This window comes from Aquimarina litoralis (assembly GCF_039523995.1).
GTDB classification, from domain to species: domain Bacteria; phylum Bacteroidota; class Bacteroidia; order Flavobacteriales; family Flavobacteriaceae; genus Aquimarina; species Aquimarina litoralis.
In genome coordinates, this window is sequence record NZ_BAAAGE010000004.1 from 346,029 (window position 1) to 403,699 (window position 57,671).

Here is a 57,671-nt window from a genome sequence, read left to right on the forward strand (position 1 = left end):
TGTACAAACGTTGGAGACAATATGGTTACCCTAACGGTTACGGATGCTCATGGAAATAGTGATATGTGTATGGCAACTGTTACGGTAGAAGATGAGGTAGCTCCAGAATTTGATATGACTACAGTACCTACAGATATGGAAGTACCTTTTGATAGTGGTAATATGTATACGTTAGCTGATTTTACAAGCGGAGTAGTGGTTACGGATAATTGCGATACTAACAAAAGAGCATTGGCATCTACGATTACTCAGAGTCCAGTAGCAGGTACATTATTAGCGGAAGGCGATCATGTGATCACACTTTCGGCAACAGATGATAATTTGAATATAGAAACAGTTTCTTTTACCATTACCGTATCTGGTGTACTAAGTGTAGAAGAAAATACTGAAGACGTATTCTCCATATATCCAAATCCAGCAACGGATCAATTGTGGATTACAGGAGTAAGTGGAGAGGCAGCAGTTACGTTCTATGATATCAACGGTCGTATGTTACAAACCATAAAAGTTATGAACGACCAAGCTATTTCTACAAGAGATTTATCTGAAGGAGTGTATTTGATTACGATAGAGCAAAATGATGTCAATCAAACCATAAGATTGATGAAGAATTAGAATACTCAATAATCATCGGCAAAAGGAAGTGTAACAAAGTTAAGGGGTTGGGACATGGAAGTTTGCCAAACAAAACCATCTGCCTAAGGCAGGTGGTTTTTTTATATCCAATTGTTAAAAATTGAATATTTATTAAATGTCTCCCATTTGTCTCCTTTTTCTTTTTATACATACTTAAGTTGTTGACTACTATTGCAAAAAAAAGTTTGTACCCCCATGTGTACCCCCATGATAATTTGTTCAAGAAATAGTAAGTAGTACCATTGCACCAAAATTAATATAGAATATCCAAGTAATTTATAAAGCCCTTAGTTTATGCAAAAAAAATACCTTTTAATTATTTTACTTTTTTTAGTAGGAATTACAATAAGTCATGCTCAATATACAAGTATACCCGATGCCAATTTTGAAGCTGCATTAGTAGCTTTAGGTCACGATAGTGTTAGTGGTGATGGACAGGTTTTAACAGCTGATATCGCCACTATAACAGAATTAGATATACGGAATGAACAAATTACAGATCTTACCGGTATTGAAGATTTTAGCGCATTGGAAGAATTAAGAGCTAATTTTAATAGTATTTCATCGGTAGATTTAAGTCAAAACACAGCATTAGAAACACTCTTTATTGGTGATAATGACCTAACTGCCTTAGATGTTTCTGCCAATATAAATCTTGATTACTTAAGTATTAGCGATCTTAATTTAACAGCAGGGATTGATATTTCTCAAAATACCAAGCTAACGAATTTCGTTGCAGAAAACTCTAATCTAAGTACCATTGACGTTTCTAATAATGTTTTATTGCAGCAACTAGAATTAGAAGATAATAACCTGACTGCTTTAGATGTAACCAATCTAACAGCATTAGAAAGTCTGATAGTTTCTGATAATCAATTAACCACTATTGATTTATCTAATAATACTCAGCTAGAGTTTTTTGGTTTTCAGAGTAATAATTTTGGAAGTCTCGATTTTTCAGGTCTAAGTAACTTAACAATAATTGATGGGAGTGCTAACAATAATTTGACTACTGTTAATTTAACAGGAGTAACGGCATTGGAGGCATTTCAGGTAAATACCGCATCTATAACTTCTTTAGATTTTAGTGATGCAACCAATTTAAATTTTTTAAGTGTAATCGGTAGTCAGTTGGAAAATCTGGATTTAAGAAACAATACAGCGCTAACTGTTATTCAGATTCCTAATAACAATTTGACTAGTTTAGATCTGCGTAATATTGATGTTACACAAATTAATTTATCAGCATTTGGAAATAATGATTTAGATTGTATATCAGTGGACGATGTAGCTTTAGCAGAAGCAAATCTTAGTTCAGATTTTAGATATAGTATTGATTGTGCATTGTATACCTATGTGCCAGATGATAATTTTGAAGCTGCACTAGCAGTTTATGATGATACACCAGGCGATAATAGCGTGCCTAAAGCAGCGATCGAAATTATAACAACCTTGGATGTTTCTTCTCTGGATATCGCTGATTTGACTGGGATTCAGGATTTTATTGCATTAACATCACTTAATGCCAGTACTAACAACCTTAAAAAGGTTGATTTATCAAACAATACGAATCTACAAATTGTTAATCTAGAAGAAAATTCTTTAAAGACGTTAGATGTATCAAATCTGGTAAACCTAACCAGTCTCGAAGTAGATAAAAATGATTTATTTGCTTTAAACATTAAAAATGGAGCAAATACCAATCTTACTTTTTTTGACGCGACCGAAAATGCAGATTTAAACTGTATTTTGGTAGATAGCGAGACCTATGCTAATGCTAATTTTGCCAATATAGATAACCAAACCTCATTTAGTGAAACGGATTGCACGATCTACGTTGCTATCCCTGATTCGAATTTTGAAGTAGCATTAGCTGCCTATGATGACATTAGTAGTGATGGTCAAATTCCGTTAGAAAACATTTATGATGTAGAAGAACTTGATGTGCAAGGAAATACTATTTCGGATCTTACAGGAATTGCATCTTTTGAATCGTTAACAACACTAAACTGTAGTGAAAATAGTTTAACTACGATAGATCTTTCTAGTAATGCATTATTAGAGAGCTTGACATGTGGGAATAACAATTTTTCGAGTTTGGATTTATCTAATAATAACCAATTAATTAGTGTGGATGCCGATGATTGTGCATTACTTACATCTATAAATCTTAGCGGTTGTACAGTATTGGAAACGCTGGAAGCAGATGACAATAACTTGAGCACTATAGATTTGTCTACTAATATTAACCTGAGGTCATTAGATTTAGATAATAATATAATTACGTCTTTAGATCTTAGTAATAATACATTACTTGAGTTTCTAGATTTGGACAATAATAATCTTTCCGCATTAGATTTGAGTAATAACTCGTTATTAGAATTTCTGGATATAGAAACAAATAATATCTCAACTTTAGATCTGACGGTTCTTCCAAATCTGGAAAGAGCTGATTTGGAGAGCAATCCATTAACGGCAATTGATTTTTCTCAAAACTTATTGTTGGAAGATGTAGATACTGATGACACGCAGATTGTAAATTTAGATTTTTCTAATAACACAGCGCTTACCAGACTAGATATTGATAATACAGCTACGTTGACTACGGTAGTTTTTGGAAATGCAATTGGGCTAACTCAGCTTTATATAGATGAAACTGCTATCGAATCCATAGATGTTTCACCACTTACAGGTTTGAGAGTACTAGATGTAGGGGATACAAATTTGAAGACCTTAGATATCTCAGCAAATATCGCGTTGACGGATTTGAGAGTTGATAATGCTGATTTGGTAAGCTTGGATCTTAGAAATGGTAATAACAGTAATTTTAGTAGGATGGAGGCAACATCTAATACAAGTCTTACCTGTATTATGGTGGATGATGCTACAGCGGCGGTTACTGATTTTACTGATATTGATATGGGAGTCACCTTTAGTGAAACTACCTGTGGATATACATTAATTCCTGACGCAAATTTTGAGGCAGCATTAAGTGTTTATGATGATATTGCAAGTGATGGATTGATACCTACAGATCGTATAGAAAATGTTTCAATCGTAAATGTAGCAAACAGCGGAATCTCTGATCTAACAGGTATTGAAGCTTTTGTAAATTTAGAAACACTGAACGTTAATTCAAATAACTTATCCGTAATAGATCTATCAAATAATTCCAATTTAGAGATTTTGAATGCTTTTGATAACGAACTTACTTCAATAGACTTATCCAGAAATACGCAAGTAGAAAGAGTTTATTTAGGAGAAAATCAACTTTCTACTATCGATGTTTCAACAAATACAATTTTAGAGGTTTTAGATATCCATGATAATGGCATAGCCATACTTGATCTTTCTTTAAATGTAAACCTGGAAGAATTAAATGCGAATAATAATGGAATATCTAGTATAGATTTATCTAACAATACACTTTTAGAAGAAGTTTCGTTGGATGGGAATGATATAACTACTATTAACATATCTGGTCTTACCAATTTAGAGTTCTTATATCTGGAAGACAACAACTTGTCGAGTATTGATGTTACTACAAATTCATCATTGGGAGAATTACTTTTAAATGATAATACCGCATTATCTTCCTTAGATCTAACTAATAATGGAGATATTCGACTTGTTTATTGTAATAATTGTTCTGACCTTTCATCTATTACCTTTGGGAATAGCACAGATTTAGAGACAATTCAATTAGATAACACGGCACTAACCAATATTGATCTTAGTTTATTAGTCGATTTACGAGAAATAAGTCTAAGGGAAACGGATATTACCTTTTTAGATTTATCCAATAACCCTATATTGTTAGATATCTACGCTACAGATGGAAAGTTAACAGGAATCAACTTAAAGAATGGTGGTAACACGGGTATCGACGAATTAGAAATAACTGGAAATCCAGATCTGTATTGTGTAGAAGTGGACGATGTGGATTATGCGAATACCAATTTTATAGATAAAGATGTACAAACTAGTTTTAGTTTAGATTGTATAGCACCGGTAATTACTTTAAACGGAGCAAACCCACAAACTATAGAATTAGGAGCTGGATATACCGAATTAGGAGTGACTACCGATGATGGTACTGCGGTAAGTATTGATACTTCAGAATTCATGGATGCAGTAGGCAGTTATACGATCTATTATGATGCTACCGATGCCGCTGGTAATGTAGCTATTCAGGTAACCAGAACGGTGGATGTAGTAGATACCACTGCACCAGTAATAACCTTAAACGGAGCAAATCCGCAAACCATAGAATTAGGAGCTGGATATACTGAGTTAGGAGCGACTACCGATGATGGATCTGCAGTAAGTATTGATACTTCAGAATTTATGGATGCAGTAGGTAGTTATACGATCTATTATGACGCTACCGATGCTGCTGGTAATGTAGCTATTCAGGTAACGAGAACAGTGGATGTCGTAGATACTACCGCACCAGTAATAACCTTAAATGGAGCAAATCCGCAAACCATAGAATTAGGAGCTGGATATACTGAGTTAGGAGCTACAACCGATGATGGTTCTGCAGTAAGTATTAATACTTCAGAATTTATGGATGCAGTAGGTAGTTATACGATCTATTATGACGCTACCGATGCTGCTGGTAATACATCTATTCAGGTTACTCGTACCGTAGATGTAGTCGATACTACCGCACCAGTAATTACCTTAAACGGAGCAAATCCACAAATTATAGAATTAGGAGCTGGATATACTGAGTTAGGAGCCACTACCGATGATGGTTCTGCAGTAAGTATTGATACTTTAGAATTTATGGATGCAGTAGGAAGTTACACCATTTATTATGATGCTACCGATGCTGCTGGTAATACAGCGATTCAGGTGACCAGAACAGTGAATGTAGTAGATACTACCAATCCTACTGTTGTATGTCAAAATATAACCGTACAATTAGATGATACAGGGAATGCTAGTATTACGGCTGCTATGATCGATAATGGCTCTACAGATCTTTCAGGCATAGCATCAATTGTTATTGATGTTACAGATTTTGATTGTACTAACATTGGAGATAACATGGTTACGCTAACGGTTACCGATACCAGTGGAAATACAGATATGTGTATGGCTACTGTTACGGTAGAAGATGAAGTAGCTCCAGAATTTGATATGACTACCGTACCTACGGATATGGAAGTACCTTTTGATAGTGGTAATATGTATACGTTGGCTGATTTTACAGTTGGAGTAGTAGTTACAGACAATTGCGATACTAACAAAAGTGCATTTGCTACTACGATTAGGCAGAGTCCAGTAGCAGGTACATTATTAGCTGAAGGCGATCATGTGATCACACTTTCGGCAATAGATGATAATTTGAATATAGAAACAGTTTCTTTTACCATTACCGTATCTGGTGTACTAAGTGTAGAAGAAAATACTGAAGACATATTCTCCATATACCCAAATCCAGCAATGGATCAATTTTGGATTACAGGAGTAAGTGGAGAGGCAGCAGTTACGTTCTATGATATCAACGGTCGTATGTTACAAACCATAAAAGTTATGAACGACCAAGCTATTTCTACAAGAGATTTATCTGAAGGAGTGTATTTGATTACGATAGAACAAAATGATGTCAATCAAACCATAAGATTGATAAAAAAATGATAACTCAATAATTCTTGTGCAAGGAAGATTTATATAATTATGGGGAACATAATCTTCTTTGCAATGATAAACCATCTGCCTCATAAGGCGGATGGTTTTTATATGTATCTGATTTATAAATAGAGTATAACTTGTTTAAAATCAATTGTAAAATGATGTTTTTTGAAGTTGCACCCCTTTTTGTACCCCTATACAAGTTTACATCTATAAATAATTAAAATATCTTTGAGAATGAAATTGTTAAACCTTTTTAGGTTTAGAAAGTCTTATAATTTATAAACAACCCTCAAATCCCAAAATAATGAAAGTAACAAACCTACTTTTGCTACTATGTATTTGCATTTTTGTAGCATGTTCCAATGAAGAAAGTAACTATGTGGAAATTGATGAAGATCAAAATAACGAAGAAGTTTCAGAAACCCTCCAAGCCACTTTTGGTCAAAATATAGATTTAAATAATCTTGCAAATTATGCAGCACAAAATATACCTAATTATATAACAAGAGATAATACTAATGGAAATGCTATAACTGATGAAAAGGCAACATTAGGAAGGATATTATTCTATGATAAGAATCTATCTTCTGATAATACAATTTCTTGTTCTAGTTGTCATCAACAGGCATTTGCATTTAGTGATGGTTCAGATGTGAGTACAGGAGTTAACGGAACTACGGGAAGACATAGTATGCGATTGGTAAATGCTAGGTTTTCTGATGAGGTTCGGTTCTTTTGGGATGAAAGAGCAAGTACATTAGAGGAGCAAACCACACAACCGATTCAGGACCATGCAGAGATGGGTTTTAGTGGTGAAAACGGAGATCCATCTATAACAGATCTTTTAAGCAAATTAGAACAACTGTCATATTATCAAGAACTCTTCCAGTTTGCTTATGGAAATACCACTATTACAGAAGAGAGACTTCAGGAATGTTTGGCGCAATTTATTCGTAGTATACAATCATTCGATTCAAAATACGATGATGGTAGGGCAGTAGTAGTAAATAATAATATGGATTTTCCAAACTTTACAGATCAGGAAAATCTAGGGAAAACTATTTTTATGCAACCTCCAAATGAAGGCGGTGCAGGATGTATTACTTGTCACCAAGCACCAGAGTTTTCTATTGATCCCGAAAGTTTAAATAATGGGGTTACCGGTGTCTTTGGAGTTGTTAATGATGCTGATTTCACGATTACACGATCTCCCTCATTACGAGATATCATGAATGCAAACGGGACTATGAATGGTGCTTTAATGCATGATGCTAGTATCCCAACAATTATGGATGCAATTTTGCACTATAATGATATCGATGCCACAGGAAATACTAATTTAGATAATCGTCTAAGAGGAGGAGCAGGAGGAAATGGCCAAAATTTAAACCTTACTAATGAAGAAATGTTAGCGCTAGAAGCTTTTCTCAAAACATTATCAGGATCAAATATGTATACAGATACAAAATGGAGCGATCCTTTTTTATAAACTAATAAAGCAAATGTAGTAGTTTAGCAAAAACCACCTTATTAGAATAAGGTGGTTTTTTATATTAGGAATTCAATGCATTGAAATTAAAAAACATATTTATAAAACTATATTTGCTTAACAACAATCATACATATGTCATTAATAGAAGGATTTTTGATTGGTTTAGGAATGGTAATTTTTGTTGGACCAGTATTCTTTTTGTTACTCAATAGTAGCTTGCAATACGGTATGAAAGCAGGGATATCTGTTGCTTTGGGTATTATTGTTAGTGATATTGTTTGTGTAATACTATGTTATTACGGAGTATCAAAGTTTATGACCGCTTCACATAATCAATTTTGGATAGGTGCTATAGGAAGCTGTATTCTTTTTGGATTAGGCATTAATTATCTTTTAAAAAAACCTCATATTTCAAATGATCTTACGATTGACTCCAAAAAGTGGAGTACTTTTTTTATAAGAGGATTCAGCGTTAATTTTTTTAATCCTTTTGTGTTTGTGGTTTGGATTGGAGTTTTTAAATATGGTTATCAGAAATATCCTGAAAAATTAGAATTATACATGTTTTTAAGTGCGGTACTTATAGGGATATTAACAACTGATTTGTTAAAAGTATTCCTCTCCGATAAACTTAAGAAATTTATTTCCGCACATAGGTTGAAAGTATTTTTTAGAATTACCGGTGTAGTTCTGTTAATCTTTTCGTTTCGGCTATTGTATTTGGTATGGTGAAAATTATACTTTAGATTTTCGCTATATTTGAGTAACAACTTTAAAAACAAACCAATATGGAATTTAATTTAGTGATTACGGCACTTGCCGCGCTTATCCCTATGGTATTAGGATTTATATGGTATAACCCAAAGGTTTTCGGAACTGCATGGATGAATGTTTGCGGTTTTACCGAAGAAGATCTTAAAGGAGGCAATATGGCGTTAATTTTTATCCTTAGCTACGTACTCAGTTTTTTTCTTGCAAGTTTTGTACAAACGTATGTAATTCACCAGTTCGGTGTTTTTCAAGTTCTTATGGAGAATCCTGATGTTCTAGTAGAAGGAACAGAAGCATACAAATATGCTCAAGATTTTATGGCGGATCATGGAGATAATTTCAGAACCTTTAAACATGGCGCTTTACATGGAACCATGATGGGAATATTAGTAGCGTTACCAATTTTAGGAACCAATGCAATGTTCGAGAGAAAGGGCTTTAAATATATTGCTATTAATGTAGGTTACTGGACGGTATGTTTAGCATTAATGGGAGGCGTTATTTGTCAGTTTGCTTAATGTAAGCATATATATAAAATCATAAAAAAGGGATCAAATACCGATCCCTTTTTTTATGATTTATTTCCAAATACTCGAGCAAACAGTTTTTCTAACATTGGACCAGCTTCTTGCATATCTCGCTCTCGCTCCTTGGCTTGCAATTTTCCGGAAGTATCGTAAAAAAGCTCGTAGCTAAAAACAAAGCGCTTTGCACTTTTTCCTAACCCTAACAAACCAAATCTAAGATCATTAAAATATATGTTGTTCTCAGTTTTTTCTATGGTGTACCAGCCATGAGATAACTTTATGAGACGTTGTACAAGTGGATCGTCTTTCATTTCACCTAATAAATGATGATTTTGAGGAAACTCTAAAAAATTAATAACATCAGGTTCATCGAAATAGGAATAATATCCGATAAGAAAGGAATTATCTGTTTTTATATTGGCAGTCCATAAAATACTATTAAGCGGTGTAGGACGAGTTTGTATTTCTTGATATTGAATATGCTGATTCTCCAAATTGGTAATAAAATTGGAACGGGCTCCTTTTTGCAAAACCAAGGTAAGTAAAAGATATGTGGAGCTTATGTATAACCCAATATTATTAAAACGTCTCCTTTTGGGATTCGTTCGTTTGTAAAACATCGCAATGATTACAAATATGAGAAAGGGGACTGTATATAGTGGATCAACAACAAAAATATTATTAAAAGCCAATCTGTTACCAAATGGCCAGAATAATTGTGTTCCCCAAGTAGTAAAAGCATCGAGTATCGGATGTGTAAAGAGCCCTAAAAACATGAGCTTCGTCCAGTCTTTCCAATCAGCTTCTTTGTTTCTGTGAATTTTACTCACAAGCCACCCGAGTATTGGAGCCATCAGAACGCTAAAGAGTATTGAATGGGAAAAACCTCTATGCAGCTCATTGGCAGTTACGGGATCAAAAAACCATTTAGCCATTACATCTAAATCAGGAATAGTTCCTGCAATAGCACCCCATAACATGGCCTTATTACCAACTTTTTTACCAATAGCAGCTTCACCAACGGCGGCTCCTAATACAATTTGGGTTAATGAATCCATATTATCCTAACTGTAACTTAAAAGGATTACGAATTTCATATTCACTGGGAGAAATAAGTTCTATCAACGGTTTTATTAATTGATTAGAAAGGGAATTTCCATGCCGTGCATACAATTTCATTTCCACAGGTTTAGCTCCAACAGAGCTTTTGATAATTTCGGCAGTTCTTCCTAATCTTAATTCGCTAACCTTTCGACTAATGGCAAGATCAACATAATCATATAGCATTCTCTGGTAGATATCATGGGACTTATTGTAAGAATAATCAATTCCTATATGATTAGCTTCCACGATATTATTCAGTATAAAAGCGGTTGTAAAACCAACGAGAGAACCTTCAAGAAAATATCCTTTAAAAACGAATGCATCTTTAAGAGTTTCTTTTAAGTTCTTAAACGTAATTGCATTCAATTTCCCTATTTTAAAATCCGCTTTATCTAAAACCGAAAGGTATAAAGCATCAATAATTTCTTTGTGTATTTCAACGTCATCGGTAGTAAAATCTTTGACAACTAGTTCCTTTGATTTTTTAAATACTTTTTTTGCTCTGGTTCTAAACTTTGTTTTCATGCTAGCTAAGTAATCATCAAAACTACCCCAATCTCTTTGAACCTCTAATACCATATTCACATCTATACTAAACTCTCTAAAATCTTGTTTTTTGATGTAATCACTCTTAGTAAAAGAAGAAGGCCAGAATTCTTTTAGTAAAATGAAAGAAGGCTTGTCGGCTTTTTCGGTTTTTCGTATTTCTTTAAGCGCTTCTGATAAATTTTCGAAAGCTTCCCGATCCGTAACTTTATCGGAATACACAAAACCATGTTCTCCACAAGAAAATAAATTACCGCAAATGAGTACGCGAACATCCATACCCTTCATTAGAGTATTTTTAATAGTATCACTAATGCGACAAGGGAACTCTTGTAGTTTTAGATTCTGAGGATTAAATTTTATCAATTGATTTACAGCAATACCCACGGCCTCGTCTTTCCGATAAAAAATAACATAACGAAAATCGATGGTGTCTGCTAGGGTATTTTCTAAAGTTCGAAGATATGATAAAGATAAAAACAGATTATGTTGCTCATTTATAACATTCCATTCATTAGCAGGAATCTCCGAAGTATTGGTAAATATCGAATATTGAAGCGAGGTGCCTTTGCACCTGTTTTTTATTTTATTAAGCATAAATCCCTTACAAATATTTTTCGTGTAGCCCCTAGGAATAATATCAAATTTACATTTAATTTTATTAGTAGTTTGTTAAACCCTTCTCAATTTTGATAGAATCGATTTTTTTAGTGTTTTGTAGCCGTAATTTATTTACGGAAAAACATTTAAAGTTATTTTGTCGTTTAAATGATGTTTTTGAACGAAAACTCATTCGAAAAGTCTGATTTTATGGTGCATATGTCAAATAAGTTTACTTTTTTTGGGTGTAATTGGAAAGTCTTATGGGGAAATCAATCACTTGTGTGCTCTTAATCGATGATGATAGAGCCATTAACTTCTTTAATGAACGAGTAGTTACTAAGCACAATAGTTTTGATAATGTAAATACGGTGCAGAGTGGGAAAGCTGCGCTGGAATATCTCGCTAATGTGGAAAATGAATTGGCAATAAAACCAGATCTTATCTTTTTGGATATTAATATGCCTGCGATGAATGGGTGGGAGTTTTTAATAGAATTTGCTAAGTTGAAAAAAAGCCTTACCGAAGGTATAAAAGTTATTTTGTTATCTACGTCTTCTAACCCGGATGATGTTAACGAGTCTATAAAAAATCATTCTGTAGATGATTTTATCAATAAACCGCTATCATTGGATTTGTTAGATAATGTGATCAAAAAACATTTCTCAAATAATACCGTTCCTGCAGATAAGTAAATTGAATTACTTATTTTGTGGATTATTTTAGGAGCTTATGAGAAAGTTGAAACGTTTTCTTTTAATTGACGATAGCAAAGCAACAACATTTTTTAATAAAACGATTATTTTAAAAACGGAAGTCGTAGAAGAAATTGCTGTTGCTTATAACGGAAAAGAGGCGTTAGAGAGTCTCCAATCAAATAGTGCTCCGGAACTAATTTTTTTAGACTTAAATATGCCCGTCATGAACGGATGGGAGTTTTTAGATGCTTATCATCATCATTCGAATCCATTCCAGAATTCAAAAATTATTGTCATGCTTGGGGTAGAAATAGGGAAAGAAGAACGAGAAAAACTTTTATCTTTTCCTCAAGTGGTAGAGTTCAGGGATAAAATGTTATCTAAGAAAGTCTTAGAAGAAATTATTCAGAAATATTTTGCACAAGAAGTATCCTCAAAACTCTAATAAAACCGTACAAATTATATTCAATTCTAAATATTTAATGCACTTTATCGTGTTTAGTTGTATTTTGTCTATAAATTTAGATTGATTCTCAGGTAAATACACCTTTCTAACGCTGTATCTATTTCTTTTGCGCCAACCAACAAAGATATATTATGAATAATGTTGTTGACTGTGTATTATTAATAGATGATAGTAAGGCTACTAACTTCTTTAATAGTATCGTTTTGGCTAAGCATAAAAGCTTTGATAAAATACTCATCAAACAAAGTGGAAAGGCTGCTTTAGAATACTTGTCAGAGGTCGAAAAAGGTAATGCGATAAAACCTAAGCTAATTTTTTTAGATCTGAATATGCCAGCCATGAACGGATGGGAGTTTCTTATAGAATATGAAGGACTAAACCCTAGTTTAACCAACGATATTACCGTAATCATACTTACTACCTCCTCAGATCATAGAGATATTGAAAAATCAAAATCCAACGATCTAGTTACAGATTTAATTAATAAACCGTTATCGTTACCCATATTAAATAGTGTAATCAATAAACATTTTTTTAACACCCCACAGTTATGAAAAAAATAAGAACGGTTCTCCTAGTAGATGATAGTGATGCTACAACTTTTTTTAATAAAACCATACTTTCCAAAACAGGATATATCGATGAGATATTAGTTGCAAAAAATGGTTTGGAAGCATTAACTATCATTAAATCAGGAGTAGTTCCCGATATCATATTTTTAGATATTAATATGCCTGTTATGAATGGATGGGAATTTTTAGAAGAATTTAAAAATTTGAACAATGCCTTAGAAAATACCATTATCGTTTTAATGATAGGAGCACCTTTATCAAATGAGGATAAGGATAGGATACTGTCTTTTCCACAGATTAAAGAATTTCAGGGTAAGATGCTTTCTAGGATTGTTATGGATGATATTATGAGAAAGCATTATCAAGAAGAATTTGCTTTACTACAATCATAAAGATATACTTGTGTTTGTTGTACTTTTTAAAAGATTTCACGTTAATTTTTTTATCTTTCAGACATAAATAGAACGCAAATACATTCTTTAAATAGGAATTAAACTAAAATTACCCCCTTATGGTCAGATTACAATATGTAGCCTGTATCGCTTTGTTATTCTTTTTTAGTACTATAGGAAATGTTGTTGCTCAGTCCAGAGGAGTTATATCAGGTAATGTATCTGATCAATTTGGTAGTTTGCCTGGAGCAAAAATTAGTATCGAAGGAACAAATAAAGTTACAACTACAGATGTAAATGGAAGTTATAGCTTTGATGTAGATGAAGGAGAATATGTGCTAACAGCAGCTTTTGTTATGTATACTTCCATTTCTAAAACTGTTACGGTTAAGGTAGGAGAAACGGCAACCGTAGACTTTATATTGGAAACTGGTTTTTCTATAGACCAACCCATTGCCGTTGGATCCAGAGCCAAACCTAGATCTTCATTAAAAACTACTGCTCCGGTAGATATTATATCTCCTCAGGAAATTACAAACGCCTCCCAAATAGAGCTAAGCCATATTTTACATTATTTAGTACCTTCTTTTCACTCTACGCACCAAACCATTGCGGATGGAACGGATCATATTGATCCTGCCACATTAAGAGGATTAGGACCAGATCAGGTGTTAGTGCTTATTAATGGAAAGCGAAGGCATAATAGCTCATTACTAAATGTAAATGGTACCGTAGGTAGAGGTACCGTGGGAACAGATTTTAACGCAATACCAATTTCTGCTATTGAGCGAATAGAAATTCTTAGAGATGGCGCTACTTCTCAGTATGGATCGGATGCAATTGCAGGTGTAATTAATATCATACTGAAAAAACAGACGGAGGTAATACAGGTGGATAATAGAGTAGGAATCACAACAGAGGGAGATGGCTTTACTACATATTCATCAGCCAATTTTGGGTTGAAAATTGGTGAAGAAGGGTTTGTGAACGTAACGGCAGAATATAGGAATCGAGAATCGGTAAATAGAGCTGGTGATTACACAGGGACAGTTTATACCGATGATGCTGTTGAGGATGAAAGATTAATTCAGGAGAATAATTTCTTTAGTCAAACAGGTTATGATGATCGCCGTGTCATGGAAATAGGAAGCGCAGAGACTCAAAACTTGGCTTTAGGAATTAACGGAGAGATAAAAATGTCTGATAATGCTACCTTTTACTTACAAGGAGGTAGAAATTACAGAGAAGGAATGTCCGCTGGATTTTATCGTTTCCCAAAAGATCAGGATAGAGTAGTGCCAGAGCTATTTCCTAATGGTTTTTCACCTCAGATATTAACAGATATTAGAGACGATGTAATTGCCGGAGGAATTAAAGGTATTAAGAATGGATGGAATATTGATTTTAGTCACTCAATAGGGATCAATCATTTAGACTATACAGTAAATAACTCTAATAATGCTTCTCTCGGTGTAGCCTCGCCAAGAACATTTTATGCTGGTGGATTTGAATACCAGCAGAATACCACAAATTTAGATTTATCTAAATCTTTTGATTGGTTAAGTGGAGTAAGTATCGCTTTTGGAGCAGAGTTACGAGTGGAGAATTATCAGATCATAGCAGGAGAAGAAGCGTCCTATGTAGATGGAGGTAGCACCTATTTTGATACTTCTGGTCAAGAACTCCCAAGAGCAGTAGGAGCACAAGTTTTTCCAGGGTTTCGACCAGAAAACGAATTAAATCGTTTTAGAACCAATAGTTCAGCGTATTTAGACGTCGAAACCAATATTTCGGAAAAGTTATTGGTAAAAGCAGCAGGACGGTATGAAGCGTATAATGATTTTGGTGGTCAAGGTATTTGGAAACTCTCTGGACGTTATATAGTAAAGGACGATATCAGTGTAAGAGCTGGTTTTTCTACTGGTTTTAGAGCACCTTCTTTACATCAGGTGTTTTTTCAAAATATAAGTACTCAATTTGTAAATGGCGAGAGCATACAGGTAGGAACTTTTAATAATGAAAGTGCAGTTACTGCCGAAGCATTCCAGATTGGACGTTTAAAACCAGAACTATCAACACACTTTAGTGCTGGTATTAGTGGAAAGCTAAATGATAAATTCACCTTCGCTTTTGACTATTATTTAATTAATATAAATGATAGAATTGTTCTTTCTGGTAGATTTGCTGAAGGATATGAAACGATATTAGAACCTTTTGGAGTTGGTGCGGCACAGTTTTTTACCAATGCAATTGATTCCAGAACTTCTGGTGGTGATTTTGCGGTCGCTTACAAAACTATACTCGGTACGGGTGAATTAAACGCATCGCTGGGAGCAAATGTTACGAGTACAAAAGTAAAAGGAGGCATTAAAGTATCTCCATCGCTTATTGGACAGGAGAATGTCTTGTTTAATAGAGAGGAAATTGCAAGAGTAGAATCTTCTCAACCTAATTATAAAATTAACTCTGGAATATCCTACGAATTTGATAAATTCAGATTACAGATGATGAATTCTTTATTTGGCGAAGTGGAATTTGTACATCCTGATGATGGAGACGCTGCAAATTGGGTGCTAAATGAATTTACTGGAGTAGTAGAATCGCGTGACCAAACCTTTTCTCCTAAACTAACTACAGATCTAGCAGTTTCCTATCAATTTAATGATTACGTTAAATGTACCATAGGCGGGAATAATATTTTTAATGTGTATCCAGATGAGCATACACATTCAGCAAATACGAGTGATGGTAATTTTGTTTACAGCAGAAGAGTGCAACAATTCGGAGTTAATGGCGCGAATTACTATCTTCGATTATTGTTACGGTTATAATGAGGATCTTCCACCAACATCTTTTTAATACTAAATTGGGCAGGCGATATACTATAGGTATATTGATATTATTCTTTCTTCTTGGTAATATACAAAGGATGCAAGGACAAGATCTTGGAAATGAAGAGGTAAAAAGAGCACAGCGAACGATTTTTATCTACAATTTTGCCCAACAAATAGGATGGCCGCAAATAGCAGAACTAGAAACTTTTAAAATAGGAGTTTTAGGTCCTGACCGTACGGTAATAGATTTAAAGGCGATCGCACAAAAACGAAAGATTTTTGGAAAACCAATAGAGGTTGTTCGATATCAGTTTGTGAAAAATATTAAAGATATTCAATTGCTTTATGTACATAATAAGTACAATTATGATATAGCTTATATCTTGCGCAAAATTTCTAAACAAAATATACTATTAGTTTCAGAGGATTATTTTTATAATTCTTCGATGATTAATATGGTGAATGTTGGAGATTCTTTCGAATACGAAATCAATGAGAATAGAATAGAAAGAGAAGGGTTTGTGATCGCACCTTCGTTAAAACAATACGCGGTAACTTCTTCACAAAAATGGAAAGGGTTATTTAAATCCACTGAACAATCTTTAGTGAATGCTTTGAATGAAAATGAAGAGCAGAAAGCAGAAATTAAAAGTAAAAATGATCAGTTAAAACAACAAGAAAAGAAGATTGAAAATCAATCTAAAACTCTTGATAATATTCAGGAAAAAATTGTTGAGAATAATCAATGGATAAAGGAATTGTCTAGTCAAAATCAAATTCAGGAAAAGAAATATGAAGAGAAGCTTCTGATAGAGAAAGAATTAGAGAAAAATATTCAGGAACAGGTTACTTTTATCAAAGCTCAAGAAGAAAGAATTAAACAAAGCGTAGTCGAAATAGAGGAGAAGCAACGTTATTTAGAGGAGCAGAATAAACAGATTAAAGAACAAGAAAGTATTTTAGATAGACAACGAGGAGAAATTGAGGATCAAAAAACGATCAACTGGTATCTTATTGCACTAATTTCTCTAATTCTAATAGGCGGTTTCTTTGTGTATAGAAGTTATCTCAATAAAAAGAAGTTGAATAAAGTTTTACAAGCGAAGAATAAAGAAATTCATGAACAATCTTTAGATCTGGAATCTAAAAATAAGGAGTTAGAGCAGTTTGCATATATCGCTAGTCACGATCTACAAGAACCTCTTAATACGATATCTAGTTTTATAGGATTGATATCAGAGGATTATGGTGACAGTTTTGATGAGGTGGGAAAAGAAAGTTTGAATTATATCAGTGATGCAAGTATTAGAATGAAAAAACTGATAGATTCATTATTAGAATACTCCAGATTAGGGCGATCTACTGATTTCGTGGATACTGGTATGGAAACTATTTTACAGGAAATTAAAGAGGACTTTAGAAATGTATTAGAAAGAACAAACGCAAAAATACATTCAGTAAAATTACCTGTAGTCTTCGGGAATCCAATAGAGTTAAGACTCTTATTACAAAATTTAATTAGTAATGGTATAAAATTTACAGATAAAGAGACGATACCCGAAATTCATATTAATGTGACTACTAAGAACGAAACAATGAATGGTCAGACAGAAACATTTTGGGAATTTTCAGTAAAGGATAACGGAATCGGAATACCTCAAAAACATCAGGATAGAATATTCGCTATTTTTCAAAGATTACATTCTAGAGAACAATATCAAGGCACAGGTATTGGACTAGCGCACTGTAAAAAGATAATTGAATCTCACGGTGGTACTATATGGCTAGAATCGCAAGAAGGAAAAGGGACTACCTTTTACTTCACTATTCCTAAGAAGGAAAATATACTATTAGATAAATCTGGGATAAAAATCGATATGTAGACTAGACTTTTATATTTCTGGTCTACCTTTAAGTCTTTTTTCGATTTTTTGCTTTTTAGCAGTAATGATCTTCATCATATCCATTATTTCAGGATCTTTATTTTGCTTATAAATTTCATTAAGACTTAAGACAAGATCTTTAGCTTCTCTTGATGCTTCAACTCTATCACTAGTGGACATATTGCTCATACTCCTGTTCTCAAACTCCCTTGCTTTCTCCATTAATTCCATAACTCGATATTTTGTATAAAATAAAATGTTCAGTAGGTTATATTTTCTAAAATTTGGTACCCAAACTTAACATTTTCGGGCGTAAATATATAAAAAAAATAGGCATTTACATCCTCATATAAATAACAGAAATTAATAAGAATATAAATGTTAATGATGCAGCTTTTGATAAAACAGAATATTTCATTAAAAAACACACCATAAATTTTAACGATTTAACTAATTTAATGAGAAATTTCTTACTTTCCTAATCTTTTTGTATTGAATTATTTTCCCTAATTCTTTCTAATCATTTTGTTATTTCTTAACTAATATATATCCGATTTTTTTAATTCATTTAAGAGTGTATCATTCGAAACTGGAATAGCAGTTATTCAAAAACTGGACTACAAGGTATAAGCAGATAAATAATATCATTGTAATCAAAATATTCACAATGACTACTATAGACTTAAGTACGCAAGAATATGATCCCTACTACAAAAGATATATCGATAAATTGTCATCACGGTTAGATTTACGAGCAGGTTTTGAAATAGGAAGGGAAAATATTATTGTGTTTTTTCAATCAATTCCAATTAATAAGTACAATTATCAATATGATAATGATAAATGGACAGTAAAGGAGATTTTACAACATCTGATTGATACAGAAAGAGTGTTTATATATCGATGTTTTCGAATTGCTCGTAGAGATAAAACTCCATTAGCAGGTTTCGATCAAGATATTTATATCAAACCTTCTGGAGCAAAGAATAAAGAACTAGATGAGTTACTTGAAGAGTATACCACATGTAGACAAAATTCGGTGTCCGTATTAGCCAGTATTTCTGATCAAAATCTCCAATTTATAGGAAATGCTAATGGAGGGAATATGTCGGCAAGAGCAGCAGCATTTACCATTATTGGTCATGAGATTTGGCATATGGATATTATAAAAGAAAGATATTTATAATGAATAATTTTATGTCAGAAATGGTATTTAACTCGCCAGTTTTTTATTTTATGGACAAATTATTTTTTTCAAAGGAACATTGTAAAAAATAAATAGAGGAATAATAATTATAAACCAGAAGGTTCAACCTTCTGATTTATAATTAATTTAAATTTTAGCAAGCACAAAGATTTTCACTTTCATACCAAACAACTCCACCAAATTCTTTTCTAGTAGTAAAATTTTGACAAACTTCACCACTTGGGCAATCATTTGAATTTATTATACAGGGTCTGTAAGAACAGGAATCTAGTATAATTTCATCGACTTCTATCGGTCCTGGCATACCACCTTTGATGCGTTTTTGCTGATTTCTGTCTAATACTCTACCTAAGCTCAATAACTTTTTTTTCATAGTAATTTTTTTTAATGATTAACTCCTTGTGAAATTTAAAGACACTCAAGGTACATGTCTTTTATCTATTAAAGCAATATTAGAAAACTGTTCTTAAATGATTTTAAATGAATCATCTAAGAGTTTAGGTTTTTCTTTTAAAGATAGTATATAAAGACTTTATCAAAGTTTTAATTAACTATAATTTAAGGGAAAATATAATTTTTTTTTGCTTCGGATTTAAGTAAAATTGGGTTTAGTATGTATATATGATGATATCAGATTTTATAGATATTAATTTAGAAGAAAGTTTATAATAAATGAGAGTATCTGTAAGTAATATATTCTTAAGATTTGATGATTTGTTGAATTGTCTGTTGTAATGTTGGGAGGACTTCATTCTTAAACCATTCATTTTTAGCTTGCCAAATATTATTTCTGGGAGAAGGATGTGGAAGAATAAAATAATCGGGTAAGTATTCTTGATAATTTTTAACAGACTCGGTAAGGGTTCTCTTTAATCTATTGCTTAAATAATGATTCTGTGAGTATGCTCCTATTAAAAGGGTAAGTTGCACGTTATGCATCTGAGTTAATAATTTTGGATGCCATAAAGGAGCACATTCTTTTGTAGGAGGTAAATCGCCAGACTTTCCTTTACCAGGATAACAAAACCCCATTGGAATTAGTGCTACAACATTCGGATCATAAAAGGTATCGTTATCAATTCCCATCCAGCTCCTTAGATTTTGTCCACTTTTGTCATCCCATGGAATGCCAGACTTATGAACAACTCTACCAGGTGCCTGTCCGATAATAACAATTTTACTATGCTTGCTTGCAGAAACCACGGGCCGCGGTCCCAATGCTAATTTAGAAGCACAAACATCACATTTTGAAATATCAGACAATAAACTTTCCATAAAATTACGAATTATAAAAATTGAAATTACAAATAATATAGATATCCTTTGGGAGTACCAGAATCATGATATCAATCATATTTTTAGTATGATTATGTATATCCCTGAACAGTATTTTTTTGCAAAACAACTGTTTATGATATGACTTAAGTCGATGTTTTGAATAATTATCAAAGAATAATTCAAAAGTTTAACAAAAATTTAAGCTAATGTAATTTAAGTGCATTTTTTATTGAGTTTGAGTAGTTTTGATAAGAATTTTTTAATTCTTTTTTGGTTTTTATGTTATTGTTTATCAGGTATTTAGTTTGTTTGGTGGCTTTGTTTTGATAAGCGGAATTTTACACGTTAAGGTTATGGGTTTACCTGTTTTTATGGTATGGTTGTTTGATATAATTTTTCTACTTTTAAAGCTAACAGAAGTTAGTCTTGTAACAATCTTTTAAGAATATCTTCTAGTAATTGGTGAACTTAGATATTGTTACAAGATCAATTCATCAAATTTAATATTCACTCAATCAAAATAGAGGTTTATGAAACGTAGAGATTTTATTCAATACACAGGATTAGGTGCAGGAGCTTTAATGATGCCATCATTACTACTAGGAAATGATATTTCGGCAGAGGCCTTACTTAATCCAGGAATGGATATAGCCATTAAAAAAAGGATGGCTGATGTAGCCCTCAACACCGCAAAATCGCTAGGTGCTACCTATGCCGATGCTAGAATCGGTAGATATTTAAACCAATATGTGTTTACTAGAGAAGATAAAGTACAAAATGTAGTAAATACAGAATCTTTTGGTATCGGTATAAGAGTAATTGTAAACGGTACATGGGGATTTGCATCTACCAATAGTGTTAATGAAGATGGAATAAAGAAAGCAACCGATCAAGCAGTTGCTATTGCAAAAGCCAATTCTAAAATTCAAAAAGAAGAAGTGAAATTAGCACCCGTAGCATCCCATGGAGAAGTAAGCTGGAAAACACCGATTAAAAAGGATTTTAAAGATGTTCCGGTTTCCGAAAAGGTAGACTTATTACTATCTGCAAATGCGGCAGCTTTAAAAAATGGTGCAAACTATGTGAATTCTGGGCTTTTTATGGTGAATGAGCAGAAGTATTTTGCATCTACAGATGGTTCGTATATAGATCAGGATGTACATCGTATTTGGCCAACATTTACCGTTACTGCCATTGATAAAAGTACAGGAAAGTTTAAATCACGTCAGGCAATGAGTGCTCCTATGGGAATGGGATATGAGTATATGGATGGATTGGCTTCTGAAAAATTAAAAGGTCCAGAAGGCTTAAATCTATACCGTAATAGTTATGATATTGTTGAAGACGCAACGGTAGCTGCACAGCAAGCTAAACAAAGACTAACAGCTAAATCTGTGGAAGCAGGTAAATATGATTTGGTATTAGAACCAAATCATTTAGGTCTCACGATTCATGAATCTGTTGGGCACCCTTTAGAATTGGATAGAGTACTTGGTTATGAAGCAAATTATGCAGGAACAAGTTTTGCAACTTTAGACAAATGGAAAACAAAGAACTTTAAATATGGTAGCGAAATTGTTAATCTGGTAGCTGATAAAACACAAGTGGGTTCGCTAGGTGCAGTAGGCTATGATGATGAAGGAGTAAAGACTAAAAAATGGGATCTGGTACGTAATGGTATTTTAACCAATTATCAGGCAATACGAGATCAAGTGCATATGATTGACCAGAAAGAATCTCATGGATGTTGTTATTCTCAGAGCTGGAATGATGTACAATTCCAAAGAATGCCAAATGTTTCTCTAGAACCAGGAAAAGAGAAATATTCTATAGATGATATGATTAAGGATGTCGAGAAAGGAATTTATATTGCTGGAAGAGGTTCTTATTCTATTGATCAGCAACGATATAATTTCCAATTTGGTGGAACTGTTTTTTATGAAATCAAAAATGGAAAGATAGTAGGTATGTTAGATGATGTAGCATACCAATCTAATACACAAGAATTCTGGAATTCTTGTGCTAAGATATGTGACAAAGATGATTATCGAATGTTCGGATCATTCTTTGATGGAAAAGGACAGCCTTCGCAAATAAGTGCTGTATCTCATGGAAGTTCTACTACACGTTTTAATGGTGTAAATGTGATCAACACAGGTAGAAAAATTTAAATCACTGTCTTATTACAAATAAAAATATCATGGCAATATATACGAAAGAAGAAGCAAAGAAGATCATGGAAAAGGCATTAAGCTTTTCTACTGCAGATACTTGCGAAATCAATTTAAGTGGAAGTGAAAGTGGGAATATCCGCTATGCAAGAAATACAGTATCCACTGCAGGACATAGATCCAATCAAACATTAGTGGTGCAATCTAGTTTTGGAAAAAAATCAGGGACAGCAACAATCGATGAATTTGATGACGAGTCACTTAAGAAGGTAGTAAAGAGAGCGGAGGAGTTAGCAAAACTTTCTCCAGAAAATCCAGAATTTATGCCTCCTCTAGGACCGCAAACGTATGATAAGTCTATTACTTTTCAGAAAGCTACAGCAGATATTACACCAGATTATCGAGCTGAAGTAGCTAATAGTAGTATAGAACCCGCAGCAGCTAAAAATGTAACTGCAGCCGGTTTTTTTAATGATTCATCAGGTTTTAGCGCAATGATGAATTCTAATGGTTTATTCGCGTATAATCAATCCACAAATGCCAGTTTTACAGTAACGATGCGTAGTAATGATGGTACAGGATCTGGATGGGTAACACGTGATTACAATGATGTATCCAAATTTAATGCTGCAGAAGCTTCAAAGATAGCGATCGATAAAGCGGTTATGTCTAAAGAAGCGAAAGCTATAGAACCTGGTAAGTACACAGTTATTTTAGAACCAGCAGCTTCTGTAGGTCTTTTAGGAAATATGGCGTTTGCATTCAATGCTCGTACTGCAGATGAAGGTAGGAGTTTTATGTCTAAAGAAGGCGGTGGAACCAAACTAGGAGAGAAAATTGTAGATGAACGTGTGAATATTTGGTCCGATCCATTAAATCCAGATGTACCAACGGGCACTTGGAATGGTTCTGGTCAACCTTTGAAAAAGACAACATGGATAGAAAATGGTGTGGTAAAGAATCTTGCCTATAGTCGTTTTTGGGCACAAAAGAGAGGCGTAGATCCAGTACCTTTTCCTAATGGATTTATCATGCAAGGAGGAGATGCTTCTCTCGAAGATCTAATCAAAGGAACTAAAAAAGGAATATTAGTAACCAGATTGTGGTATATCAGAAGTGTAGATCCGCAAACCTTATTATATACTGGTCTTACCAGAGATGGAACGTTCTATATAGAAAACGGTAAAATCAAACATCCGGTAAAGAATTTTAGGTTTAATGAGAGCCCGATTATCATGCTTAATAATCTTGAAACCCTTGGAAAACAAGTAAGAATAGATGGTAATTTGGTGCCTTATATGAAAATAAGAGACTTTACTTTTACCAGTCTTTCTGACGCTGTATAAAAGATATCATAAAATATCAGATATGTATAGTTGTTAGGTATTACAAAGTAATACTTGGCAACTATCTTGTTATTTTGTTGTATTTATGGTAATTGAATCCTAATTAACTTTAATTTTAGATCATCTTCATAAGTAATAGTTTATATTGCTATTGTACTAAGTTAGTTGAATATTGAGTGCTAAGTTTTTCTTTACTAGATTACAGTATGAGTCTGGAGATTGGGATGTAGATCAAAGAATGCCTTCCAATTTATTGAACTCATTGGTAGAGTATACTACTTTAAAAGTAGATACACAGGAGAAGATTATTTCATTAAGTAGCGATGAGATTTTTAAAAGTCCATTTTGCTATATCTCTGGTCATAAGCTTGTTCAATTTACCAAAAAGGAAAGGGAAAACTTTAAAAAATACGTAAATAATGGAGGTTTTGTCTTTGCAGATGATTGTAACCATGATATTGATGGTTTGTTTTCAAAATCTTTTGAGCGTCAGATGGCAGATATCTTCGGTCCACAAGCACTAAAAAAAATACCAAATAATCATGAGTTATATAAAGTGTTTTTTGAATTTGAAGATGGACCTCCTACCACTTCTCAAGAATTAAATGGATGGGGAGATGATATCGTTCATGATTATCTAAAAGCAATAGAAATTAATGGCAGAGTAGGGGTTTTATACAGTAATAAAGATTATGGATGCGAATGGGATTATGATTTTAGAAACAAGCGTTGGTACAAAATAGACAATACACGATTTGGTGTTAACATTGTTATGTATGCATTGACGTCTTAAAATAATGTATGTAAATGAATAAAGAGTTGGCTAGTATAGAACGAGAGATAGATACGCTCACAGAAAAATTACAGAATTTACGTAAAGAAATCGCTAAGGTAATTACAGGACAAGAAGAAACTATTGAACAGCTATTAATTACTTTTTTAGCTGGCGGGCATGCATTATTAGAAGGTGTTCCAGGTTTAGCAAAAACCCTAATGATACGAACATTAGCGCAAGCGATAGACCTCAAGTTTAAAAGGATTCAGTTTACGCCAGACTTAATGCCTTCGGATATTATCGGTACCGAAATATTAGAAGAAGATTATAGTACTGGAAAGAAGTTTTTTAAATTTAATAAAGGGCCAATTTTCTCAAATATCATTTTGGCAGATGAAATTAATAGAACACCTCCAAAAACCCAGGCAGCTCTGTTAGAAGCAATGCAGGAGTTTGAAGTGACGTATTCTGGAAAAACATACGAGTTGGATAAGCCATTTTTTATTCTGGCAACGCAAAACCCAATTGAACAATCAGGAACTTTTGTGCTTCCGGAAGCACAACAAGATCGATTCTTGTTATATATCAAGATAGGGTATCCAACAGCATCTGATGAAACCACCATTTTAAAAAATACCACTGGAGTAAAAAAAGCAACGTTAAATAAAGTGATCTCTGGAGAAGATATTATTCGATTACAACAGCTTGTCCGAGAGGTTCCTATTAGTGATGATCTTATCTCTTTTGTTAGTAAGGTAATAAGAGCGACCAGACCAGAGACAACAAGCGTTTCTTATGTTAAAGAATGGGTGAACTGGGGAGCAGGACCTAGAGCTGGGCAAGCGATGATATTAACTGCGAAGGCCAGAGCCTTGGCACAAGGAAGATTATCGGTTACCTTAGAAGATTTAAAACAAGTGGCGATTCCTGTATTACGTCATAGAGTAATTGTGAACTTTAGAGCAGAATCAGAAGGAATAACATCAGATGAAGTTACCAATCATTTACTGGAGCAGATCCAGGTAGGTAAATAAAGAATTACTAATATAAGTAGCTGTGAGACAAGATTATCATCAATTACTAAAACCAGAATTGATCAAAAGTGTATCTGGCTTGTCTCTTATAGCGCGTATTATTGTAGATGGATATTTATCCGGATTAACCCGAAGTCGTAACGTAGGAACCGGAATGGAATTTAATCAGTTTCGAAATTACGAACCAGGAGATGATTTAAGGCTGTTAGATTGGAAAATGCTAGCCAGATCAGGTAGATATTATATCAAGCAATCGGAAATAGAAACCAATATTTCTGTTAACTTTATTATAGATGCAAGTGCATCCATGTTGCATACCGAGCATACCTTTTCTAAAATGGATTTTGCAAGAGTATTAGTTGCTTCCTTGGGATATCTGTGTCAAAACCAAGGTGATGCTATTGGATTGTTTGGTTTAAATGAAGATCAATTGTATGACTTATATCCTAGAATTCAAAAACAGCACTACAATCGATTTTTGTTAGAACTTACCCAGATAGAAAACAAAGGGAAATGGCCTGAGAATTTGAATACTTCTAAAAGTCTTCATAATAGAAATCAAAAGGAATTAATTTTTTTTATTACAGATCTCTACGAACATACAGAAGAATTAACCAATTTTATAAAAAGACTTAAGACTCCTAAGAATGAAGTGGTTGTATTGCATTTGATGGGAGAAAACGAGCTTACTTTTAACTACAAAGGGACAGTTACTTTTGAAGATTTAGAGACAGGTGCCAAGCTTAAGATAGATACTAAAACTGCTAAAAAGCAGTATTTAGCGTCATTAGAAGAGATGATTAAAAAGGCAAAAAACACCTTGCTAAAGGATGATGTTGATTATCATTTATGTGAACTGAATCAACCTATTGAAGAGACCCTTCGCTTATTCCTTAAAAAACGAAATAAACTAGTCTGAGATGTCTTTTTTATATCCTACATATCTATGGTCATTGTTGGGACTTATCATCCCAATAGTAATCCATTTTTGGAGTAAGAGAGAAGGAAAAACAATAAAAGTAGGTAGTACTAAATTATTAAGTGAATCAGATTCTAAACAATCTAAAAGCATTCAACTGAATGAGATCTTTTTATTGATGCTAAGAATGTTACTATTGGGTGTACTTGTATTACTTATTTCCGGAATACGAATTAATAAAAAAGAAACAACAGTACCTATTACCTATCTTTTTGAACCTTCTCTACTAAAACATGATCGTGTATTGAATATCTTAGATACGATAGATGAAGGAGAGTCGCTAAGGTTATTGGCTAGTGCCTTTCCTCTGATAGACAAAGATCAATTAGATTTAGATCAAAAAAGCACTCCTAATTATTGGCAATTAGCCAAAGAAATGGAAAATTTAAAAACAGATAGCGTAGTAGTATTTAACAGTGCTTTCATATCTGGACTTAAAGGTGCTAGACCAACGATTCATAAAAACATTAATTGGATTTCTATTGATAGAAAAGAATCCAATAAGTATGCTCTTAGAGCTATTAGAAAGGAAGATACTACTCAAGTACTTATGTTACGTAGTAACTCAGACCAATTAACTTTTGCAAAAGAAAAGGTATCAAATAAAAACCTTGAGTTTTCAAAAAATAGTGATAGTATAGTTTTTACAAAAAATGATCTGCAACAACGAGTTCCTGTTTCTAATTTTAGTGTTAAAAAAGTAGCCTTGTTTTATGATGAAAGTCTCTTAGATCAAAAAAGATTGATAAAAGCTTCATTACAGGCTATAGCGAAGTATACGGATAGAACCATTGAAATAAAAGAGTTTACAAATACTAAAGATACCATTACAGGTTTTGACCTTATTATTTGGTTGTCTACAGATCCTTCACCTAATACCAATTCAAAGTTATTGGTGTTGAAACCCGATGAATATGCAAAAAGAAGTATAGAAACTACTGGTGCATCTAAGGTGTTTTATCTTACAGAACTACTTACCGTAGAGCGCAGTATAGATCAACATTTTTCAGAACAGCTTTTAGATGTGTTAGATGATTATCAGGATATAAAAAATGATATAATAGAACATGATAATCGGGTTATAGAAGTTTCTGAAATAACAACACTAGTGACTTCAAAACAGACGATAAAAAAACAGTTTGCGCTTTTAGATATTTCTAAATGGTTGTGGTTGGTATTTGGAACATTGTTAATAGCAGAACGTTGTATAGCAAAATATAGAAAACAGTAGTGAGCTCAGGATATAACATATTAGTAGGTTTTAAACGAAAATGGCAAGTGCTACTTTGGTTAGAGACTCTTTTGTATGGATTGGGTACTTCGATACTTATATACGCATTGTTTTCAAAAATATTGCTGGCAGTTTTAATAGCTAGCCTTATTGCAGGAGTACTACTAATCTTTACAAAACCATGGAAGCCCTCTTTAAAAAGCGCTGCCAGTTATATGGATCAACATTTGGATGCGATCGAGTATAGTACAGGTCTTATACTAGTTCCAGAAAATGAATTATCCGGATTGGCCAGGATACAACAAAATAGAGCAGGTAATATTCTGGTTGAAAAATATAAAACAATACAACCACCTAGCCATCTCAAATGGAGTGTCTTGTTTTTTGCATTATGTCTGGGAATAGGATTATTTTTAAATACTATTGGCATATTTCCCTTTTCTCAAAATCCAGTATCACCACAAAATGTGTCAGATGAAATTGTTTTTATAGCAACGGATAGCAGTATCGCAATAACTGCTCCTCCGAAGTTGATAAAACAAGAATTAGAAATTAAATATCCGGCATATACGAGAATAAAGTCTGTGATCACTTCCGATATGGATATTAAAGTGGTAGAAGGTACTAAAGTAACATGGCGACTAGAATTTGATGAAGAAATTAAGGAAGCTTTTGTAGAAAGTGCTGGAAATAGCTATGCAATGAAATTCACTGATGGAATTTATTTTGGTGGTTCAGAAATGAGTAGTTCAGGCTTTTATAATTTTAAGTTTATTGACTTAGACGATAAAGTTCATGTTTCTAAATTATATCCCATAGAAGTTATAAAAGATAAGAGTCCAGAGACACAAATTCTAGGAATTAAACAGTTCACATCTTTTGAATATAAGGAAGATAAGAAGCTAGCGTTTAGAACCAAGATTACAGATGATTTTGGAATAGGAGACGCCTACATTATTGCTACGGTAAGTAAAGGTTCTGGGGAGTCTGTTAAATTTAGGGAAGAAAAATTAAAGTTTAGTAATCTACAAATAGGAAGTAAAGATTTGGACTTATCTAAAGAAATTGATTTGGATAAGATGAAAATGGAACCTGGTGATGAATTATATTTTTATGTAGAAGCTATAGACCAAAAACAACCTCAAAAGAATGTTTCACGTAGCGAAACCTATTTTGCTGCGATTAAAGATACCATTTCTGATACATTTGCAGTAGAAGGAACTATGGGAGTAGACTTGATGCCAGATTATTTCAGAAGCCAGCGACAGCTTATTATAGATACCGAAAAATTACTGAAAGATAAATCGAAACTATCTGCCAAAGAATATAAGTCAAGAAGTAATGAGTTAGGTTTTGATCAAAAAGTATTGCGAATTAAGTATGCTGAGTTTATGGGAGACGAAACCGAAGAAGTTCATGCAGCCGAGGGAGATGGGGATGATCACGATCATGAAGAAGAACATGATCATGATCGCGATCACGATGAACATGGCGGTCATGACGAAGAAGAAGATCCTTTAGCGAAATACACACATAAACATGATCATGAGAATGAGCATAATCTTGTTCCGGAAGAAGAAGAAAAAAAGAAAGACCCTTTAGAAGAGTATCTACATAATCATGATGACCCAGAAGAATCCACTTTGTTTACACAATCGTTAAAAAGTAAATTACGGCAAGCACTTAATGAAATGTGGGATGCCGAACTATATCTACGGTTATATAAACCGGAAAAGTCATTACCATATCAGTATAGAGCTTTAAAGCTTATTCAGGAAATAAAGAATAGTGCTCGTATTTATGTACATCGTATAGGATTTGATCCTCCACCTATAAAAGAAGAGAAGAGATTAACGGGAGAAATTGATAAAGTACATGGGTTTAGAAAAACAGCTGATATAACTGAAGAAGATACTTATAAATCCATACGGTTAGCATTAAACAGATTACAAACATTAATCACTGCAAGAGAAAAAGTAGAAGTTGCCGAAACCGATAAGCAACTCTTTAGAGAAGCAGCAAATGAGTTGGCAATAAAAGCAATTGAAAAGCCTGGAAAATATCTAACAACATTGCAGCAATTAAAATGGATATCAGAGGATGTAGAGATTCCTTATGAAGCCTTGATCGAATTGCAGCAAGGATTATTACAGGCACTTCCTGCAATGCTTCCAAATGCTTTTAAAAGAGAGCAACCGTTAAGTGAAATCAATGAGTTATTGTTAAAAGAACTTGAAATTAATGAATAACGAGATTACCTTTTTACATAACCATTGGATAATACCTATTGCAATTTGCTGTCTCGTCATTTTGGGTATCTTTATTTGGAAAGAATGGGATCATTTTTCAAAACCAAAGTTTTGGATTCGTAGTCTCGTAGCTTCTTTAGCAATTCTTACGATGGGAATACTTGCATTACAACCTGCATTACCCATACATCGCAAAAACCCCAAAGTAGTTATTCTTACAGATGATTATAAGAAAAGCACGTTAGATAGTTTAAAAAATCAATATAGAAATATAACCACAATTACTTATCAAGAAAACCAAACGATTCTGAAAGGAATGTACACTTCAGATACTATTTTTGTGATTGGGAATGGGTTAGCATCCTATGATTTTTGGCAGTTAAAAGATCAGAACGTTACTTATATCAATGGTACTGCACCTTCTGGAATTATAAAGTATACCTATAATCATAAAGCTACCATCGGAGAACAGCTAGTATTCAAAGGGATTTATAACGATGCTAAAAAAGGAACTCAATTATTTTTAGAAGAACCATCGGGTGATGTAATAGATTCTGTAACATTACAAACTGATAAAAACTGGAAATTTCAGTTATCTGCTACCCTAAAAATAGCTGGAAACTATACTTATAAAATTACCGAGAAAGATTCCTTAGGGACTTTACTTGCTAAAGATCCTATACCTATTCAAGTTGCAAAACGTAAAAGTCTAAGAATACTGATCGTAAATGATTTTCCAACCTTCGAAACGAAATATCTCAAAAACTACCTAAGTGAAAAAGGGAATAAAGTTTTAGTAAAAACTAAAATCACAAAAGGTAAATATAAGTTTGAATATTTTAATACAGATCGGATTCCGATAGGAGCTTTTACAGAAAAAAATCTAGCACGTTATGATTTAGTGATTTTGGATGCTCTTACTACTAAGAGTCTTAGTAAGAATTCGAGAGTAGCTTTAGAAACCGCAATACGAACTAAGGGATTAGGGCTTTTTATACAACCAGATGAGAGTCTTTTTAGGACAAACAATAGCTTGTTGGCTTTTGATGTAAACAGAGAAAAAACTTCAGAAGTTCATTTATATAGTGAAACCAGTGCAAAGGTGAGTAAGTATCCATTTACAATAGAACAAAGATTAATGCTTCAACCTATTCATATTGATGCTAATGAATCCGTGATTTCTGGATGCAAACATATAGGTAAGGGTAAAGTAGGTACTACTTTATTAAAAGAAACCTATGAACTCTTGTTAGATGGGAAAAGTGCCACTTACCAAAGAATATGGTCAGATATTATCAATAAAATTGGTAAAAAAGATAGTAAAACGATCAATTGGGATGGTGGTGCGATACCTGTCCGTAAGGATGAACCTTATGAATTTACTTTAAGAACTTCGATGCCAAATCCTGACGTAATCACTGAGAACGGGTATCAAATTGCGATGGCAAGAAATATTGACATTCCTAACTTATGGAAAGGAAAAACCTATCCGAAAACAACGGGATGGAATCATATTAGAACATCACAAGATACAACTACTGTCCTCAATTACTACGTAACAGATACTACGACATGGCAATCCAATAGTAAGTATAATCGAATTCAGGCTAACCAAGGGAATTTCGAAAGTTCTCTATCCAAAGATCCCAAAACAATTTCTCCCGTAGCACCCGTAAATCCTATTGGATTATATGTGTTTTTAGTTTGCTGTCTAGGATATTTATGGTTAGCACCAAAACTTTCGTAGGCTCAATTACCAAATTAGATTTAGATATCGCTTACTTTTAGTAAGTACTTTTATCAATTTTTTGCGAATTTATGGATGATTTTATTTCTATGGGTATACCTTACTAACCTATTAAAAAATGGTTTTTTAAAAAAATGTATAAAAAAAACAAAAAATAGAGGTAACATAAGTGACGATAATGATACATAGATATGACGCGGAAAGTTTTTGAAAGTTTACCGTTACAAAAAGTATATACCTAATTTGCAACTGATAATTAAGTTTTACTTTCTTTTATACTTGTTTATTAATGTTATGAGTAAGCATTTGAAAGCTTGGATAAAAAGTAATAATCATATTTTAATAGAGGAATAAGGGTGGTTTGAAAAACAAAAAGAAATGTGCATGAATAAAATACAATATATAGTATTGTTATTTCCAATGATAATGCTTGGTCAAAAAGATATTAAGGTTGGAGATGATATCATTCTTTGGGAAAAAGGAGTGTTTTTAGAGCCAGAAGATTTTAGAATCGTAAAAGAAGTAGATCCATATGATACTAGGAATGGATTAACTACCTATAAAATTGAGATCTTACCAAAAGAAGTTTTGGTAGACGAAAATAACCAGATAGCCAATTTTCTAAAAATGAATCTTGCTACCTATTTTTATAAGAATAAGTCTTGGCTAGGCAAAAAAAATGACAAACAGTTATTGGCTCATGAACAGAATCATTTTAATATAGGAGAACTGTTTGCCAGAAAAATGAGAAAAGCTTTTGAAGAGCTAAAAGAAAAAAAGATTAAAGACTTTAATGCTTATCAAAATGTATATACTACTTATTGGAAAGAATGCAAGGCATATCAAAGGAAGTATGATCAAGAAACATTTAATGGTACGTTGACTGGACCTAGTAGTGATTGGTTACTAAAAGTGGATCAAGAGCTATATGAATTAGAAGAGTATACCTATACTAAAGTAAAACAACGTTGGAGAGCGAAGCTTAAAAAATCATCATCAGGATCTTAAGGATTTCTTATAATACATGTCTAAGGCAAGAATTATAGAAAATAATTTAGTTTTCAAAGGAACGTTAAATGGGAATTCAATTTTTTTTCGACAGCGTGGATTTGAACTACTTATAGATGATATCAAAGTTATAGGGGTGAAATTTGGGATGTTTCTTGATGACGAATATGCTATTATTATAATTATCTCTAAAATAAATGAAAAGTACTTTTTATATACAGATGATATTGAAAGAAAGACTGTAGAGGAGTTAGATATTAGATTTGGAATTGATTTGTCTTCTGCAACTTCTGAGTATTTTGGACACGAGGTTGATCAATTTAAAAGTAAAATTTTGTATCCGATTGTGTTTACAGGAAAACCAATCTTTAAAGATAAAAATGTGCTAACAAGTCTATATTTACTTTTAGGAAAGTTATTTTTACGATTGCATTATGCTGATGGATTATTATCAAAAGATGTTAAAGATCTTAGTTAAATATAATCATGTCAGACCTTCTATAATGTTGATTGTTGCAAAAATTACAAATCCTTGGTATCCTATTATAAAACACTATTTAATGAAGCAAGTACATAAATTAAAAGACATTTTGAATTATATTTTTACGGATGCTGATTTGGTTACACCAGATTTAATTAAGAAACAAAACTATGATACTGTTGAAGTGATCAATTACTTGGAAAAAGGCGGAAAAGTTTCTTCTGTATCAAGTAAGAGGCGATGTGAGATTTGCGGAAAAATAGCAGGATCTATAAATTATTATACTGATGGGAGTTGGGTTTGGCCAGAATAGATGAAACATTATATTATTGATCATAAAATAAAGTTACCTGATGATTTTATAAAGCACATTAGCGAGAATAATTTTGATACCAATTTTATACAACAAATAGTTAATCAAGATTTAGAAATTGAACTTTATTAAACTTAATACTACCTCTCATTTGCAATCCGAGATTCTTTAAAAGCTAAAAACCAGCCGTAATACTATAGCTGGTTTTTGTTGTTCTTATATAAATTTAATTCTCTAGTCTTACTGACATAAATTTTAAAAAGTTCACCACATTTACAATGTATTTCCACGATAAAACTCTAACACTTTTACACGTAATAAATATTCGTATTGTGCATTGGTAAGATTGGTTCTGGCATTGTCGAGATTATTCTTACTAGTGATATAAGCGATAAAATTAGATACACCATTATTAAATCGTATTTCATTTACACGATAGGATTCTTCGAAAGCAGCTACCTGGTTCTGTAAACTTTGATAGCGATCATAGGCGGTTTGCATATCAAAATGTACTTGATCAATTGCGTTTTTTACTTGTTGTGATGTTCGTTCTAATTCGATGAGTGATTCTTCAGCTCTAATTTTTTCCAACGCCACATTGTTTTTTGCTCTAAATCCATTAAAAAGTGGAATATCTACGGCAATCCCTACTACGGTATTAAGGTTGTTATCAAACTGATCTAAGTAGTCAATACTTTCTCCTCTAAACTGCGTTCGATCCGTAAATACAGAAAGCTGTTCGTTATTAACTGTTACAAAATCGCCAGTTTCTATAATTTCAGATCCAGTTTCGGTAAAAGTTTCTGCCACACTAGAATAATTGGTGTTAATCTGACCAAAGAATGAGATCTCTGGTATGTATTGTGCTCTTGCCACCTGAACTCCTTTTTTGGCAGCTTTCACTCTTAGTTCTTGTGCTTTAAATGTGGCTAGGTTTTGCATGGCATCTTTAAATACATCTTCAGAACTTAGCGTATACTCTTTAAAATCCAAGAGGATAGATGCCTTATCAGCCGTAATATCAGCATCTGTATTGAGTAATTGTGCTAGACTTAGTTTTGCGTTGTTTAAGCTACTTTCTGCTATTAGAATATTGGTTTCGTCAATGGTTTTTTGTCCTTTGATATCTGCGAAATCCGCTGGATTTCCAAACTCTTCGTTATATAGATCTTCTTGTTGTTTTAATTGTTTATTGGTAACAATCAATCGATCTTTCGCTAATGTTAATACATCGGTTTGGTTGAGTACCTGCAGATACGCCAATGTTACATTAAGAATCAGCGTTTGCTTGGCTTCTTCGATTTCCATTTCAGAAGCTAATCGATTATAACGTTGCTGTTTTACGGTATTCAATATCCTAAAACCATTAAAAATTGTTGCATCCAGGTTTAATCTTGCATTAGAAAATGTAAGCTCTTGATTGATAAAATCATTCGTAAAGGGGTCGATACTTCTACCATTATTTACTCCGATATTGTAATTGCCATTTAGGCTTGGGAGTATATTTGCTTTTGCTTGTCTATGATTGATGAGCGCAGTATTGGCCCGCAGTGTAGTATACTTTAGATCTAGATTATTTTCTAAAGCCATGGCTATACATTGGTCAAGAGAGTACCTCTCAGTGTCTTTTCTTTGGGTAAATCCTGTAAAAGATAAAAGAAAAGCACTGATATAAATAATTGATTTCAGTGACATGTGATTGTTGGATTATTCGCTGACGATTCGTCCGTCTAATAAATTAATAATTCTAGAACCATAGGAAGAGTTTTTCTCTGAGTGAGTGGCTTGTATAATTGTTACACCTTCTTTGTTTAACTCAGAAAATAATTCCATGATTTCTGTACTTTGTTTAGAGTTGAGGTTTCCAGTAGGTTCATCTGCCAAAATAAGTTTTGGTTTACTGATCAAAGCTCTTGCAATCCCTACCAGCTGCTGCTGACCACCACTTAATTGTGCTGGAAACAGATCTTTTTTACCTACGATATTAAATCGGTCCAGCATATCAGCTACTAAAGCTTTACGTTCTGACGACTTTACATTTTTATAGAGTAGGGGAGTTTCGATATTTTCATACACATTAAGCTCATCGATCAGATGATATGCCTGAAAAACAAATCCTATATACTCCTTATATAATTTAGAGCGTTGTTTTTCTTTTAGCGTATGCACCTCTTCGTCTAAAAAGGTGTAATTCCCTGCAGTAAAACTATCTAACATCCCAATGCAATTAAGTAAAGTAGATTTTCCAGAACCTGATGGTCCCATTAGAGAAATAAACTCTCCTTCTTTTACTTCTAAATCGATGTTGTCTAATAATGCTATTTTCTTTCCTCCGGAACTAATTACTCTAGAGGCGTTGTTAAGTCGTAAAATCATAATTATTTTTTGATGATGATTATCTATGTTGTTTGCTTCGTTGCTATAAAAAACTAATTAATTTAATTTTCTATAAGTCTTCTGAGAGATACGTCTAGGCCTAATGGTGTTAAAAACCCTGGAATTTTCATGTCTCAGACAGACATAGTTTTCGGAAATTGAATTCATTTTTGTGACCATGGTATTATTGAATTTCAGAAATTTCTACTTCTCCGATATTTAATCCCTTATGGATACTAGCATCTCCTTTATAATATAGTTTTGCTTCTCCAAAAGCAGTAAGCTTAATACGATTAGAAGAATTAATTTTAAATTCTGCTTCTCCAAAAGCTTTGATTTTAGTGTTCTTGTTATTCACTGCAATAAGATCTGAAAAACTTTCTCCAAAAGCCGTGATTTTTTGATTTTCGATACTTCCTTTTTTGATTGTTAAGGTACTAGCTCCAAAAATATCTGCATCTAAATATTTTAAATCTACTTCGTTTAAGGTAATTCTAGACTCCCCAAAAACTTTTAGTCTAAAAGATTCAGAATCCAATTTACTTTCGCAGGTAGCATCTTGTTCGCCACGAATAGAAAGTGATTCTAGGTCTTTATAATTTACGGTAATGGTTAGTACTCTACCTTTATAGATCGGTATTTTTCTTTTGATACCGTTTTTTACAACAACCTTATGTTTTGTGGTTTCTTTGGCATCATCTAGAAATACACGTAGTGTTTTTCCGTTTACTTCAATATTAATCTTATCGTTTGGTTCTGTGCTTTCTTCTATGATTACAGAGGGCTCGTTACTTTCTACAAATTTTGCCTGAATGTGTGGGCTAATGATTACTTTATCAAAATCAGCAACGTTTTTCTTTGTTTGTCCGGCTAACAATTGTGCGATGGTTAAGGCTACAAGTGCTAATAAGTATTTTAAATGTTTCATGATGAATGAGTTTTTAATGTTCGTTTTATTTGATTGAAATGATGATATTATTTTTTATTCTGTTTTTAAACTTTTAATAGGGTTTGCGACGGCTGCTCTAATCGTCTGAAAGCTAAGGGTAATAATGGCTATCAGCAGGGTGATGATTCCTGTAAGGCCAAAAACCCACCAATTTAGTTGAATTCTAAAAGCAAAATCTCTTAGCCAACTGCTCATGAACCACCATGCAAATGGTGTGGCGATGCAAAAGGCAAATACAATTAGTTTGATAAAATCTCTGGATAGTATCTTTACGATAATCGCTGTAGAAGCTCCTAAAACCTTACGAATTCCAATTTCTTTGGTGCGCTGTTCTGCAATATAGGTGGCTAATCCAAACAATCCTAAAGCTGCTATAATCACAGCAAGTACCGTAAAAATTAAAGCAATTGTTCCAATTCTTTTTTCTTGTTGATACATATCAAGATAGGAATCATCTAAAAAGCTATAGGTAAATGATAGTTCGGAAGAAACAGCTTCATATTTATTACGAATTTTGCTAATAAAACCTTCTACATCTGCTGTATTAAATCGATAGGCAGTTCTCCAACTATTATCTCCTAGTCTAAGACTTAAAGGACCAACATCTTGTCGTAAAGACTCGAAATTAAAGTTTTTTACTACTCCGATAATCGTGTATACAATCTTGTCGTCTTTACCAATAGTTTTATAAAGCTTCTTGCCGATTGGATCATCAAAACCAGTTAGAGCAACCGCTTTTTCATTGATGATAATGGCTGTGGAATCTGTTCCAAAAGAACGGGAGAAGTTTCTACCTGCAATAAGTTCCATGCCCATCGTTTCTATATATTCGTAATCTGCTCTCCAATACTGCATATTAAAACCATTATCAGCTGTGTTTACACTCCCAGTATTAAAGGTGGTATCCGATCTAGCAGATTGAGATACCGGAATATATCCTGCAAATGATGCTGATTTTACTTCTGGAAATTGTTCTATTTCTGATTTTAAAGACTTTCTTGTTTCGTTCGTTAATCCGGAATTATCTACGATCAGTACTTGATCCTTGTTAAACCCTACATCTGTTGTCTGGATATGATTTAATTGTTGGTAGACAACAATGGTACCGATGATCAATATAATAGAGGTGGTGAACTGAAAAATAACCAAGAAATTTCTCAGGCTGTTTTTATTACCTCCTTTAGATAGAGTTCCTTTTAATACACTTATCGGTTGAAATTTAGAAAGGAAAAATGCTGGATAAATACCTGCAAGAGGTCCTACTACAAAAGGTAATAGAATCAGGAAAATCAGAAATTGTGGTTGTAGTAATGCTTTTATTGAAATTTCCTTGCCAGAGACGTTATTAAACCACTCCAAAGAAAGAAACACAAATATAATAGCGATACTATGCGCTAGTACTACGATCAGTGTAGATTCGCTTAAAAACTGTAATACCAAAGATTTTTTCTCTGTACCTAATACTTTACGAATACCAACTTCCTTTGCTCTACCAGAAGATCTAGCTGTAGTAAGATTCATAAAATTGGTACACGCAATAAGTAGAATAAACAGCGCTACTGCAGAAAAAATGTATACATACTTTATCGAACCATTAGTACTGAGTTCTATATTTTGAGTTGAATGCAAGTGAATATCAGTAAGAGGAATTAAAGAATATTCTAATTTATTACCAGAACTTTCTATATCTTCTATACTTTTAATATTAGTAAACTGAGATATCTGCGGTAAGGAATATTTTGCAATTACTTCTCTAAAATTGTTATTAAACTTTTTATAATCAGCACCTTCTTTTAGTACAATATATGTGTGGAAATTATGGCTTAGGTAATCTCCAAAGTTATAATCCACATTAGCCATAGATAGTAAAACATCTAGATGAAAATGTGAGTTTTTAGGCATGTCTTCAATAATAGCGGTAACCTTATACAAAGTATTATTTACTTCTAATGCTTCTCCAATAGCTGTATCTACACCGTTAAAATATTTTATTGCTGCTTTTTTAGATAATACAACCGTATTAGGTGCTTTCAATGCTGTTTTTGGGTTTCCTTTTAAAGCTGGAAAAGTAAATACATTAAAAAAAGTTGAATCTACATAGGCAATGGCATATTCATCAATAAGTTCCGTTCCTTTTCGGATTAGTTTCGATCCTTCAGAAGCGTATATTCGGGTATATTCCTCTACTTCGGGATAATCCTTTTTTAGCGTAGCTCCCATCGGATCAGAACTAACAGCCATATGCATTTCGGTACCACCAAAAAGGATATCAGAATTGATTCTATAAATTTGATCTGCTTTTTCGTGAAACCGATCATAACTTACTTCATCTGTTACAAATAGTGCAATGAGAATAAAGCAACATATTCCTAACGAAAGCCCAACGGTGTTAATAAAAGTAATCCCTTTGTTCTTAATGAGATTTCTCCACGCTATTTTAAGATAATTTCTAATCACGATGTTGATTTTATTTTGATTGTTGAATTTGGTATGTATATAGTGAAGATGATGCCAAAAAAATAAAACACTGAAAATCAGTGTTTTAAAATTATTTTTAAAATAAAAAGTGTTCGATTTTGATACACTTTTTGTTCAAAATCGAACACTTTACAACCCTTGTTATTCTGATCGTAAAGAATCAATTGGATTTGCATTAGCAGCTTGCAAGGTTTTAGCACTAATCACCATTAGCGCTAAAAGGATCATCGTACTACCACCAAGAAGAAATATCCATACACTAATATTAGTTCTATAAGCAAAATCATTTAGCCAATTATGTATCCCATACCATGCTATAGGCGCTGCGATAACAAAAGCAACAGCTACCAATACTAGAAATTCTTTGCATAGGATGGTATTAATTTGCAGCAGAGATGCTCCTAGGACTTTACGTACTCCAATTTCTTTGACACGTCTGTTGGTGGTATAAATAACGAGTCCGAACAATCCTAAACAACTTATTAAAATTGATAAGCCCGTAGCCCAATTCAGCAATTTAGAAATGTTCTTTTCTCTATTGTAAAACTTAGCAATAGTTTCATCCATGAATTCGATACGATAATCATCAATCTCTGTATAAACTGATTTATAAGCGGATTCAATTTTAGAAAGTACCGGCGTTAGCCCTTCTTCGGTGTTGTTTTGAAAAGCAATATGTACTGCCTGAAATCTACTAAAATCTGGTCTATACCAATCTCCAATCAACCCCATTGGACTTATGTCAGATTTTAAAGAGCGCTGATGAAAATCTCCCATCACTCCTACGATAGGAATTTTTTCGTCTCCAAAATCCACAATGGCTCCCAGCGCTTCTTCGGGAGTTTCAAAACCATATATTTTTCGAGCAGTTTCATTAATGACAATTTCTCGTATCGTATCATTCTTATAAACACGACCAGCCAATAACTGCAACTCGAATAGATCTAGATAATCAGTATCTCCAAAAATAAAGTGTAATTCAGATTTTACTTCTGTTTTTCCATTATGCACCGTAGTGTTAGAAATGTTTGTATTTCGTGATGCTGGAGGTACTCCTCCAAGGCTAATGGTTTTTATTTGCGGTATTGCTTTTAGTTTTTGTGCATATATTTCTTTCTTAGAAAGCTCTCGCTCACTACGCGGACTATAAACGGATACTACGGCCTCGGTTTTAAAGCCCATATCTTTACTTAATACATAATTAATTTGTTTGCTCACCAGTAAGGTCCCAATTATAAAAATCTGAGCTATGGTAAACTGAAAAACAGTTAGAAACTTTCTAAGTCCTACTTTCTTTTCGCCAATACCTAAATGATTTTTTAAAACAGAAACCGTATTGAATTTAGATAGTACCAAGGCAGGATAAAAACCAGCTAAGAAAGTAACTACCATCAATACGATCACAATACCAAATATGATTATTGGAGTTCCTATAAGCTCGAATTCCAAATCTTCAGGGACAAAGTCTGAGAATAACTTGATTAACCAACTAGTGCATGCTATAGAAATGATCGCAGATAACATCACTAGTATAAAGGTTTCTCCCATAAATTGCCTAATAATTTGTTTGCGAGAACTCCCAAGCGTTTTGCGAATTCCAATTTCTTTGGCGCGTTGAGTGGCTTGCGCTGTATTGAGATTAATGAAATTAATACATCCTAATAGTAAAAGAAACAATGCAACTAATGCGAGATTACGTAGCAAAGATTTGCTTGCCTGAGTGCGCGTCCAATCATAGATACCATAACGATCATCAAAATGAATCTCTCTAAGTGGTTGTAAAACATATTGTCTTGTTTGTCCATAGAGCGCTACTTCTTCGTCTATATGTGCCGCGGCTAACGCATCAAAATCTTTTTGAATTTGATCAAGACTTGCATTCTTATTAACCTTTACATATAACTGTGAAGCGGAGTTAGTACTATTCCAGTTTTTTTCTAAAATGTTCTCTCTAAGTCGGGTTTGTAATAGGGTAGGACGTGATATAAATTCCTGAAATACTAAATCAGTGCGTCTTGCAAAATTTTCAACTACTCCAGAAACAGTGATAGGGATTGAGTCATTATAGATCAAAGTTTTACCAATGATCTCAGTAGGTTTTAGTTTTGGAAAATACTCCAAGGCCCTTGTCTTTGTCAGAATAACTTGATTAGGTCGTGATAATATATCATCTGTATTCCCTGCTAAGAATTCATACTGAAACATTTCAAAATAATTTTGCTCTGCAAAAATCACAAAGTTGGGCCATTTCAGTGTAAGATCATTTTCTTTGTTTTCTACTTTTGCTGGTCTTTCGCTGTAAAAACCATTTACCATTTCAAAGTTGGAATTTTCGAGAATAGCATCTTCTAAAGCTATGGTAACTCCAGAATTATAAAACTCACCTTCGGGATTTTTAAAATTTGTGACGACTCGATAAATTCGATCTCCATCCTTGTGAAAATCATCAAAAGTATAATCATAATAAATCATAAGACCTATTACAAAAGAAGCACTTAGACCAATAGTAAGTCCAATAACATTAATAAAAGAAAACACTTTGTTTTTTAAGATGTTTCTCCATGCTATTTTAAAATAATTCCGGATCATAATGTTAGTTTTTATTATTCTGTTCTTAGGCTGTTTATAGGATTGGATAGTGCAGTTTTAATAGCTTGAATACTTATTGTAGCAAATGCTATAAGAATTGCTACCAATCCTGCAATTAGAAATATCCACCAATTGATATGTATATGGTAAGCAAAATCTTGTAACCATTCATTCATAAGTATCCAACCAATTGGAATGGCGATTACTATTGCGATGATGACAAGTTTGAGAAAGTCTTTGGATAATAATTTTACAATTCCTAAGACACTTGCACCCAAAATTTTGCGAACTCCTATTTCTTTTCTTCTTTGTTCTGCATTAAAAATGGTAAGCCCTAGTAGTCCTAAACAAGAAATTAGAATTACAAAAAGGGTAAATACCTTAGATAAGATAGCAACTTTGTTTTCGGCTTCATATAATTGCTGATATTCCACGTCTAGAAATGAAAACTCAAAAGGGTAACCAGGTTGAAATGTATTATACAAAGAACTTATTTGATCTAATGTAGTCGTAGAAGTTGTACTATCTAATTTTAGTACGATATCAGAACCAAAGTCTCGAAATCTTAAAATCAAAGGCTCCAGTTTTTTGTGTAAAGACCCATATTGAAAATCATCCACCACGCCAATGATTTCCATTTTTTGATTGCTCTTATCTATTATTGTTCCAACTGGGTTTTGTAATCCCATAAGTTTTGCAGCAGAAGCATTAAGAATAATTTTGGTATAGTCGTCATTAGATTTTTTAGAAAAACGTCTTCCTTCTAAAAGTTTGATACCCATAACTTCAGTAAACCCATACCCAACTCTAGGAGATTGAAACATAATATTTTTATCCGAAGGATTACCTCCCCAATTAAAACCACCTTGACTATCTGTAGCATCTAAAATACTTCCGTTCATAAAAGATACAGATCGAACACCTGTGATATTTTGTAATTCACTGATGAATGTCTCTAACTTGTTCGTTTCTCCGTTATAAGGAAAAGTAATAATGTGATCTCGTTCATAACCAAGATTTTTTTGCATCACAAAATGCATCTGATTATTAACGATAAATACGCCAATGATAAAGATGATAGCTAGTGTAAATTGAAATACCACAAGACCTTTGCGAATCCAAGCATCTCCAAATGATTTTAATAACTTTCCTTTTAAGACAAAAACAGGCTGAAATTTTGATAAATAGAAGGCTGGATAACTACCTGCTAAAAATCCTGTTATGAAAAGCAATGCTATAAGTGAAATTATAATCGTGGGATTTATAGTTATTTCTATAGTTTTAGCGGTAGTCTGATTAAAATAGGGGAGTACTATAATCACCAAGGCAATTGCTATTATCAGAGAAATAAAAGCAAGTACAAAAGATTCTCCAATAAATTGAAGGATCAATGCTTTCTGACGTCCACCTAATACTTTCTTAATACCTATTTCCTTTAAACGTTTACTAGCTTGTGCCGTTGATAAGTTCATAAAGTTGATACAGGCTATCAGTAAGATCAAAAAAGCAATGATGGCAAATAATCTGATATATATAATACGACCACCAGTTTGTATCCCGTCTTCATAAGTTCCTTTTAGGTAGCGATCTGAAAATTTTTGGATAAAAAGCGTATACTTTTCTCTGTTATCTACTTTGGTCGTAAGGTACTTCGAGATTTTACCATTAAAATTATCGATATCAGTACCTTCTTTTAGTAGCAGAAATATCTTGGCATATCCACTTTTCCAATCTGCTACCCATCGAGATGCTTCTTTAAGCAAATCTGAATGCACGACCGCATCAAATTGTAGCGTGGAGTTATCTGGTAAATCCTTAAATACACCAGAAACCCGAACAGTTACTTTTTTCGCACCATCACTCCATTTGTAATCCCAATCTAATGTTTTTCCTATGGCATTTTCTGGAGTGGTAAACAGTTTTGTGGCTAATTCTTCCGATAGTACTACATTGATCTTGTTAGCTAAAACAGATGAAGGTTCACCAATTAAAAGCTCAAAAGAAAAGTTTTGAAAGAAATTAGGGCTAGCAAATATTCCTTGCCCTAATTGTTGTGTGTTTTCATCAGAAAATATTCCTTTTGGTGTTATAAAATCTGCATTGATCACTGTAGATGATATTACTTCTGGAAAATCATTTACTATAGATTCTCCTAGTAAAAAAGAAGCATTGTCCATGGTTATGATCTTGTTTTCTACTTCAAAATTTCCCATTACCTGATATAGGTTTTCTTCATTTTTATGGAAAGCATCTACATCTCGTTCATCCTGTATCCAAAGGAATATCAGCATCACACAGGCTAATCCAGTAGATAGTCCTATACTATTGATTAGAAAACTAATCTTATTCTTTCTTAGATTTCTAAGGGCGATTAAAAAAGTATGCTTGATCATAACCCATGTTTTTATTACTCGGTTTTTAGACTGTTAATAGGATTGGCTATTGCCGCTTTAACAGCCTGAAAACTTACAGTTGCTAATGCAATGAGAATTGCGACAATTCCTGCGATGACAAATACTATCCAGTTAATTTCTATGCGATAAGCATAGTCTTGTAACCAGTTGTTCATAAAGAACCAAGCTAAGGGCACTGCTAATAAAATGGCAATGCAGACTAATTTTAGAAAATCTTTAGATAGTAATTTTACAATACCAGTTACACTGGCACCCAATACTTTTCGTACTCCGATTTCTTTGCTTCGCTGTTCTGCAGTATATGCTGCCAATCCAAAAAGTCCTAAACAGGATATAAAAATTGCCAACAAAGCAAAGATCCTTGATAGCTCACCAATAAGTTGCTCACTTTTAAATTTAGCATCAAAAGCTTCATCAACAAAAGTATATTCGAATGGGAAAGCAGGATTGTGCTTTTTCAATACTTCCCCAATTCCAGATATTGCCTGATCAATTGGAGTGCCCTGTTGTGTTTTGATATACATATATCTTGCAAAATTTGGGTTGTTTATAAATAATACAGGATCACTGGTATCAAACATATCATCATAGATATAATCTTTAACGACTCCTATGATTTCGTAAGAATCATCACCTCTATTAACCTTTTTACCTACTGGATTATCAGTTTTCATTAGTTTAGCTAGTGATTGAGAAATCATCACATTGGTACTATCGGCGTCTACGTTGGTACCAAAACCACGACCTTCGACAATTTCCATGCCTGTAGTTTCAAAAAAACTAGCTGTGATGTTTCTAAAGGATAGCAAAACATCTTGGGTATTAACGCCTCCCTGCCAGGTAAATCCAGAACCATTATTACCTCCTGATAATATTTGAGAATTACACAATGCAGCATTATGAATATATCCGCTTTTAATTAGATCTTGCTGAATTACAGAAAACTTGTCAATAATTTCATCATTAACGCGCATAGAAATCAATCGTTCTTTATCGTATCCAAGCTCTCTGTTTTTAGCATGCTGAATTTGTTGATATACGATGATTGTACAGATGATAAAAACAATAGAAATGGTAAACTGTCCTACCACTAATCCTTTTCTTATAAAAGATGCGGATCCGCTTTTAACTTTTATACCTTTTAAAACTTCTACTGGTCTAAAAGAGGATAGGTAAAAAGCTGGATATAAACCAGCAAACAATCCACAGACTACAGTAATAACTAATAATATACCAATGTGAGAAGGCTTAGATAAACCAAGAACAAGATTTTTATCAATCAGGAGATTAAACTGTGGTAATAATACCACCAATAATATAACACTTATGATAGCCGCAAAACAAGCCATCATCATAGATTCTGATACAAATTGAATAATCAAACGAGATCGACTAGAACCGATAGCTTTTCGAACACCTACTTCATTTGCTCTCTTTTCGCTGCGAGCGGTGGATAGGTTCATAAAATTAATACAAGCAATTAGTAATATGATCAGCGCTATTAGAGAAAATAGACGTACATAGGTGATTTTTCCACCAACTTTTTTGCCTTCTTCAAATTTGGAACGCAAATACCAATCTTTCATAGGATGTAAAAAGGCGTAGGTGTCACTTTCGGCGTCTTTTGCAGGGATCAGAGCTTTAACTTTTTCATCCACTTCAGCTACGTTAGCTTCGGGTGATAACTCTACAAAAGTATCGGAGAAATTACTACCGTATTCTGTCATCCATTCAGCACCATTTCTGTAGCGCTCAAATGGAGCTACCCAATCAAATGGAAAGGAAACATTTTCTGGTAAATTTTTTACAACTCCAGTGATAAGGTAATTGTCTTTATTATTGAGTTTTACTGTTTTTCCGAGTACTTTTTCGTTTTTGCCAAAGAGCAGTTCAGCTGTTTCTTGGGTAACGACTATGGCCTCTGGATTCTCAAAGGCTCCTTTTATAGAACCTTCAATAAATTCTAAACTAAAAATATCTAGAAAATCGGCGTCTGCATATCTTCCAGTTCTATTGATAGCACGATCACCAACCGTAAAAAGTCGTTCTTCAGAACTAGATCTTGTAGCTCTAATAACTCCAGGGATTTCATCTTTCATTGCCTGAGCAAGAGGACCTGGAGTAGAGTAGAAGGTTCTCCATTCTTCTTCATAATTCTGATTGGTAGGTGTATAATAGATATGATCTTGTCTTGCAAAATCCTTATTAAAACTTACTTCATCTTCTACCCAAAGAAAAATAAGGCTTGCACAAGTAATACCGATAGCTAATCCAAAAATGTTTAAAAAGCTATATCCTTTATTTTTTAATAAACTTCGGAAAGCAACTTTTATATAGTTAGTGATCATAATTGTTCGTTTTTGATGTGTGTTATTGGATCCACCTTAGGCGGACAGGTTGATTGATTTATTCTGTTTTAAGACTTTTGATCGGATTAGCAGTGGCTGCTTTAATAGCTTTGTAACTAATGGTAAGCAAAGTGATAATTAATAGTAATCCCACAGCAACTACGAAAATCCACCAGTTTATTTCTGTTCGATACGTATAATTTTGTAACCAGTTATTCATAAAATACCAGGCTATTGGCGATGCTATAGCGCCTGCTAATAAGATCAATTTGAAGAAATCCTGCATTACAATAGCTAGGATATCCTTAACTTTTCCTCCTAATACTTTCCTTATTCCAATTTCTCTTGTTTTTAGTGCGATAAAGAAAGAAATAAGTCCGTAAAGCCCTAAACAACTTATAAAAATTGCAAGACCAGAAAATATTTTGGTCATTGATAAGAAACGTTGCTCTTCGATGTATTGCTGCGCTATGCGCTCGTCTAAAAACTTATATTGATATACAAATTTTGGAAACACTTGCTTCCAGCGACTTTCGATAGCTTTCAACGCAGTACTTATATCGGCACCATCTATTTTAACAGCTAGTTCGCTATAACCAGTTTTTTCTGGTGCTATAAAAACAGGACCAATACCACTTAAGAAGTTTTGATTGTGGAAATTAGCAATAACGCCAACGATGGTAGCTTTTACTCTGCCACGATTGGCTTCTATTTGTTTTCCTATTAATTCTTCATAGGAAGAGAGTCCTAGTTTATCTGCTACTCTTTGATTTACCACAACTTCTGTTATAGAATCCGAGGTGAAAAAATTACGCCCGGCGATAAGTTTTAAATTAAATGTATTTAGATAATCCTCGTCGGCAAGTTTAGCGCCTATGGAGAACTCTTCATACTGGGGTCTATTATGATATCGGAAACTAGTTCCCCATTCATTTTCTGCTGCTCCAGGACTTGATAAACAAGCCGTAGTATTTGATACTCCAGAAATACTATTTAATCTGTTTTTTAGTCCTTGTAATTTTAATAGTTCAATTTCTTCTGGAATTTCTAACATTACGATAGCTTCTTTATCAAAACCTAGATCGGAAGTAATTGCAAAATTGATTTGTTTACCGATTACGATAGTAGCTACAATAAGCATAATGGAAATTGCAAATTGAGCAGTTACTAATACTTTTCGTGTAAACTTACCACCAGTGTCATTCTGAGTAAGTTTCCCTTTTAATGCTAGAGTAGGTAAAATTCTTGCCATTAAAATACCTGGATAGCTACCTGCCAAAAGTGATACTAATAGTAACAGTGTGATAAGAAAACTTATTACTTTAAAGGAAAGCAAAGATTGGATACTTAACTGCAATTCAAATAATTCATTGAACTTGGGTAATACTCCAATAGAAATCCCAATTCCTAGTAGTAATGCGAATAGACTTATTAAAAAAGTTTCTAATATAAATTGCCAGAATAGTTTGGTTTTACTTACACCAAGTACTTTTCTAACTCCAATTTCCTTAGATCTAGAAAATGCTTGTGCTGTGGAAATATTAATAAAATTAATACAGCCAACTGCTATTAGAAATATTCCAATTAAAGAAAATATCCATAGGAGACTCACATTAATACCACCATATTTTTGTTCTAAATGAACATCAGCAAGTGGTTGTAACTTGTATCTGTGTACGTTTTTACTTTTTGGTCTGTATTTAGAAACCAAGGAAATAAGTGTTTTCTCAATATGAGAAATATCTTGATTAGGTCTTAAAAGTGTATAACACTGTAAACTGTTTGTGATACCTCCCCAACTCTTGCTATATGCAAATTGGCTATAATTTTTAAGACTTTCATAGGATATAAATACATCTCCTTGTACGGAAGAATTAGTAGGAATATCATTAAGTACTCCTATAACCTGTATCGTTTCTGTATTCTGAAGTCTAAATGTTTTTCCTAGTGGAGATGTACTATCCCCATACATTTTCTTAGCAAAACTCTCGGTAATATAAGCAACATTAGGTGCTGCGAAATTATGTGTACCAAGAGATTCTTGTAGGGGAAAATTAAATATTTCAAAAAAATCTGGCTCCGCAAAAACTACATCTTCTAATAAACGATTGGTGTTAGAATCCATTCCATCGATTTGCCATTCTTGTCTAATAAAGATGTTCGCTACTTTTTCAGAATAATTAAAATCAGATCTGAATACACTTGCAAAACCAGGAGGAACACTGGCTTCATATTCTATGGCATCTTGATGTTCTTCCGTGACAACTCTGTAAATCCTATTAGAGTTGTTATGGAAATTATCGAATTGTAAATGGTAGTTTACAAAGAGAAATATTAAAATAGAACATCCAAACCCAAGCGCTAATCCTAAGATGTTTATAAAGGAAAACACTTTTCGTTTCTGTATATTTCTCCAAGCTATTTTGAAATAATTCCTAATCATAATTGTCTGCTTTTAGATCTGCTTTGGAGCAGAAAAATTGATATTATTCTGTTCGTAATGAATTCACCGGATTTGCAGTTGCAGTTTTAACCGTTTGGAAGGATATTGTAAGTAAAGCAATTAATAAAACAATACCTCCAGCTCCAAGAAATAATACTATATTCAAATCGATACGATAGATGTAGTTTTGTAACCACTTGCTCATCATCCACCAGGCAATAGGTGCAGCAATCAAAAAGGCAATAGAAACTAACTTTAAAAAGTCTTTGGTTAGAAGCATAGTAATTGCTATAATATTTGCTCCAACAACTTTTCGAATGCCTATTTCCTTTTTTCTTTTTGCAACAATAAGCAAGGTCATCGCAAAAAGACCAATACAGCTTAAAATAATTGCCAATAAAGAACCACTACTAATCATAGAGATCATATCGCGTTCTCTTTTCAGAGTTCTGTCAACATTTTCGTTCAAGAAGGAAGCCTGAAACTCTGCGTTAGGTTCTATAGTAGCCCAAGCATTTTTTACAATGTCATAAGATGCTTCTAGATTCTGGGGAGCAACTTTTACATATACGTTTCTCAGATTCCAATCAGGTAGCGCAAAAAGAGACATCGGTGCAATATTTCTATCCAAATTCTGAAAATTAAAATCTTTAATAACTCCAACTATAGAATAGAATTTATCATCTATGTTTAACTGAGCGTTTAGTATTTGATCTTCATTTAGTTGTCTTGCCATAGATTCATTGATAATGACTGATAGGCTATCACTTGCCAGATTTTTCCTGAAAGCTCTACCTTCTAATAATTCCAAATCCAAAGTTTTGATATAATCTGAATCAACTACGAGCATATGAGTTTCAACTCCGACGCCATTATGATCAAACCCAAGAACACTTGTTGATCGAGATCCATCTTTACCTAAACCTAAGATATTATTGGATGCGGATACGCTTAAAATGTTTGTCTGATCTTTTAATTCATTTCGCAAAAGTTGTAATGCCTGTTGATCATTTCGCTTTCCATTTAACGGGAAGGCAATTACTTGTTCTTTATTATATCCTAAATCCTTGTTACGTAAGAACTGTACTTGTTCCCAAACCACAAGAGTTCCGCATATTAATATCGTAGCAATTCCAAATTGCGCCACGATTAAACCGTTTCGTAAATAGTTTTTTCCGTTAGCGTTTAATTTACCTTTTAAACTTTGTATGGTATTCAAACGACTCATTAATATCGCAGGATATCCACCCGCTATGAGTGTGATGCCGACTATTGCCAATAGTAAGAAAACTATAGATGCAGGATCTAATAAGGTAGCAAAGGTTGCTTTGGTTTTAAAAAGTACTTTAAAATGAGGAAGTAGAAGAATGGTAGTTACAATACCTAGAATAATAGAAATTATAAAAACAAGAACGCTTTCTCCCCAAAATTGGAAAAACAATTGCTTTTTGTTGGCTCCAAGAGTTTTTCGCATACCAATTTCTCGAAGTCTTTGATCACTTTTGGAAACACTCATATTTACAAAGTTTACACAAGCTATAAACAGAATGAGGAGTGCAATACCTAAAACGATGTATGGCATTTTTCGATTTACTTTGGCAGGACCTTGATCAAAATTGGTAAACTTTTTATCTAAAAATGATAATAATTTTATTTGTATGTACTCCCCATTAACAATCGGTTGGATACCATCTCTTTTTGCACTTTCTATAGCATCTTTATAATGTAGTTTTGTAAAATCTTTGGTGCTGTTTTCAAATTGCTCGGGTGTGATTCCTTGCGCTAATTTCATGTATACTTCATGGTTTTCAACATCCCAACGACCCACAGTTCTCTCATATGCATGTTGTCCTTGACTTTTAAAGTTTAATACGATATCAAATCCTATGGAACTTGTATCAGGAAAGTCTTCGATAAGAGAACTAATAGTAAATGGAACTTGCTTTCCATCTCTAAGAATTGTTACCGTTTGTCCAATCGGATTTTTGTCACCAAATATTCGGTTAGCAGCAAATTCTGTAATGGCAATAGAAGATTCTGATGTAATGGGGTTTTGTGTATCCCCTTTAATGATGGGAAAACTAAAGATATCGAAAAAGTCCGGATCTACAAAAGCACCATTCATTCTCAATTCTTTATCCTCATAACTTAATAATAAATTTCCACCAGTACGACGTGTTATTTTCTCAACTCCGCTTATTTCTTTCTGTAAAGTTTCTGCAAAAGGTTCTGATTTGGAAGTATTGGCTTCTATGCCATTAGGCGTGCTATCTTCTGAGTATACCATATAGATTTGATCTCCATTTTTGTGAAAATGGTCAAATGACAATTCGAAAACAGCATATATTGTTAGTAACAATGCTGCCCCAAATGCTAGTGTCAATCCTACAATATTAAAGGATGTGAAAATTCTATTCTTCCATAAATTACGAAAGGCTATTTTGATATAATTCTTAATCATAATTATGCGTTTATTTATTCTGTTCGTAATGAATTTACTGGGTTTGCGGTAGCTGCTTTCATAGCTTCGATACTAACCGTTAAAAGCGTGATAGCCATAGTTACGATGCCTGCCAATAAGAATACCCACCAACTTATTGATATTCTATAAGTGAAATCTTGTAACCAGTTCTCCATCAAATAATAGGATAGAGGAGTAGCTATGACTAGTGCTACGATTATTAGAATAAAAAAGTCTTTGGTCAACATTTTTACTACAGTACTTACACTTGCTCCAAGTACCTTTCGAATTCCAATTTCTTTTTTCTTTTGTTCTGCCATAAAAGAGATTAATCCAAATAATCCCAGGCAGCTGATCAATATCGCTAGTGTAGTAAAGGCAACTGAAATATTCGCAAGGCGTTTTTCTTCGGCGATAAGTTTTTCGGCTTCTTTGTCTACAAAAGTATAAACAAAAGGAGTTGTTTTATTTACCTGATTCCAAGCAGTTTTTAATTGGCCAAGAATAGTCTCGAAATTGGATGTTTCTGTTTTTATCAATAACCAATCTGGTGTATCGTCTACATACATTAATAAAGGTTCGATTTCTTCTTTTAGCGAAGCATAATGAAAGTCTTCGGTTACTCCGATTACTTCTACAGTAGTAACATCACCACCAGTAGAGAAAAGAATTTTTTGCCCGATCGCATTCTCTATATTTAACTTAAAAGCATCTATAGTAGCTTTATTCACCAACACTTGAGTTGTATCTTGTTTTTTTAGGGGACGGCCGGTAAGTAATTTAGTTTTAGTAGTTTTTAAATAGTCAGCATTTATACCATTTACTTTTACCAATTTAGGTTTTGTAGGGTCTCCACTAGGTAAATATGCACCAACATCACTTCTTAATAATTGAGAAGGGAAAATATTACATCCAGACACAGATTTTACACCCGATACCGTACTCATATTTGTTTTTAGCGTTTCATATTGCCCAAAAGCCTCTTGAGTACCTAAACGAACCGCAATTAGATTGTCAGTTTCATACCCCATATCTCTATTTTGGGCAAATCGAACTTGCTGGGTAATAATATATACAGTAGCAATTAATCCAATCGATACTACGAATTGAAAAACGACTAATCCTTTGCGTAATAAAGTGCCTTTAGGGTTTGCTGATACCGATCCTTTTAATACACGAGTTGGTTTTACAGAGGAAAGTATGAGTGCAGGATAAATTCCAGCAACAAATCCTGTAAGAATGCCAACTGCTAGTAGCGTTGTTAATACTCTCCAATCTAATATATCAAGATAAGCTACATTACCTTGGGTAAGCATATTTATGACAGGAAGAAGAATTGTCGTTAGAGGAATACTAACTAAGGTAGCAAAAAGAGAAAGTAATATAGATTCTCCCAAAAACTGACCGATAAGTGATTTTTTGTCCGCTCCAATAGTTTTACGAACACCAATTTCTTTAGCTCTTTTGTTGGCTCTCGCCGTACTTAGATTGATAAAATTCACACAAGCCACTAATTGAATAAATAAGGCTAGTGTGATTAAAAGATATAGATAACTAATATCTGATATAGGTCCGATTTGTCTGGATATGCCTTTGGAATGTAAGTGTATATCACTAACTTTTTGAAGGAACAGTTGTTTTGTGAAATTTAATTTAGCAAAATCTTTTGCTCCACGAGCATTTAAAAAGCCCGGAAGTTTACTTTGCACTAAGGCCTCATTATCTGACGAGTTTAGCTTTACATAGGTATAAATAAAGTTTTGTGTTGCAAAGTTTTGTACTGTTCTCACAAATTCTCCAAGGCCAGGAGTATTCATAGTAACCAGATAATTAGGATTGATATGAGACTTTTCTGGATTACTATCATCAAAAACACCGGTTACTTTTAGTGATAATTGTTGCTCTCCACTTCCTGATAATACAGTTTTATTAATGGCAGGCACATTACCAAATAGTTTTTGAGCTAATGAAGCAGATAGTACGACGGTATTAGGTTCCACTAATGCAGTCTCGGGATTTCCTTCTAAAAACTTAAACGTGAAAATATTAAAAACAGTAGCATCGGCAAGGTAACCTCTTGGTTCATAAAAACCTTCATTCTGATCACTTGCTCTAATAAGTTCTTCTGTACCCTCACCCATATATACCAATCGAGTCGCTTCTATAACCTCAGGAAAGTCTTCTTTCATGGCAAAACCGATTGGAGGTCCGCTGGATGCAGCATTGAATTGAACAGAACTGGGATCATCGATAATTGTTCGTACTCTATATAAAGCCTCAGCGTCCTTATGATGATCATCATAACCTAACTGCGCAAATACATATAATAATATACTCAAACAACAGACTGTACCTACTGTAAGCCCTAGCAGATTAATTGTAGTTTGTAGTTTGTTTTTTTGAAGGCTTCTCCATGCTATTTTAAAATAATTCCTGATCATGATTGTTCGTTTTTTGATTGATGATTTATTCGGTTCTAAGTGCGTTTACTGGATTTGACAGAGAAGCTTTTACCGCATGAAAGCTAACAGTGAATATGGCTATAAGGATCGCTGAGCCACCAGATAATAGGAACATCCACCATTGTATATCAATCCTAAATGCGAAGTTTTGTAACCAATTATGCATCACATACCAAGCAATAGGAGAAGCAATAGCAAAAGCAATCATTACAAGTTTTAGGAAATCTTTGGATAAAAGATTTACAATTTCAGATACCGAAGCTCCGATTACTTTTCTAATACCGATTTCTCGTTTTCTTTGTAATGTACTGTAAGCAGCAAGTCCCAGTAAACCTAGACAGGATATTAGTATTGCTAAACTAGCGAAGTACAGAAACAGATTTCCAAATCGCTCTTCACTTTCATATTGTTCGTTGAATGCATCATCCAAAAAGTAATAATCAAAAGGTTGCTCTGGTAAAAATGACTCCCATAATTTCTCTATTTCACCAATAGTTTGTTTCATATTATTAGAACCTAGCTTTACAGTAATTAAATCATTTCTATTCGTCTCCATTCTCATGGTTAGAGGTCCAATCTGATCATGAAGAGAGTTAAAATGGAAATTTTTGACAACCCCAATTACCTGACCTTCACGACCCCATTGTTTAAATTTGGCACCAATAGCATTCTGTGGATCACTATATCCTAGTAATTTTACAGTTTCTTCATTAATGATCATCGCTTTTGTAGAATCTGAAGCGAAATCTTTAGAAAATGCTCTCCCCGCTAAAATTTCAAGATCAAACTGTGGGATATAATCATGATCAACAAAATAGAGGTCTAGATTTGCTATTTGCAAATCCCCTGATTTATTTTCTATTTCTGAATAAGCTGATGAATTTCCTCCTCCAGGTACACTAGAACCTAGACTTGTGAATTTTACTCCAGAAATATTACTGATAGCATTCTTTAGTGCTAATTGAGATGTAGACGATTCTGCTTCAAGAATTAATAATTGATCCTTGTTAAACCCTAATTCCTGATTACGCATATATTCCATTTGATTATAGATAATAATCGTACCAGTAATAAGTATAATCGAAATAGTAAATTGTATAATTACAAGACTTTTTCGAAGCAAAACACCTTTGCCACCAGTAGAGAAATTACCTTTAAGTACTTGTATAGGTTTAAAAGAGGATAATACTATGGAAGGGTAGATTCCTGCAAAAATTCCTATGGCTAATGAAATTCCAAATAATTTAAAAATATTAGAATAATTAGAAAACAAGCCTTCGCTAATTACCTTTCCTGCGATATCATTAAAAAACGGTAGGATTAGCATGGTTAAGACTGTTGTAATGCAAAAAGCTATCAAACAAGTTATTATCGATTCTCCAATAAATTGTAGTGACAATTGTTGTTTTTCGGCACCCATTACTTTTCGGATACCTACTTCTTTTGCTCTTTCTACAGAACGAGCGGTAGTAAGGTTAATGAAATTGATAGACGCAATAAGAAGAATAAAAATAGCTATGATAGAAAATATATATACATTGGTCATACTTCCACCACCGGTACCACCTCTGGTAGATTCTAGGTATAATGTTTTAAGAGGTTCTAAGTGGAGCGTAACAAACATTTTACTTTGTTTCATAAATTCTCCACTATGCTTCTCTAGAAATGCTGGAAATTTAGAAGTTAGTTGATCTATATTCGTATTTGGATTAACCAAAACATAGGCTGCTGCATCATAACTACCCCATCTGGTATCTAATTCTTTGTCTAAATTTTGTGTAAATGTGGTTAGGGATAGTATCATATCCGCTTGGATGTGAGAGTTTTCAGGGAAATCCTTCATTACTCCAGTTACTACAGAGTTGAACCCTTCTTCAGTTATTTTTAACGATTTACCAACAGGATTTTGGTTTCCAAAGTATTTTTTTGCTGTAGTTTCGGATAATACAATGCTAAATTGCTTTTTCAGCACTTCTTTTGGATTTCCTTGTACCAATTCGAAATCAAAAACCGAGAAAAAACTGGAATCCGCTGCAATCGCATTGGTTTCTTTAAATTTTAGATCATCTTTGCGGACGATCATATTTAAATCATTTATCCGTACTGCAGATGTAATTTCAGGAAAATCCTTCTCTAAATTAGGAGGAACAGCCCAAGCAGTTATATTCGCTTCTATATTATCAGAAGGAGTTTTAATATCTGCAACAACCCTGTAGATATTATCTGTTTTACTATGAAAGTTGTCATAACTTAATTCGAAACTAACATATAAAAGCATTAGAAAGCTGGCTGTCATTCCTATCGATAAGCCCGTAATATTAATAAATGTAAAACCTCTTCTTCTCCAAAGGTTTCTCCATGCTATTTTAAAATAATTCCTGATCATAACGATTCGTTTTTGATCCACCCAAGGTGGAAAGATTGATTTTGTCTATTCTGTTTTTAAACTATCTATAGGATTGGCTATTGCTGCTTTAATCCCCTGAAAACTCAATGTAACTATTGATAAAACTATTGCTACTCCACCTGCGATTGCAAATGACCACCAAGGTATATTGATTCTATAAGCAAAATAATTAAGCCAGTTATCAGCAAGATACCATGCCAAGGGTGATGCAATAACTATTGCTAATAGGACTAAGACCATAAAATCATTTGAAAGAAGAACTAGGATTTCAGAAACAGACGCACCTAATACTTTACGAATTCCTATTTCTTTAATACGCTGTTCTGAAGCGAAAGTTACCAGACCTAGTAGTCCTAAACTTGCTATTACTAAAGCTAGCACTATAAAAATGTAAAAGATAAACGACAAACGTTCTTCTGCTTTGTAAAGCGCATCAAAAGCATCATCCATAAACTGATAACTAAATGGTGTAGTTTTATCAAAGTTGGTATAGGTATTTTCAATTTTAGTAAGTAAAGTAGATAACTTTGCTTTACTGTTATACTTTATATACAGACAAGTGCTAAAGAGACCCATCATGTTTTTACTTGCATCGATTTCTGAACTCACAAAAAAGGCTAATGGTTTAATTGGAGTTTCTAATGAGGTATAATTAAAATCTTTTACTACTCCTGCAATTTCATAAAACTGATTTCCAAAACTTATTTTTGTTCCTCGTGGGTCTGATTTTAATCCTAAATCACTAATTGTTTTTTGGT

The 57,671-nt window shown here is 33.4% G+C and carries 40 protein-coding genes (2 of these 40 cut by a window edge); 23 read left to right on the top strand and 17 right to left on the bottom strand.

The features are described 5' to 3' along the window. The 5 genes from ABD077_RS20490 to ABD077_RS20510 form a co-directional block, all read left to right on the top strand. Positions 1-615 carry the 3' end of a BspA family leucine-rich repeat surface protein gene (locus tag ABD077_RS20490; RefSeq protein WP_343914092.1) on the top strand. It extends 3,522 nt beyond the left edge of the window, so 615 of the gene's 4,137 nt are visible here — the last part of the coding sequence; the start codon falls outside the window, past its left edge; it ends in the stop codon at positions 613-615. Positions 616-930: 315 nt separating this feature from the next. Beyond that, entirely contained in the window at positions 931-6,285 is a 5,355-nt protein-coding gene (locus tag ABD077_RS20495; protein WP_343914093.1) for an immunoglobulin-like domain-containing protein, read from the top strand. 301 nt (positions 6,286-6,586) lie between these two features. Further along, positions 6,587-7,771 (top strand): cytochrome-c peroxidase, encoded by a 1,185-nt coding sequence (locus ABD077_RS20500; protein WP_343914094.1) that lies wholly within the window; start codon positions 6,587-6,589, stop codon positions 7,769-7,771. 135 nt (positions 7,772-7,906) lie between these two features. Further along, positions 7,907-8,506 carry a LysE family translocator gene (locus tag ABD077_RS20505; protein ID WP_343914095.1) on the top strand — a complete coding sequence of 200 codons (600 nt, stop codon included), beginning with the start codon at positions 7,907-7,909 and terminating at the stop codon, positions 8,504-8,506. A gap of 56 nt (positions 8,507-8,562) precedes the next feature. Continuing rightward, positions 8,563-9,063 (top strand): DUF1761 domain-containing protein, encoded by a 501-nt coding sequence (locus tag ABD077_RS20510; protein WP_343914096.1) that lies wholly within the window; start codon positions 8,563-8,565, stop codon positions 9,061-9,063. Between the two features lie 53 nt (positions 9,064-9,116). Here the strand turns inward: ABD077_RS20510 and ABD077_RS20515 are convergent, their stop codons facing one another. Both ABD077_RS20515 and ABD077_RS20520 read right to left on the bottom strand, forming a co-directional pair. Continuing rightward, the gene (locus tag ABD077_RS20515; RefSeq protein WP_343914097.1) at positions 9,117-10,130 is read right to left on the bottom strand and encodes a metal-dependent hydrolase; all 1,014 of its coding nucleotides are present in this window, start codon (positions 10,128-10,130) and stop codon (positions 9,117-9,119) included. A gap of 1 nt (position 10,131) precedes the next feature. Then, complete coding sequence (locus ABD077_RS20520; protein ID WP_343914098.1) at positions 10,132-11,319, bottom strand: hypothetical protein; 1,188 nt, start codon at positions 11,317-11,319, stop codon at positions 10,132-10,134. A 266-nt stretch (positions 11,320-11,585) separates the two neighbouring features. Here ABD077_RS20520 and ABD077_RS20525 point away from each other — a divergent pair, with 266 nt between their 5' ends. The 6 genes from ABD077_RS20525 to ABD077_RS20550 all read left to right on the top strand — a co-directional run bounded on the left by ABD077_RS20525 (position 11,586) and on the right by ABD077_RS20550 (position 18,167). Further along, positions 11,586-12,017: a response regulator gene (locus ABD077_RS20525; RefSeq protein WP_299607440.1), complete on the top strand. Its 432-nt coding sequence runs from the start codon at positions 11,586-11,588 to the stop codon at positions 12,015-12,017. A gap of 37 nt (positions 12,018-12,054) precedes the next feature. Then, complete coding sequence (locus ABD077_RS20530; protein ID WP_343914099.1) at positions 12,055-12,465, top strand: response regulator; 411 nt, start codon at positions 12,055-12,057, stop codon at positions 12,463-12,465. A gap of 152 nt (positions 12,466-12,617) precedes the next feature. Next, on the top strand, positions 12,618-13,040 hold the full coding sequence (locus ABD077_RS20535; RefSeq protein ID WP_343914100.1) for a response regulator: 423 nt from the start codon (positions 12,618-12,620) through the stop codon (positions 13,038-13,040). Next, entirely contained in the window at positions 13,037-13,450 is a 414-nt protein-coding gene (locus ABD077_RS20540) for a response regulator (RefSeq protein ID WP_343914101.1), read from the top strand. Before ABD077_RS20535 ends, ABD077_RS20540 begins: the two co-directional genes overlap by 4 nt. A gap of 119 nt (positions 13,451-13,569) precedes the next feature. Beyond that, a complete protein-coding gene (locus ABD077_RS20545) occupies positions 13,570-16,281 on the top strand; it encodes a TonB-dependent receptor (protein WP_343914102.1) in 2,712 nt (903 codons plus the stop codon). A 98-nt stretch (positions 16,282-16,379) separates the two neighbouring features. Further along, positions 16,380-18,167, top strand: coding sequence for a YfiR/HmsC family protein (locus ABD077_RS20550; protein WP_343914103.1), 1,788 nt, complete (start codon positions 16,380-16,382; stop codon positions 18,165-18,167). 9 nt (positions 18,168-18,176) lie between these two features. On the opposite strand, the gene ABD077_RS20555 is transcribed toward ABD077_RS20550, so the two are convergent. Beyond that, a complete protein-coding gene (locus ABD077_RS20555; RefSeq protein ID WP_219009713.1) occupies positions 18,177-18,398 on the bottom strand; it encodes a hypothetical protein in 222 nt (73 codons plus the stop codon). Between the two features lie 436 nt (positions 18,399-18,834). On the opposite strand from ABD077_RS20555, the gene ABD077_RS20560 reads away from it, so the two are divergent. Beyond that, positions 18,835-19,353: a DinB family protein gene (locus tag ABD077_RS20560; RefSeq protein WP_343914104.1), complete on the top strand. Its 519-nt coding sequence runs from the start codon at positions 18,835-18,837 to the stop codon at positions 19,351-19,353. A gap of 154 nt (positions 19,354-19,507) precedes the next feature. Here the strand turns inward: ABD077_RS20560 and ABD077_RS20565 are convergent, their stop codons facing one another. Together ABD077_RS20565 and ABD077_RS20570 are read right to left on the bottom strand one after the other, a co-directional pair. After that, positions 19,508-19,747, bottom strand: a complete 240-nt coding sequence (locus ABD077_RS20565) for a hypothetical protein (protein ID WP_343914105.1) — start codon at positions 19,745-19,747, stop codon at positions 19,508-19,510. A 326-nt stretch (positions 19,748-20,073) separates the two neighbouring features. After that, positions 20,074-20,649, bottom strand: coding sequence for a uracil-DNA glycosylase family protein (locus ABD077_RS20570; RefSeq protein WP_343914106.1), 576 nt, complete (start codon positions 20,647-20,649; stop codon positions 20,074-20,076). A 533-nt stretch (positions 20,650-21,182) separates the two neighbouring features. On the opposite strand from ABD077_RS20570, the gene ABD077_RS20575 reads away from it, so the two are divergent. The 11 genes from ABD077_RS20575 (at position 21,183) to ABD077_RS20625 (ending at position 33,986) form a co-directional block, all read left to right on the top strand. Continuing rightward, positions 21,183-22,823 (top strand): TldD/PmbA family protein, encoded by a 1,641-nt coding sequence (locus ABD077_RS20575; RefSeq protein WP_299899364.1) that lies wholly within the window; start codon positions 21,183-21,185, stop codon positions 22,821-22,823. Between the two features lie 29 nt (positions 22,824-22,852). Next, on the top strand, positions 22,853-24,169 hold the full coding sequence (locus ABD077_RS20580; RefSeq protein WP_343914107.1) for a TldD/PmbA family protein: 1,317 nt from the start codon (positions 22,853-22,855) through the stop codon (positions 24,167-24,169). Positions 24,170-24,341: 172 nt separating this feature from the next. Further along, positions 24,342-24,962: a DUF4159 domain-containing protein gene (locus tag ABD077_RS20585; RefSeq protein ID WP_343914108.1), complete on the top strand. Its 621-nt coding sequence runs from the start codon at positions 24,342-24,344 to the stop codon at positions 24,960-24,962. Positions 24,963-24,976: 14 nt separating this feature from the next. Beyond that, on the top strand, positions 24,977-25,978 hold the full coding sequence (locus ABD077_RS20590; RefSeq protein WP_343914109.1) for an AAA family ATPase: 1,002 nt from the start codon (positions 24,977-24,979) through the stop codon (positions 25,976-25,978). Between the two features lie 22 nt (positions 25,979-26,000). Beyond that, a complete protein-coding gene (locus ABD077_RS20595) occupies positions 26,001-26,897 on the top strand; it encodes a DUF58 domain-containing protein (protein WP_343914110.1) in 897 nt (298 codons plus the stop codon). Between the two features lies 1 nt (position 26,898). Beyond that, a complete protein-coding gene (locus ABD077_RS20600) occupies positions 26,899-28,188 on the top strand; it encodes a BatA domain-containing protein (protein WP_343914111.1) in 1,290 nt (429 codons plus the stop codon). Continuing rightward, the gene (locus ABD077_RS20605; protein WP_343914112.1) at positions 28,188-30,437 is read left to right on the top strand and encodes a tryptophan-rich sensory protein; all 2,250 of its coding nucleotides are present in this window, start codon (positions 28,188-28,190) and stop codon (positions 30,435-30,437) included. The genes ABD077_RS20600 and ABD077_RS20605 overlap by 1 nt, the downstream gene beginning before the upstream one ends. Further along, positions 30,430-32,184, top strand: a complete 1,755-nt coding sequence (locus tag ABD077_RS20610; protein ID WP_343914113.1) for a hypothetical protein — start codon at positions 30,430-30,432, stop codon at positions 32,182-32,184. The genes ABD077_RS20605 and ABD077_RS20610 overlap by 8 nt, the downstream gene beginning before the upstream one ends. A 384-nt stretch (positions 32,185-32,568) precedes the next feature. Further along, entirely contained in the window at positions 32,569-33,192 is a 624-nt protein-coding gene (locus ABD077_RS20615; RefSeq protein ID WP_343914114.1) for a DUF922 domain-containing protein, read from the top strand. A gap of 16 nt (positions 33,193-33,208) precedes the next feature. Beyond that, positions 33,209-33,670, top strand: a complete 462-nt coding sequence (locus ABD077_RS20620; protein WP_343914115.1) for a hypothetical protein — start codon at positions 33,209-33,211, stop codon at positions 33,668-33,670. 82 nt (positions 33,671-33,752) lie between these two features. Beyond that, positions 33,753-33,986, top strand: a complete 234-nt coding sequence (locus ABD077_RS20625; RefSeq protein WP_343914116.1) for a hypothetical protein — start codon at positions 33,753-33,755, stop codon at positions 33,984-33,986. A gap of 273 nt (positions 33,987-34,259) precedes the next feature. Here ABD077_RS20625 and ABD077_RS20630 read toward each other — a convergent pair whose 3' ends face one another. From ABD077_RS20630 to ABD077_RS20685, 12 genes are all read right to left on the bottom strand, one after another. After that, positions 34,260-35,681, bottom strand: coding sequence for a TolC family protein (locus ABD077_RS20630; protein ID WP_343914117.1), 1,422 nt, complete (start codon positions 35,679-35,681; stop codon positions 34,260-34,262). 12 nt (positions 35,682-35,693) lie between these two features. Continuing rightward, on the bottom strand, positions 35,694-36,362 hold the full coding sequence (locus ABD077_RS20635) for an ABC transporter ATP-binding protein (RefSeq protein WP_343914118.1): 669 nt from the start codon (positions 36,360-36,362) through the stop codon (positions 35,694-35,696). 184 nt (positions 36,363-36,546) lie between these two features. Then, positions 36,547-37,290: a GIN domain-containing protein gene (locus ABD077_RS20640; protein WP_343914119.1), complete on the bottom strand. Its 744-nt coding sequence runs from the start codon at positions 37,288-37,290 to the stop codon at positions 36,547-36,549. Between the two features lie 54 nt (positions 37,291-37,344). Next, positions 37,345-39,768 (bottom strand): ABC transporter permease, encoded by a 2,424-nt coding sequence (locus tag ABD077_RS20645; RefSeq protein ID WP_343914120.1) that lies wholly within the window; start codon positions 39,766-39,768, stop codon positions 37,345-37,347. A 162-nt stretch (positions 39,769-39,930) separates the two neighbouring features. Next, positions 39,931-42,378 (bottom strand): ABC transporter permease, encoded by a 2,448-nt coding sequence (locus ABD077_RS20650; protein WP_343914121.1) that lies wholly within the window; start codon positions 42,376-42,378, stop codon positions 39,931-39,933. A gap of 14 nt (positions 42,379-42,392) precedes the next feature. Next, a complete protein-coding gene (locus tag ABD077_RS20655) occupies positions 42,393-44,771 on the bottom strand; it encodes an ABC transporter permease (protein WP_343914122.1) in 2,379 nt (792 codons plus the stop codon). 14 nt (positions 44,772-44,785) lie between these two features. Continuing rightward, a complete protein-coding gene (locus ABD077_RS20660; protein WP_343914123.1) occupies positions 44,786-47,140 on the bottom strand; it encodes an ABC transporter permease in 2,355 nt (784 codons plus the stop codon). Between the two features lie 58 nt (positions 47,141-47,198). Next, complete coding sequence (locus ABD077_RS20665; RefSeq protein ID WP_343914124.1) at positions 47,199-49,583, bottom strand: ABC transporter permease; 2,385 nt, start codon at positions 49,581-49,583, stop codon at positions 47,199-47,201. Positions 49,584-49,626: 43 nt separating this feature from the next. Next, positions 49,627-52,044, bottom strand: coding sequence for an FtsX-like permease family protein (locus tag ABD077_RS20670; protein WP_343914125.1), 2,418 nt, complete (start codon positions 52,042-52,044; stop codon positions 49,627-49,629). A gap of 14 nt (positions 52,045-52,058) precedes the next feature. After that, positions 52,059-54,485, bottom strand: coding sequence for an ABC transporter permease (locus ABD077_RS20675; RefSeq protein ID WP_343914126.1), 2,427 nt, complete (start codon positions 54,483-54,485; stop codon positions 52,059-52,061). Positions 54,486-54,510: 25 nt separating this feature from the next. Continuing rightward, positions 54,511-56,892: an ABC transporter permease gene (locus tag ABD077_RS20680; RefSeq protein ID WP_343914127.1), complete on the bottom strand. Its 2,382-nt coding sequence runs from the start codon at positions 56,890-56,892 to the stop codon at positions 54,511-54,513. 45 nt (positions 56,893-56,937) lie between these two features. Further along, positions 56,938-57,671, bottom strand: partial view of an ABC transporter permease gene (locus tag ABD077_RS20685; RefSeq protein ID WP_343914128.1) — the 3' portion only. It continues 1,663 nt past the right edge of the window; the window shows 734 of its 2,397 coding nt (coding positions 1,664-2,397); its start codon lies beyond the right edge, outside the window; its stop codon occupies positions 56,938-56,940.

Bases quoted from the DNA above. Each gene is read 5' to 3' on its own strand.
- ABD077_RS20575 (WP_299899364.1), top strand. From the start codon at position 21,183: ATGAAACGTAGAGATTTTATTCAATACACAGGATTAGGTGCAGGAGCT.
- ABD077_RS20625 (WP_343914116.1), top strand. From the start codon at position 33,753: ATGAAGCAAGTACATAAATTAAAAGACATTTTGAATTATATTTTTACG.
- ABD077_RS20620 (WP_343914115.1), top strand. From the start codon at position 33,209: ATGTCTAAGGCAAGAATTATAGAAAATAATTTAGTTTTCAAAGGAACG.
- ABD077_RS20530 (WP_343914099.1), top strand. From the start codon at position 12,055: ATGAGAAAGTTGAAACGTTTTCTTTTAATTGACGATAGCAAAGCAACA.
- ABD077_RS20555 (WP_219009713.1), bottom strand. From the start codon at position 18,398: ATGGAATTAATGGAGAAAGCAAGGGAGTTTGAGAACAGGAGTATGAGC.
- ABD077_RS20655 (WP_343914122.1), bottom strand. From the start codon at position 44,771: ATGATCAAGCATACTTTTTTAATCGCCCTTAGAAATCTAAGAAAGAAT.
- ABD077_RS20580 (WP_343914107.1), top strand. From the start codon at position 22,853: ATGGCAATATATACGAAAGAAGAAGCAAAGAAGATCATGGAAAAGGCA.
- ABD077_RS20600 (WP_343914111.1), top strand. From the start codon at position 26,899: ATGTCTTTTTTATATCCTACATATCTATGGTCATTGTTGGGACTTATC.
- ABD077_RS20515 (WP_343914097.1), bottom strand. From the start codon at position 10,130: ATGGATTCATTAACCCAAATTGTATTAGGAGCCGCCGTTGGTGAAGCT.
- ABD077_RS20630 (WP_343914117.1), bottom strand. From the start codon at position 35,681: ATGTCACTGAAATCAATTATTTATATCAGTGCTTTTCTTTTATCTTTT.
- ABD077_RS20610 (WP_343914113.1), top strand. From the start codon at position 30,430: ATGAATAACGAGATTACCTTTTTACATAACCATTGGATAATACCTATT.
- ABD077_RS20520 (WP_343914098.1), bottom strand. From the start codon at position 11,319: ATGCTTAATAAAATAAAAAACAGGTGCAAAGGCACCTCGCTTCAATAT.
- ABD077_RS20560 (WP_343914104.1), top strand. From the start codon at position 18,835: ATGACTACTATAGACTTAAGTACGCAAGAATATGATCCCTACTACAAA.
- ABD077_RS20495 (WP_343914093.1), top strand. From the start codon at position 931: ATGCAAAAAAAATACCTTTTAATTATTTTACTTTTTTTAGTAGGAATT.
- ABD077_RS20615 (WP_343914114.1), top strand. From the start codon at position 32,569: ATGAATAAAATACAATATATAGTATTGTTATTTCCAATGATAATGCTT.
- ABD077_RS20650 (WP_343914121.1), bottom strand. From the start codon at position 42,378: ATGATCCGGAATTATTTTAAAATAGCATGGAGAAACATCTTAAAAAAC.
- ABD077_RS20540 (WP_343914101.1), top strand. From the start codon at position 13,037: ATGAAAAAAATAAGAACGGTTCTCCTAGTAGATGATAGTGATGCTACA.
- ABD077_RS20680 (WP_343914127.1), bottom strand. From the start codon at position 56,892: ATGATCAGGAATTATTTTAAAATAGCATGGAGAAACCTTTGGAGAAGA.
- ABD077_RS20505 (WP_343914095.1), top strand. From the start codon at position 7,907: ATGTCATTAATAGAAGGATTTTTGATTGGTTTAGGAATGGTAATTTTT.
- ABD077_RS20670 (WP_343914125.1), bottom strand. From the start codon at position 52,044: ATGATTAAGAATTATATCAAAATAGCCTTTCGTAATTTATGGAAGAAT.
- ABD077_RS20545 (WP_343914102.1), top strand. From the start codon at position 13,570: ATGGTCAGATTACAATATGTAGCCTGTATCGCTTTGTTATTCTTTTTT.
- ABD077_RS20590 (WP_343914109.1), top strand. From the start codon at position 24,977: ATGAATAAAGAGTTGGCTAGTATAGAACGAGAGATAGATACGCTCACA.
- ABD077_RS20510 (WP_343914096.1), top strand. From the start codon at position 8,563: ATGGAATTTAATTTAGTGATTACGGCACTTGCCGCGCTTATCCCTATG.
- ABD077_RS20535 (WP_343914100.1), top strand. From the start codon at position 12,618: ATGAATAATGTTGTTGACTGTGTATTATTAATAGATGATAGTAAGGCT.
- ABD077_RS20660 (WP_343914123.1), bottom strand. From the start codon at position 47,140: ATGATCACTAACTATATAAAAGTTGCTTTCCGAAGTTTATTAAAAAAT.
- ABD077_RS20675 (WP_343914126.1), bottom strand. From the start codon at position 54,485: ATGATCAGGAATTATTTTAAAATAGCATGGAGAAGCCTTCAAAAAAAC.
- ABD077_RS20550 (WP_343914103.1), top strand. From the start codon at position 16,380: ATGCAAGGACAAGATCTTGGAAATGAAGAGGTAAAAAGAGCACAGCGA.
- ABD077_RS20570 (WP_343914106.1), bottom strand. From the start codon at position 20,649: ATGGAAAGTTTATTGTCTGATATTTCAAAATGTGATGTTTGTGCTTCT.
- ABD077_RS20565 (WP_343914105.1), bottom strand. From the start codon at position 19,747: ATGAAAAAAAAGTTATTGAGCTTAGGTAGAGTATTAGACAGAAATCAG.
- ABD077_RS20500 (WP_343914094.1), top strand. From the start codon at position 6,587: ATGAAAGTAACAAACCTACTTTTGCTACTATGTATTTGCATTTTTGTA.
- ABD077_RS20640 (WP_343914119.1), bottom strand. From the start codon at position 37,290: ATGAAACATTTAAAATACTTATTAGCACTTGTAGCCTTAACCATCGCA.
- ABD077_RS20665 (WP_343914124.1), bottom strand. From the start codon at position 49,583: ATGATTAGGAATTATTTCAAAATAGCTTGGAGAAATATACAGAAACGA.
- ABD077_RS20635 (WP_343914118.1), bottom strand. From the start codon at position 36,362: ATGATTTTACGACTTAACAACGCCTCTAGAGTAATTAGTTCCGGAGGA.
- ABD077_RS20525 (WP_299607440.1), top strand. From the start codon at position 11,586: ATGGGGAAATCAATCACTTGTGTGCTCTTAATCGATGATGATAGAGCC.